Genomic DNA, 57,671 nt, shown 5'->3' with positions numbered 1-57,671 from the left:
GATCAGTTCCAGGCCCGCCATGTAGATGCCGACGCACATCCGGGCGATGCGGGTGATCGTCGCGGCGGGGGCGCCGGGTGCGAACGGGGCGAGGGTCGCTTCGACCCGGGCGACCAACGTGGCGTGCAGCGCCTCGTGCTCCTCGGCGATCCGCCCCGGGATGTCGGGGCCGTGCATCAGGGCGAAGAAGGCCGGGTAGCGGCAGCTGAAGTCGATGAAGCGGTCCACGGCTCCGGCGATCACCTCCTCGAGCGGGGTGATCGCGGGGTCGATGGGGGTGAGGACCTCGTCGTACGACTGCCGCATCTCGTGCATGAGCCGGCTGCCCAGCTCGATCGCGATCGCTTCCTTGTTCGGGAAGAACTGGTACAGCGTCCCCGGCGAGACGCCCGCCTCGCGGGCGATGGCGTTGGTGCTGGCGGCCGTGTAGCCGGTCGTGGAGAAGACCGTGGCGGCGGCTTCGAGCAGCTGGGCGATGCGGCGCTCGCCGCGGGCCTGGCGGCGGCGCGGCCGCTCCTCGGCTGCCGCCGTCGTCTCGGCGGGCCTCTCGGTCGGCTTCTCGGACTTCTCGGGCACCCGTCATCCCCAGGTCTCGGAACACGATTGACAAACACGAGTGGCCGCTCGCATTCTGGAGTTCGCAAGAACGCGAGCGATCTCTCGTGTTTGCTCAGTCTATGGCAGCCCCGTGCTGCCGGGCTGCGCCTGGACACGGGTCACGGTGAAGGGGACACCGCACGATGACCGAAGTCAACACACCTCCGCGGGTCGGCGGCTGGACCCGTTTCGTGACCGCCCGGCCCAGGCTGTCGCTGCTGGCGGCGCTGGTCATCACCGCGCTCGCGGTGCTGGCCGGCAGTGGCGTCGCCGACCGGCTCGGTGCCGGCGGCTGGGAGGACCCGGCCGCCGAGTCCACCTACGCGACCAAGGCCCTGGAGCGCGAGTTCCCCGGCTCCCAGCCCAACATGCTGCTCCTGCTCGACGCGGGCGACGCCTCGGTCGACGATCCGGCCGTCGCCGCCGAGGCCAGGCGACTCACGGAGCGGCTGGCCGGCGAGCAGGGCGTCACCGGCGTCGGCTCCTACTGGCAGTCCCGTACCCCGGCCCTGCGCGCCGAGGACGGTCACGAGGCGCTGATAGCCGCCCGCATCACGGGCGAGGAGAAGACCGCGAGCGAGACCCTGGAGCGCATCGCGCCCCACTACCGAGGCGCGCACGGCCCGGTCGAGGTCAGGGTCGGCGGCCCGGTCGCCGTGCGGCACGAGATGCAGACGATCATCCAGGAGGACCTGACCCGGGCGGAGCTCATCGCCCTGCCGGTGACGCTCGTACTGCTGGTGATGGTCTTCGGCAGCGCCGTGGCGGCCCTGCTGCCGCTCGGCATCGGCATCGTCGCGATCCTCGGGACGAACGCGATCCTGCGCGGCCTCACGGAACTCACCGACGTGTCGGTGTTCGCCATCAACCTCACCACGGCCCTGGGCCTCGGCCTGGCCATCGACTACGCGCTGTTCATCGTCCGGCGCTTCCGCGAGGAACTCTCCACCGGCGCCGAGCCCTTGACCGCCATCAGCACGACCCTGCGCACGGCCGGGCGCACGGTGCTGTTCTCCGCCCTCACGGTCGCGGTCTCGCTGGCGGCGATGCTCGTCTTCCCGCAGTACTTCCTGCGGTCCTTCGCCTACGCCGGGATCGCCGTCGTGCTGCTGGCCGCGGCCGCCGCGCTGATCCTGCTCCCGGCGGCGCTGACGCTGCTGGGCCAGCGGGTCAACTCCCTGGATCTGCGCCAGGTGTTCCGGCGCGGGCACCGGCGTGAACCCGCCGGGGAGGAAGGCAGGACCTGGGGGCGCGCGGCGGCGCTCGTCATGCGCCGCGCCCCGTTCTTCGCCCTCGGCACCACGGCCGTGCTGGTCCTGCTCGGACTGCCCTTCCTGGGCGTGAAGTTCGGCACCGCCGACGACCGCCAGCTGCCCTCGACCTCCGAGTCCCATGTCGTGCAGCAGCACATCAGGGAGGGCTTCCCGGGCAGCCCCGGCGGCGGCCTCGAAGTGCTCGCGGAGGGCCGCGCGACCGAGGCGCAGTACGGCGCCTACAAGGAGCGGATCGCCGGGCTGCCCGATGTGCTGCGGGTCGACGGACCGCTGGTGAAGGGCGACTCGGCGTACTTCACGGTGCTGCCGAAGGGCGAGGCGGTCGACGGCCCGGCCCAGCGCCTCGTCGGTGAACTGCGCGGGACCGAGGCCCCCTTCGACACCAAGGTGACCGGCACGGCGGCCGTCCTGGTCGACTCCAAGGACGCCATAGGGGAACGCCTGCCGCTCGCGGCCGTCTTCATCACGGTCGTCACCCTGCTCCTGGTCTTCCTCCTCACCGGCAGCGTGCTGATCCCGCTCCAGGCGGTGGTGCTCAACGCGCTCAGTCTGACGGCCATGTTCGGCGCGGTCGTCTGGGTCTTCCAGGACGGCCACCTCTCCGGACTGCTCGGTTTCACCAGTCCAGGCTCCATAGAGACGACGCTCCCGGTCCTGATGTTCTGCGTGGCCTTCGGCCTGTCCATGGACTACGGAGTGTTCCTGCTCTCCCGCATCAAGGAGGAGTACGACCACACCGGCGACCACGACCAGGCCGTGCGCCACGGCCTCCAGCGCACCGGCGGTCTGATCACGGCGGCAGCGGTCATCCTGGCCGTGGTCATGGTCGCGATAGGCACCTCCCGGGTCACCAACACCAAGATGCTGGGCCTCGGTATCGCCCTTGCGGTCCTGATGGACGCGATGATCGTCCGCAGCCTTCTGGTCCCCGCGGTCATGCGCCTCACGGGCCGCGCCACCTGGTGGGCACCCGGCCCGTTGCGCCGCTTCCACGAGCGCTTCGGCCTGAGCGAGGCCGATCCGGAAGCGGCGAGGGACGCGGATCCGGCAGGGGACGGGGCTCCGGCGGGGGACGGAGGCGCGGCGGGGGACGCGGAAGCGGCCCGGGACAAGGCCGAGGCCCGGCGCTGAAGCCCCGCGTCCTGGCCTTGCCGGCGACCGGTCCGCGCCCGGGGGCTAGCGTGCCCCCGAGGTGCGACCGGCCGGGGCGTGAGGACAGCCGGCGACCCCGGATGTGAACGGAAGGCGGGTAGGTCATGCGGGCCGTGGTGTTCGAGCGGTACGGGGAACCGGCCGAGGTGCGAGACGTGGCGGATCCCGAACCCGCGGAGCACGGAGTCGTCGTGCGGGTGGAGGCCACAGGGCTGTGCCGTAGCGACTGGCACGGCTGGCAGGGCCACGATCCGGACATCGCGCTGCCGCACGTGCCGGGGCACGAACTCGCAGGAGTCGTCGAGGCGGTGGGCTCCCGGGTGACTCGGTGGCGACCCGGCGACCGGGTCACCGTGCCGTTCATCTGCGCCTGCGGCACCTGCCCGTCCTGCGCGGCGGGCGACCACCAGGTGTGCGAGCGCCAGACCCAGCCCGGCTTCACACACTGGGGCTCCTTCGCCCAGTACGTGGCGCTGGACCACGCCGACGTCAACCTCGTGCCCGTCCCCGAGGAGCTGTCCTGCGCGACGGCGGCCTCACTGGGCTGCCGGTTCGCCACGGCCTACCGGGCGGTCGTGCAGCAGGGCCGGGTCGCGGCAGGGGAGTGGGTCGCGGTACAGGGGTGCGGCGGGGTCGGCCTCTCGGCGGTGATGATCGCGGCGGCGTCCGGCGCGCGGGTCGTGGCCGTCGACGTGTCGGCCCGGGCCCTGGACCTGGCGCGGGAGTTCGGGGCGGCGCACTGCCTGGACGCGGCGTCCGTGGCGGACCCCGCGGCAGCGGTCCGCGACCTCACCGGCGGTGGCGCCCACCTCTCGCTCGACGCCCTGGGCTCTCCCACCACCTGCGCCGCCTCCGTGAACGGACTGCGCCGCCGTGGCCGGCACGTCCAGGTCGGCCTGCTGCCCTCGCCGGCCGGCACGACCCCCGTGCCGATGGCCCGGGCGATCGCCCTGGAGCTCGAACTCCTCGGCAGTCACGGCATGGCCGCGCACTCCTACCCGCCGATGCTGGAGCTGGTCCGCAGCGGCGTACTGCGCCCCGACCTGCTGGTGACGTCCACGATCCCGCTGGACGAGGCCCCGGCCGCCCTGGCGGCGATGGGGGCGGCACCGGGAGCGGGAGTGACGGTCGTCGAGCCCTGGAGCTGACACCGCGAGAGGCGGGCGCGGTGGTCAGTCGTCCCGTCGGTTGCGGTTGCCGGGCCTGGAGGCCACCCAGGCCCGCACCGTGTCGGCGTACCAGTAGGGCTTACCGCCCTCGACATGGTCGGGGTCGGGCAGCAGGCCGTGCTTGCGGTAGGACCGCACGGTGTCCGGCTGCACCCGGATGTGTGCCGCGATCTCCTTGTAGGACCAGAGCCTTCGGTCGGTCATAGCGTGCACCTCCTCGCGCGCACCGCGGCGGCGACCGGGACGGCCGTCAGGGGGAGCCGGGCGCTGCGCTGGCGATCAACAAGCCTGTGCCCGGTCAACGACACCCGGTGAGACAGGGCAGGGCCTGTGCGCAGGGTGTGACATAAGGCCAGCGAAGCTGGGACACCTGTGACAGGAAAGAGGTGTTTGTGACACGGCCGGGGCAGAACCCGGCAGGGCAGCTCGGACTGAAAGCGCTGTCATGATCTGGTCCGAATGTCCGGACAAAACATTGACAGGGCTTCGTGAAGGGGGCTACAAAGCCGGGGAGAGCCGACATCGAGGGGAAGCCGATGGCGTACGACCTGATCACCATGGGGCGGATCGGGGTGGACCTGTATCCGCTCCAGACGGGCGTCCCGCTGCCGCAGGTCACGTCCTTCGGCAAGTTCCTCGGTGGGTCGGCGAGCAATGTCGCGGTCGCCGCGGCCCGCCTGGGGCGGCGCACCGCGGTGATCACCCGGACCGGCGACGACCCCTTCGGCACCTACCTCCACGAGGCCCTGCGGGGTTTCGGCGTGGACGACCGCTGGGTCACGCCCGTGACCGGCCTGCCCACCCCGGTCACCTTCTGCGAGGTCTTCCCGCCGGACGACTTCCCGCTGTACTTCTACCGGCGGCCCAAGGCCCCCGACCTGGAGATCGACGCCCACGAGCTCGACCTCGACGCCATCCGCGAGGCCCGGGTCTTCTGGGTCACGGGCACGGGCCTGAGCGAGGAGCCGAGCCGTACGGCGACCCTCGCGGCCCTCGCCCACCGCGCCAGGTCCGGCACGACGGTCTTCGACCTCGACTGGCGCCCGATGTTCTGGACCGACCCCGAAGCGGCCCGCCCCTTCTACACGGAGGCCCTGCGCCACACCACCGTCGCCGTCGGCAACCTCGACGAGGTGGAGGTCGCCACCGGCGTGCGCGAGCCCCACGCCGCCGCCCGCGCCCTGCTCGACGCGGGCGTCGAACTCGCCGTCGTCAAACAGGGTCCCAAGGGTGTCCTGGCCGTCTCCCGCGAGGGCGAGACCGCAGAGGTCCCGCCGCTGCCGGTGAACGTCCTCAACGGCCTCGGCGCCGGCGACGCCTTCGGCGGCTCCCTCGTCCACGGCCTCCTCTCCGGCTGGGACCTGGAGAGGACCGTGCGCCACGCCAACGCCGCCGGTGCCATCGTCGCCTCCCGCCTGGAGTGCTCCTCCGCGATGCCCACACCCGACGAGGTGGAGGCGGCCGTCACCGCGGGGGCCGTCAAGTGACCGTCGACGTCGCCGAACTCGTCCGCCTCCGCAGCCACCGCCCCGAGGCGATCGCCGAGGCGGCCGCCCGCCGCCCCCGCCGGCCCCTGCTGAACGCGAACGGCCGCCTGATGATCGTCGCCGCCGACCACCCGGCCCGCGGCGCCCTCGGCGTCGGCGGCCACAGCATGGCCATGGCCAACCGGGCCGACCTCCTCGAACGCCTCTGCCTGGCCCTGTCCCGCCCCGGCGTGGACGGTGTCCTCGCGACCGCCGACATCCTCGACGACCTGCTCCTGCTCGGCGCCCTCGACGGCAAGGTCGTCCTGGGCTCGATGAACCGCGGCGGCCTCCAGGGCGCCCGCTTCGAGCTCGACGACCGCTTCACCGGGCACCGCCCCGAGGACATCGAGCGCCTCGGCTTCGACGCCGGCAAGCTGCTCCTGCGCATCGACTACGACGACCCGGGCTCGCTCACCACGATGGAGTCCACCGCTCGCGCGATCGACGACATGGCCGCGCGCCGGCTCCCCGTCTTCGTCGAGCCGTTCCTCAGCCACCGCACCCCCGAGGGCAAGGTCAGGAACGACCTGTCCGCCGAGGCCGTGACCAAGTCCATCGCCATCGCCTCGGGCCTGGGCGGCACTTCCGCCTACACCTGGCTGAAGGTGCCCGTCACCGACAACCCCGACGACATGGCCGAGGTCATGGCGGCCTCCACCCTGCCCGCCGTCCTGCTCGGCGGAGAGGTCGCAGACGACCAGGACGGGGCGTACGAGAAGTGGCGGGGCGCCCTCCAGCTGCCCACCGTGCGGGGGCTGGTGGTCGGCCGTTCGCTGCTCTACCCGGCGGACGGAGACGTGGCCGCCGCCGTGGACACCGCCGTAGGACTGCTGTGAGGGCCGCCTCATGACCAGGGTGCGCACAGAAGACCGAGAGCCCCGTCTCCTGGGCGGGAAGGGCGGGTTCGCGTCGGTCACCGACCGCGCGCACACGCCCCGCGACGCCCGGGCCCAGATCGCCTCCGGCGCGGGAGGCCGCTTTGCTTTGGCAGGAGCGAAGAGCGAGCGACAACTCCCCGCCCGCTACGGCCCCGCGCCGGAGGTCCCCCATGCGAAGCGTCCGCGGCCCCGCCGTGTGAACGTTCGTCGTGGACGCCCCGTATCCGTGTCCACCCAGAGGGAGGGATACCGATGACCTCGACGACGAGGCTGACGGTCGCACAGGCGCTCGTGCGCTTCCTGGCGGCCCAGTACAGCGAACGCGACGGCGTACGGCAGCGGCTCATCGGCGCCACCTGGGGCATCTTCGGCCACGGCAATGTCGCCGGCATCGGCCAGGCGCTCCTGGAGCACACCGAGGAGATGCCGTACCACCAGGGCCGCAACGAACAGGCCATGGTGCACGCGGCGGTCGGCTACGCCCGGCAGTCGGGCCGCCTCTCCACCCACGCCGTCACGACCTCCATCGGCCCGGGCGCCACCAACCTCGTCACCGGCGCGGCCCTCGCGACCATCAACCACCTGCCGGTGCTGCTCCTGCCCGGTGACGTCTTCGCGTCCCGCCCCGCCGACCCGGTCCTCCAGCAGCTCGAAGTGCCGTACGCGGGCGACGTGTCGGTCAACGACTGTCTGCGCCCGGTGTCGAGGTACTTCTACCGGATCACCCGGCCGGAGGCCCTGATCCCCTCGGCGCTGCAGGCGATGCGCGTCCTCACCGACCCCGTCGAGACCGGCGCCGTCACCCTCGCGCTGCCGCAGGACGTGCAGGCCGAGGCGTACGACTGGCCCGAGGAGTTCTTCGCCGAGCGCGTCTGGACGGTACGGCGTCCCGGTGCCGACCCGACGGAACTCGCCGAGGCGGTGGGGATCATCCGCTCGGCGGCGAGGCCCCTGGTCGTCGCGGGCGGCGGCGTCCACCACAGCCGCGCCGAGGAGGCGCTCGCCGAGTTCGCCGAGACCACCGGCATCCCGGTCGCCTCCACCCAGGCCGGCAAGGGCTCCCTGCGTCACGACCACCCCCAGGACGTCGGCGGCGTCGGCCACACCGGCACGGCCACCGCCGCCGAACTCGCCCGCACCGCCGACCTGGTGATCGGTGTCGGCACCCGCTACACCGACTTCACCACCGCCTCCGGCACGCTCTTCGCCGACGACGACGTCCGGTTCCTCAACCTCAACATCGCCGCCTTCGACGGCCACAAGCTCGCCGGGCAGCCCCTCGTCGCGGACGCCCGCAGCGGTCTGACCGAGCTCACCGACGCCCTCCGGCTGCACGCGTACCGGGTCGCCGACTCCTACGCCACCGAGTACACCGAGGACAAGGAACGCTGGGAGCAGCGCGTCGACGCCTGCTACGAGGTGGACGAGCCCGACACCCGGCCGACCCAGCCGCAGGTCCTCGGCGCCCTGGACGCCCTCGTCGACGAGTCGGACATCCTGATCAACGCCGCCGGCTCTCTCCCCGGCGACCTGCACAAGCTGTGGCGGACCCGGTCCCCCGACCAGTACCACCTGGAGTACGGCTACTCCTGCATGGGCTACGAGATACCCGCCGCGATCGGTGTGAAGATGGCCGCCCCGGACCGGCCGGTGTGGGCGCTGGTCGGCGACGGCACGTACCTGATGATGCCGACGGAGCTCGTGACGGCCGTGCAGGAGGGCGTCGCGATCAAGGTCCTGATCATCCAGAACCACGGCTACGCGTCCATCGGCGGGCTCTCCGAGTCGGTCGGCGGCGAGCGGTTCGGCACCGCGTACCGCTTCCCGGCGCAGGACGGCACGTTCACGGGCCCGCCGCTGCCGGTGGACCTCGCGGCCAACGCGGCCAGCCTCGGCATGCGCGTGCTGCGCGCGAAGACCGTCCGGGAGCTCGGGGAGGCCCTCGCGCAGGCCCGGGCCGCCGACACTCCCACATGTGTCTACGTGGAGACCCAAACGGCAGACACAGTGTCGGGCGCGCCTCCCGCGCAGGCCTGGTGGGATGTACCCGTGGCCGAGACCGCGACACGGCCGTCCGCGGTCAAGGCACGTGAGCTGTACGAACGGCACGTCTCCACCCGACGCCGCCATCTGTGAAGGAGTTCTGGGCCATGACGAAGACCGTCAACCACTGGATCGGCGGCAAGGCCGTCGAAGGCGCCTCGGGCACGCACGGGCCGGTGACCGATCCGGCGACCGGCGCGGTGATGACGAAGGTCGCCTTCGCCTCGGTCGACGAGGTGGACGCGGCGGTCGCCGCCGCCAAGGAGGCCTTCACCACCTGGGGCCAGTCCTCGCTGGCCCAGCGGACCTCGATCCTCTTCAAGTTCCGGGCGCTGCTGGACGCCAACCGGGACGCCATCGCCGAGCTGATCACCGCCGAGCACGGCAAGGTGCACAGCGACGCGCTCGGCGAGGTGGCGCGCGGCCTGGAGATCGTCGACCTGGCCTGCGGCATCAGCGTCCAGCTGAAGGGCGAGCTGTCCACGCAGGTCGCGAGCCGTGTCGACGTGTCCTCGATCCGGCAGCCGCTCGGCGTCGTCGCGGGCATCACCCCGTTCAACTTCCCGGCGATGGTGCCGATGTGGATGTTCCCCCTCGCCATCGCGTGCGGCAACACCTTCGTGCTGAAGCCGTCCGAGAAGGACCCGTCGGCGTCGGTCAAGATCGCCGAGTTGCTCGCCGAGGCGGGCCTGCCGGACGGTGTCTTCAACGTCGTCCACGGCGACAAGGTGGCCGTCGACCGTCTGCTGGAGCACCCGGACGTCAAGGCCGTCTCCTTCGTGGGCTCGACCCCGATCGCCCGCTACATCCACACCACGGCCTCCGCGAACGGCAAGCGCGTCCAGGCCCTCGGCGGCGCCAAGAACCACATGCTGGTCCTCCCGGACGCCGACCTGGACGCGGCCGCCGACGCCGCCGTGTCCGCCGCCTACGGCTCGGCCGGCGAGCGCTGCATGGCGATCTCGGCGGTCGTCGCGGTCGGCTCGATCGGCGACGAACTGGTGGAGAAGATCCGCGAGCGCGCCGAGAAGATCAAGATCGGTCCCGGCAACGACCCGACCTCCGAGATGGGCCCGCTCATCACCAAGGTCCACCGCGACAAGGTCGCCTCCTACGTCGAGGGCGCGGCGGCCGAGGGCGCCGAGGTGGTCCTGGACGGCACCGGCTACACGGTCGACGGTTTCGAGGACGGCCACTGGATCGGCATCTCGCTGCTCGACAAGGTGCCCACGTCGGCCAAGGCCTACCAGGACGAGATCTTCGGCCCGGTGCTGTGCGTGCTGCGCACGGAGACCTACGAGGAGGCCCTGGACATCGTCAACGCCTCGCCGTTCGGCAACGGCACCGCGATCTTCACGCGGGACGGCGGCGCGGCCCGCCGCTTCCAGCTGGAGGTCGAGGCGGGCATGGTCGGCGTGAACGTCCCGATCCCGGTCCCCGTGGGCTACCACTCCTTCGGCGGCTGGAAGGACTCGCTCTTCGGCGACCACCACATCTACGGCAACGACGGCACGCACTTCTACACCCGCGGCAAGGTCGTCACCACCCGCTGGCCGGACCCGGCCGACGCCCCGACGGGCGTGGACCTGGGCTTCCCGCGCAACCACTGAGGGTTTTCCGCCCCTGGGGGTAACTCCCCAGGGGCGCGGGGAACTGCGCGAACAACCCCCGCGTACCCGCACACGGCAACGCACAGCCCCCCGCCGAGCTCGAATCCGTACACCACCCGCAGTACGCCGAAACCCCGTGTACACCCCTGGGAGGGCCCTCACTTCGGTCTCCGGTCGACAACTGTTCGACAGGTGCACCCCGTACCGTTGACGCATGGATCTTCGACTGCCCGGACTGCACGGGCTGCTGCGGAGGCCCCGGAGGCTCCTGGCCGCCGGGGCCGCCGTCGTCGTGCTCGCGGGCGCGGGAACATGGACGGCCGTCGCCGGTGACGAAGCGCCCCCGGTGCAGCGGACGGACCGCCTCCTCGACACCGAGGACGGCGTGCGGATCGACACCTCCTTCTTCACCTCCAAAGGAGACCGCCGCCGCCCCGCCGTCCTGCTCGGGCACGGCTTCGGCGGCAGCAAGAACGACGTCCGGCAGCAGGCCGAGGACCTCGCCAGAGACGGCTACGCGGTCCTGACCTGGTCGGCCCGCGGCTTCGGCAAGTCCAACGGGAAGATCGGCCTGAACGACCCGAACGGCGAGGTCGCCGACGCCTCGAAGCTCATCGACTGGCTGGCGAAGCGGCCCGAGGTCGAACTCGACAAGCCGGGCGACCCCCGCGTGGGCATGGCCGGCGGCTCCTACGCCGGCGCGATCGCGCTGCTCACGGCGGGGAACGACCAGCGCGTGGACGCCATCGCCCCGGCGATCACCTACTGGAACCTCGCCGACGCGCTGTTCCCGAACGGCGTGTTCAAGAAGCTCTGGGCCGGCATCTTCGTCAACACCGGCGGCGGCTGCGAACGGTTCGAGCCCGCGCTGTGCCGGATGTACGAGCGCGTCGCCGAGTCGGGCAAGCCGGACGCCGAGGCGCGCAAGATGCTCGAAGAGCGCTCCCCGTCGGCTGTCGGGAACCGCATCAAGGTGCCGACACTGCTGATGCAGGGCCAGACCGACTCCCTCTTCCCCCTCGGCCAGGCCGACCGGGCCGCGAAGGCCATCCGCGCGGGCGGCGCCCCCGTCGACGTCGACTGGATCGCGGGCGGCCACGACGGCGGCGACATGGAGAGCGGCCGTGTCCAGGGGCGCGTGAAGTCCTGGTTCGACCGCTACCTCAAGCAGGACAAGGGCGTCGACACCGGCCCCGCCTTCCGCGTCACCCGTACCCTCGGCCAGGGCTCCGGCGACGGCGAACCCCGACTGACCGGCGTCACCTCGGACCGCTACCCCGGCCTGGAGAGCAAGCCGCGCTCCGTCGCCCTGACCGGCCGCGAGCAGAGCTTCGACAACCCGCCCGGCGCCAGCCCGCCCGGTGTCTCCGCACTGCCCGGCCTCGGCGGCGCCGGCGGCCTCAGCCGGCTCTCCACCCTTGGCATCGGCATCTCCCTGGACTTCCCCGGCCAGTTCGCCGCGTTCGAGTCCGCGCCGATGCGCGAGGACCTCCAGATCACCGGCTCGCCCACCGCCACCGTCCACGTGAAGTCCACCAGCGACGACGCCGTCCTCTTCGCGAAGCTCTACGACGTCGGCCCGGGCGGCGGCACCCAGCAGGTGCTGCCCTCCCAGCTCGTCACACCCCTCCGGATCGAAGGCGCCAAGGCCGGCAAGGACGTCACCGTCACCCTCCCGGCGATCGACCACGAGATCGACGACGGCCACCGGCTCCGCCTGGTCCTCGCCTCGACGGACCTCGGCTACGCCTCCCCGGCCGCCCCGGCCACCTACGCGGTCTCCCTCAAGGGCGATCTGAAGGTGCCCTCCGCCCTCGGCCAACGCGACACCGAAGGCGGGCTGCCCGCGTGGGTGTGGTGGCTGCCGATCGCCGGTGCCGTGATCGCGGCCGCGCTGATCGTCACGGGACGCCGCCGCACGGCGGCCCCCGCCCCGCCGGACCCCGAACTCGCCGAAGTGCCCCTGCAGATCACGGACCTGACCAAGCGCTACACCAAGTCCACCGACCGGTACGCCGTCAAGGACCTCTCCTTCCGGGTGGAGAAGGGCCAGGTCCTGGGCCTCCTCGGCCCCAACGGCGCGGGCAAGACGACCACCCTGCGCATGCTGATGGGCCTCATCAAGCCGGACGGCGGCGAGATCCGCGTCTTCGGCCACGCCATCAGCGCCGGCGCCCCGGTCCTCTCCCGGGTCGGCGCCTTCGTCGAGGGCGCCGGCTTCCTGCCGCACCTGTCCGGGCGCGAGAACCTGGAGCTGTACTGGCGCGCCACCGGCCGACCGCCCGAGGACGCGCACCTGGCGGAGGCCCTGGAGATCGCGGGCCTCGGCGACGCCCTCGCCCGCGCGGTCCGCACCTACTCCCAGGGCATGCGCCAGCGCCTCGCCATCGCCCAGGCCATGCTCGGCCTGCCCGACCTGCTCATCCTCGACGAACCGACCAACGGCCTGGACCCGCCCCAGATCCGCGAGATGCGCGAGGTGATGATCCGCTACGCCGCCGCCGGCCGTACGGTCATCGTCTCCAGCCACCTCCTCGCGGAGGTCGAGCAGACCTGCACCCACCTGGTCGTGATGGACCACGGACAGCTCGTCCAGGCGGGCCCGGTCGAGGACATCGTCGGCTCCGGCGACACCCTCCTCGTCGGCACGGCCACGCCCGTGGACGAGCCCGTCGTGGAGAAGGTCACCGCGCTGCCGGGCGTCGCCTCGGCCGTCCGCACCGACGAGGGGCTCCTCGTCCAGCTCGACGCCGACGGCACCCCGCAGCGCCTGGTCGCCGAACTCGTACGGCTGGACGTGCCGGTGCGCTCGATCGGCCCGCACCGCCGCCTGGAGGACGCCTTCCTCACCCTGATCGGAGCCGAAGCATGAGCAAGCTCGCCGAGCCGCCCGTCGAGGTCGCCGACGGCTACCGCGCGGGCCGCACCCTGCCCCTGCGGGTCGAGCTGGTCCGGCAGCTGAAGCGGCGCCGCACGCTCGTCATGGGCGGCGTCCTGCTCGCCCTGCCGGTCATCCTGCTCATCGCCTTCCAGGTCGGCGGCGACCCGGGCGGCAACAACAACCGCGTCAACCTCATGGACACCGCGACCGCGTCGGGCGCCAACTTCGCCGCGGTCAACCTCTTCTCCGCGGCCGGCTTCCTGCTCGTCATCCCCGTCGCCCTGTTCTGCGGGGACACGGTCGCCTCGGAGGCCAGCTGGTCCTCCCTGCGCTACCTGCTCGCGGCCCCCGTGCCCCGGGCCCGCCTGCTGTGGTCCAAGCTCGCCGTCGGACTCACCCTGAGCCTCGCGGCGATGGTCCTGCTCCCGGTCGTCGCCCTCGCCGCTCGGCACGGCGGCCTACGGCTGGGGCCCGCTCGAACTCCCCACCGGCGGCAGTCTGTCCACGGGCACGGCGGCCCAGCGCATCCTGATCGTCGTCGCGTACATCATGGTGTCCCCACTGGTCACCGCCGCCCTGGCGTTCTACCTGTCGACCCGGACGGACGCACCGCTCGGCGCGGTCGGCGGCGCGGTGTTCCTGACCATCATCGGCAGCGTCCTCGACGAGGTGACGGCCCTCGGCGACTGGCGCCACTTCCTGCCCGCGCACTGGCAGTACGCCTGGCTCGACGCCGTCCGGCCCCAGCTGGAGTGGTCGGACATGATCCAGGGCACCTCGATCTCCGTGACGTACGCACTCGTACTGTTCGCCCTGGCCTTCCGCGGTTTCGCCCGCAAGGACGTCATCTCCTAGGTCAACGGAGGATCACCCACCGGTCTCGAAGGGCCGTCTCCGTGGCCGCTTCGAGACGCTTCCGCAACGCCCCGTACCGCACGTTCTCACCCCCTGCGCCGTCACAGTCGCAAGAAGCCGACACCAACGGATGCAGGGGGTACGGACGATGGAGGGGTACCGTGCACGAAAGCTGCTGCTCGCCCTCACGGCGGCGGGCGGACTGCTGCTCACCGCGTGCGGCGGGGGCGCAGGCTCGGGGGAGGGCAGCCGGGCCACCGACCACGACGGCTACGCGCCGGGTCCGCCGGCGCCCGCCCACGGCGACGAGCACGGCACCGCCGAGCAGGACGACCGCCGGGAGGACTCCGGCCGCCGGGAGAACCCCGACCACCTCTCCACCTTCGCCCTCGACGTCGACACCGCCTCCTACGACTACACCCGCCGCACCCTCGCCGACGGCCGGCTCCCCGCCCCCTCGACGGTCCGCCCCGAGGAGTTCGTCAACAGCTTCCGCCAGGACTACGAACGCCCGGGCGGCGACGGCTTCTCGGTCACCGTCGACGGCGCCCGCACCGGCGACGAGGACTGGTCCCTGGTCCGCGTGGGCCTCGCCACCCGCTCCGCCGAGCGCACCGGTGAGCGCCTCCCCGCCGCCCTGACCTTCGTCATCGACGTCTCCGGCTCCATGTCCGAACCGGGCCGCCTCGACCTCGCCCAGGAGTCCCTCTCGGTGATGACGGACCGGCTGCGCGACGACGACTCGGTCGCGATCGTCACCTTCAGCGACGAGGCCGAGACGGTCCTGCCGATGACCCGCCTCGATGGCAACCGGGACGAGATCCAGGACGTCATCTCCGACCTGGCCACCCAGGACTCCACCAACCTCGGCGCCGGTGTCGAGACCGGCTACGAGACGGCCGTCGAGGGCCTGCGCGAGGGCGCCACCAACCGGGTCGTCCTCGTCTCCGACGCCCTCGCCAACACCGGCGACACCGACGCCGACACCATCCTGGAGCGCATCGCCGGCGAACGCCGCGAGCACGGCATCACCCTCTTCGGCGTCGGCGTCGGCAGCGACTACGGCGACGCCCTGATGGAACGCCTCGCCGACCGGGGCGACGGCCACACCGTGTACGTGTCCGGCCCGGACGAGGCCCACGAGGTCTTCTGCGAGGAACTCCCGCGCAACATCGACCTCACCGCACGCGACGCCAAGGCCCAGGTCTCCTTCGACCCCCGGACGGTCGCCGAGTTCCGCCTGGTCGGCTACGACAACCGCCGGGTCGCCGACGACGACTTCCGGGACGACCGCGTCGACGGCGGCGAGGTCGGCCCCGGCCACACCGTCACCGCCCTGTACGCCGTCCGCACCGAGCCGGGCGCCGAAGGCCTTCTGGCCACCGCCACCGTCCGCTGGCTCGACCCCGGCACCCGCGACCCCCACGAGGAGTCCGGCGACCTCGAGACCGACGCCCTCCACGGCTCCCTGCGCGCCGCCCCCACCCGCTTCCAGGTCACCGCGGTCGCGGCCTACTTCGCCGACGCCCTCCGCTCGGCGGACGACCGTTACCACCGCCTCCCGGGAGCCCCGGCCGGCTTCACGGAACTGGCCGCCCGCGCCCGCGCCTTGGCCCGCACCACCGAGGACGGGGCGGTACGCGCACTCGCCACGGCCATCGAACAGGCGGACCGCCGCCGGGACTGACCCTCGGACCGACACCGGGACCGACACCGGGACGACCTTCCCGGAGCGCGAGGCGGGCCAACCGGGTGAACCTGCGGAACCAATTCTCCTGTGCCTGGTTGATGAGGCTGTAGAGCATGCGGCGCTACGAGAAAGGAACGCGCAGTGCTCAAGGAGGCAATGACCGTCGCGGCGGCCGCCGCTTCTGCCCCTTTGACGCGAGCCGGCATTCACACGCCCCATTCCTGAGCAACGCTGCGACCGTTCATGCCGCCACTCCGCCGACTCCGAACGTGGATCTTCGTTCCGAGGTCGGCCGCCCCAATTCTTCAAAGCAGGAGGACAACGCAATGCGACAGACCCTGAGCAAGGGAGCGTTCGCGGCGGCGGCCGCCACGGGGATCCTGTCCCTGTACGGCAGCCCCGCCCTCGCCGACGCGGACGCGTCGGGAGTGGCCAAGGATTCTCCTGGTGTGCTGTCCGGGAACACCGTGCAGGTGCCGGTCGACGCTCCGGTCAACCTGTGCGGCAACACCGTCAACGTGATCGCGGCGCTCAACGAGTCGTTCGGGAACGCCTGCCGCAACAACTCCTACGGCTCGAAGGGGTCCGGCGCGCAGGCGTCGGGGATCGCGAAGGGTTCCCCCGGCGTGGGCTCCGGCAACGTCGTGCAGGCGCCGGTCGACGTGCCGCTGAACGTGTGCGGCAACAGCGTCGACGGACTCGCGGTGTTCAACGAGGCGGCCAAGAACGACTGCGAGAACAACTCGTACGGCGGCGGCTACGGCGGCGGTTACGGCCACGACGACGAGACCACGAAGCCGGGCGAGGAGCGGACGCCCCCGGTCAAGGAGGAGCGTCCCACCCCGCACGACAAGGAGAAGCCGGGCTCCCCGACCAAGCCCCGGGGAGGAGAGCGAGACGCCGTCCACCACGCAGGAGGAGACCGGCCCGCTGCCTCAGCTGGCCGAGACCGGCAGTGGGGCACTGGCGGCCGCCTCGGCCGTCAGCGCCGCCCTGATGGCCGGCGGTGTGATGCTGTACCGCCGCGGCCGCACCAGCTGGTCGCGCTAGCTGTCACCGGGTGCGGACGCGACCCGTCCGGCACCCGCACCCCACCCCGGACCGGCGCCTGCCACCACCCGAGGCAGTCCCAGCCGGTCCGGGGCCGAACGCGGTACGGGCCGGCCGGCGGCGCATCTCCCGCCGCACCGTCGCCCACTGCGCCATGGTCCCGGCCGCAGGGCTCCGGCCCTCCGGGACAGCACGACCCGCACCCCCCGTCGACCACGGTCCGGGGGGTGTCACCACTGGCCCCCCGCGGTGGCGGACACGGCAGCAGGTGACCGGGCCGCCGACGGCTCTCTCCCCGTCGGCGGCCCGCAACGCCGGGTTTCTCAGCGGCGTACCGGCGACGGAGACTCGCTCCGGCTGCCGCTCACCGGTGCCGGGACGGTGCCGGTCGCCGGTGCCGCCCCGAGCCGGCGGTTCACTCCGCGCACGAGCGTCGACGCCGTGAACGACGCGCCGTGGACGAACCGCATGGCCGGGCCGAAGCCCGAGGCCGTCACCAGACCCGCGAAGAACAGGCCGGGCTGGGAGGACTCGAAGCCGTGCCCGACCGCGGGAGAGCCGTCGGGCAGCGCCGCCAGCGTTCCGCGCAGCTCGGCGGAGAGCAGTGCCAGCCGGTCGCAGCGCGCCCGGAACCCCGTCGCCGCGATGACGTGCTCGGTCTCCAGGCTGTGCGGGGCACCCGCCCGGCTCACCGTGTCCAGCCGCACCCCGCCCGGCACCGCGGCGGCCGCGGTCACCTCATGGCCCGGCAGCAGCTCCACCACACCCTCCACCCGGTCCCGCACCCACCACGCGCCCGCCGGCCCCAGCGCCGTGGTCGCGATCCGGGCCCGGGTCGGCTCCGGCAGCCGCCGGAACAGGTTGGGGCGCTCCGAGTAGAACCAGTTCTTCCACCCGGGGCCGAGGCCGCTGTGCGGGGAACGGACCGACTGCCACCAGGGGCGCTCCCACGGCGGCGGCACGTCGTTCCACACCAGCCGGTCCGCCCGCGCCAGCACCCGTACGGTCGTGCCCTGCTCGGCGAGCAGCGCCGCCGTCTCCAGGGCCGCCTGGCCGCCGCCGATCACCGTGACGTCCTTGCCGCGGAAGCGGTCGAGGTCGCTGTGGTGGCTGCTGTGCGTCACCAGCGCCGGGTGCAGTCCGCGCAGCGCCTGCGGTACCTCGACGAACGGCATCACACCGACCGCCAGGGCCACCGTGCGCGCGTGCACCTCCTCCCCGTCCTCGGTGACCGCCGTGAAGCCGCCGGGCCCGGCCGCCACCCGGGTGATCGTGCGCTCGTCCACCTCCGGCACCGCGTTCCGCGCGAACCACAGGCCGTACTCCGCGAACGCCTCGACCGGGATCGGCTTGGCGTGACGCGCCGTCAGCCCCTGCTCCGCGCAGTAGGCGTCCAGACGCCACCGACCGGCCGGGTCGGAGAGGTTGGACGCCCACGGCTCCGACTTCAGGAACATGCCGCGGGGCATGTTGTCCCGCCAGGACGCCATGGGCCGGCCGAACACGCGCAGGTTCAGTCCGGCGGACGCGGCATGGGACGCGATCGACAGACCGTAGGGGCCTGCGCCCACCACCAGAAGGTCGTACACCATCAACTGCTCGCTTTCTCGTTGTCGGTCAGGGAGGGCGAGGCCGCCCGGGGGATCAGCCGTGGCGCCGGCGTCGCCGCCGTCGTCGTGCTCAGCCGCTCGCGCAGCCGCCGGGACACATGCCGGCACCACAGCGCCCACATGGCCCGTCCGGGAGAGCGGTCGTCCGCGGCGTACCAGGCCAGCTCGCGCCCGCCCGGCGCCGCACGCAGCGCGGCCAGCGGCGCGTAGTTCTCCACCACGAACGTCCGTCCGGCCATCGGGGCCCCGTCCGGCAGCGGACGGCCCGTCATGTCCAGGTGCAGGGCCCGTACGACGTCCAGCCCCGCCCGGTCCGCGAAGAGCCGGAACTGGGCGCCGGTGCGCGGGTTGAAGTCGAGCAGGTGGTAGCGGCCCGTCTCGCCGCAGCGGCGGAAGTCGAGGTCGAAGATGCCCCGGTAGCCCAGCTTGGCGGTGAGCCGCTCGGCCAGGGCCCGCACCTCTGTGTTCGGGGTCCAGGAGCCCACCGCGGTCAGCCCCGCACCCCGTGGCCAGGACAGCTGCTTGCGGCCCGGCCCGCCGGCGCGCACGGTGCCCGAGTGGTCGGCGTAGCCGTGGAAGAACCAGTCCCGGTCCGGCCCCGGCGCCAGGTACGCCTGGAGCAGCAGCCGGCTGCCCGCTTCCTCGGTGCGCAGGAACAGCTCCCGGGCCTGCTGCACGGACCGCGCGAGCACCGTGCTGCGCAGCCCGCTGCCGGTCGGCAGCAGCCAGGGCCGGCTCCACTTCGCCACCACCGGCAGCCCGAGCTGCCGCATGGCGTCGGCGACCTCCGCCGGACTCTCCGGGACGAGGGTCACCGGGTGCGGGACGTCGGTGGCCGCGCACACGGCGGCCAGTTCCGCCTTGTCGGCGACGCTTTCGGCCAGCGTGCCCGGCATCGCCGGCAGCAGGTAGGAGGGCGCGAGCGCGTCCCGCATCCGGAGCACGGCGATCGCGCTCGCGTCGTCCATCGGGACCAGCACGGCGGGACGCGCGATCCGGTCGGCCACCTGCCGCAGCACGGCGAGAATCTCGTCCGGGGACGCTCCCGGCGGGGGCGGGGGATGCATCTGACGCACATAACGTGACACGCCGACGGGACTTCCCTCGCAATCCGCGACGACATGTACCTCCACGCCCGCCCTGCCGAGCGAACGCACGGCTCCCAGCGTTCCGTGGTGAAAGGGATTCCGGTCGATCCGCAGCACAACAGCGGGGACGCGGGTGTCGAGCAGCGACACGAATTCTCTCTTTCTCTTCGATCGACTCACCCACTCGGGCGAGCCCGGCACTCGAAAGCCGCAACGGTTGTGGCGTCATGGGCTTTTCTATGACTCACTTCATATGACTGCCCGTCAATAACAAGAACCTCGGCAGCAGTCCGGACGAGAGCGAAGAAAGGAGCAGGCATGGCCCCACAACGCAAGCGGACCGGGGTCCGCCGGCTGGCCCTGGGCGCGGCAGCGGTCGCCGCGTCGGCCGCCCTGGCGTCCGGCCCGGCGGTGGGGGTGGGGGTGGGGGTGGCGCGCGCCGCCGAACCTCGGGCTCCGGCGCCGACCCCGGCGCCCGTGGCCTCGCCCTCGGCCCTCGCTCCTCCGGCCGTCCCCTTGCCCGCGACGCCGGCCCCCTCCACCAGTCCGGTGCCGCAGGAAGCCCCGGCCGTCGGTGTCTTCCTCAAGTCCGACGCCCGCGGCGTGGCCCGGATGCCGCTGTTCAGTCACTGGCTGGGCGGCACCGAGCTGCGTGCCGGCCACACCTACCTGCCGGGCCACCGCTGGCGCGACATCGAGGGTGCTCCCGACTTCCTGGACGTGTGGGCGCAGTGGCGCAACAAGAAGGCCGACCGGATGCTCGTCCTCAACGTCCCCATGCAGGAGCGCAACGAGGAGGGCATCTCCGACAACGAGGTCCGGCGGCTGCTGCGGCAGGGCGCGGCCGGAGAGTTCGATCACCACTTCCGTGTCCTCGCCGAACGGCTGGTGGACCTGAAGGTGCCGGACACGATCCTCGTGCTCGGCTGGGAGATGAACGGCACGACGTACACCCATCGCTGTGGGCCGGACCCGGAGGCCTGGAAGAAGTACTGGAACAGGATCGTCACCACCATGCGTTCCGTGCCGGGCCAGAAATTCCGGTTCGATTTCACGCCGAGCCGTGGGGTGGACGCCGTTCCCTGGACGAAATGCTATCCGGGGGACGACACCGTCGACATCATCGGCATGGATTCCTATGACCAGCCGACCGGCATGTCGTTCGAGCAACAGGTGAAAGAGCCTTACGGGCTTCAGGACCACGTGGATTTCGCGAGGGCTCACGGCAAACCCATTTCCTATCCGGAATGGGGGCTCTTCCGCAACGGTGACAATCCTGAGTACATGCGGAGCATGCTCGACTGGATGGACGAGCACAGACCGCTCTACAACACGCTGACCGACTACTGCCCGCACGGTGTGTGGCAGTGCGCGGCCAACCCGAAGTCGTCCCACCTCTACCGGTCGGCCCTCTTCGGCCGCACCGACGAGGCGACCTCGCCCGGCACGCCCACGCCGCAACCGACCCCGTCGACCCCGCCCGGCACCCCACCGCCCCCGGCGGACTGCACCCCGCTGGACCTGGGCAGTTGGGTGGAGGAGTGGCTCGGAGGGAAGCTCTGCCTCCGCTTCGACTGGTGGTAGTGCGCCCGCCCACCCGGCCGGTGGCGGCCGACCCGCTTCGGGATCCGCCGCCACCGGCCCGGCCGGGCCCACCGTCGTCACCGGCCGCCGCGCACATCGGCGGCGGCGGCCGGGCCGGGCACCGAGGGGGCCGGGGCGGCGTCGTCGTCCTGGCCGTTCCTCCTCGGCCGCGCCAGCAGAGCGAGGCCGCCCAGCAGACCACCCGCGCTCGCGCCCACCAGACCGGTCACCGCCGATGACGCGGACGTCGGCTCGCTCGGCTCCACCGCGCGCGAGAACTGCACGAGCCGCACGTTGGTGTTGCCCCGGCTGTCGTCGGCGTGCCGGGTCAGCGCCCGGGTGACCGCGTTGGCCATGTCGACGGCGAGGGCGGGGTTCGAGGAGGTGGCCGAGACGGCGACCATCGGCGCGTCCGGCGACGTCGCCGAGCGCACACTGCGCTGCAGGGTGCGCACCGGCACACCCGCCCACACCTGCGCGTCCCCGAGCACCGCGAGCTGTGTGGCGACCCGGCCGTACGCCTGGGCGAAACCGAGGGCGGCGTCCGGCGTGGACTTCCCCGTCGGCACGGCGATGACGTAGCTGGTGGCCGTGTACGTCGAAGGGGTGAGCACGCCGTACGAACCGCCGACGAGGCCCCCGGCGAGGGTGCCGGCCGCGAGCACGGACCATAGCGGCAGCGCCCTGAGACGGGCCAGGGACAGGCGGCGCTGACGGGTCGGAGTGTCGGTCATGAGGAGTTGGCTCCCAGAGGTGAGGGGGACGGCGAAGTGGAGACCGCTGCCGCGTACACGTCCGTGAGACGGGCCGCGCAGTGGGTGATGCTGTAGTGGTCTGCGACCTCCGAGGCCGTGCGCGGCCGGGGGCCGGCCGCGCTGACCTCGGCGATCGCGTGGGCGTAGGCCTCGGGGCCGCCGCGCACCCGCCGGACGCCGTCGTCGGTGGCGTCCGGCGGGCGCACGTCCTCGATCGCCGGGCAGGAGGCGTAGAGCACGGGCAGGCCGGATGCCAGCGCCTCCACGGCCGCCAGACCGAAGGCCTCGTCGGTGGACGGGGCGGCGAACAGGTCCATCGCCGAGGTGAGCGCGGGCAGGTCGGGGCCGGGCGAACCGTCGGCCACGTAGGGACGCTCGCCGGCGAACACGACACGGCCGGCCACGCCGGCCGCGTGGGCCGTGCGGCGCAGGGCGTGTTCCTCGGGGCCGCCGCCCACCAGCAGCAGCCAGTGGTCGTCCGGGAGCCGGCCGAGCGCGCGGACGAGGACGTCGAACCGCTTCCCCGGGGCGAGCCGGCCGACGCCGCCGACGACGAACGCGTCCGCCGGCAGGCCGAGGTGCCTGCGGGTGTCCGCGCGCCGCTCCGGGGCGAAGCGGAAGCGGTCCACGTCGATGCCGTTCGGGACGACCTCGATCCGGGGCGCGGGCACCCCCCAGCGCTTCAGGCGGTCGGCCACCGTCGGGGAGACGGCGACCGTCGCCGACCCGAGCCGTTCGCTGGCGAGGTACAGCCTGCGCACCCCGGCCGTCAGCCGGCGGCCCTCCATCTGCGAGTCGCCCAGGGAGTGCTCGGTGGCGACGACCGCCCGGACCCCGGCGACACGGGCGGCGAGCCGGCCGTACACGCAGGCCCGGTACAGGTGGGTGTGCACCAGGTCGTAACCGCCCTTGCGGATCAGCCGGACCAGGCGCGGCAGCGCGGCGAGGTCACGGTTGCCGCCCATGCCGAGATGCGTGACACGGACGCCGTCGGCGGTGAGCCCCTCGGCGACCGCGCCGGGGTTGGTGAGCGTCACGACGTCGCAGTCGACGGGCAGATGCCGCAGCATGAGACGCAGCTGCTGCTCGGCCCCGCCGACCCCGAGGCCGGTGATGATGTGCAGAGCCCTCATCTCACAGGCCCTCCACCGGACGCCGCCGCAGCCGGTGCAGCCAGTGCTTGAGCTGCAGGCGCCAGGCCGTGTCCTCCTGGCCGACGTACACACGCGGCAGGGCGTGCGGACCGGTCAGCGGCCCGGGGTCGATGGCGCAGGCGTAGCGGTACCCCGCCTGCCGTACGGCCTCGACGGCGCGGGCGTCGATCGTGCCGTACGGGTAGCAGAAGCCCTCGACCGGAGCACCCGTCAGCTCCTCCAGCCGCGCGCGGCTCTCGGCTACCTCGGTCTTCAGGGTGAGGTCGTCCGCCTTGGTGAGGTCGACGTGCGTCAGCCCGTGCGAGCCGATCTCCACGCCCTCGGCCGCCGCGCTCCGGATGCCGTCCGCGCTCAGCAGCGGCTTGCGCGGGCCGAGCGGGTCCCAGGCGTTCTCGCCGCCGAGCCGCCCGGGCAGCACGAAGAGGGTGGCGCCGCAGTTCCAGCGGCGCAAGCGCGGCAGGGCCTCGGTGACGAAGTCGGTGTACCCGTCGTCGAAGGTCAGCCCGACCAGGTTCCGCCCCTCGCCCCGGGCGCGCGCGGCGAGCAGCTCCGTCACGGACACGCCCCGCAGTCCGCGCCGGCGCAGCCACGCCAGCTGCCGGTCGAGCCGCTCGGGCGTGACCGTGATGCGGTACGGGTCGTCTGAGCAGTCGCCCACCGAGTGGTACATCGCCACCCAGGGGACCGGGCCCCTGCGCGGGGCCGGGGGTCTCCCGGTGTCGGGGGAATCAACGGAAACGGCCATGTGGAAGCCTTCGTGTGACGGCGCGTAGGGAGCGCAGGGCGGACGCGGAGCCCTGGGCACCGAGGGCCCAGGTGAGCGGGACGAAGACGAGGGTCACGGTCAGCAGGCCGGCCACGAGGCCCGCCGCCGGGGACGGCATCCGCCCCGCCGCGTACGCCCCCGCGGCCGTGGCGGCGACCGCGGCGCACACCAGCCTGCTCAACTCGGCCAGCACCTGCCGGACACGGACCGAGACGCCGTACGGACTGTTCCGCCGGCCCGTACGCAGACCGGCGAGCAGCAGGGCGGCCGTGACGGTGATGCCGAACGCGTTGGCGGCGGCGATGCCCGCCACGCCCCAGGAGTGCACGGTCGCGGCGCCGATCGCGAACGTCACGGTGATGCCCGCCGTCATCGCGCCGAGGGGGTACCAGACGGCCCGGCCCGCCGAGAAATAGGAGCGCACGAGGGCGCCCACCAGGGTCTGGCCCAGTAGCCCGAGGGCGTACACGCGCATGACGTCCGCCGTCGCCGCGGTGTCACTCGCGCTGAATGCCCCCCGCTGGAAGAGCAGTTCGACCATCTGCGGGGCACAGGCGATCACGGCGCACATGCCCAGCAGCACCAGACAGGCGGCGAGCGCGAGATCCCGTTCCACGCGGCTGCGGGCCCGCTCGGTGTCGCCGTCCGCCAGGGCCCGCGCCACCACCGGGAAGGTGACGGTGCACACCATCAGCGACAGCGTCATCGGGATCTGGGCGACCTTCTGCGCGTAGTTCAGGTGCGAGATGGCGCCGGAGGGCAGGCCGGAGGCGAGGAACCGTTCGGCGAGGACCTGCGACTGGCGGCACAGTGCGAACAGGAGCACGGCGGCGACCAGGGCGAGCTGCATCGGCTGCCCCTCGGTGTCGGCGGCCCCGGCACCGGTGAGGGGCTGCGTGCGTGACGCCAGCCGCCGCCACAGCGACGGCAGTTGCACCGCCACCATCAGACAGCCGCCCGCCGCCACCCCGACCGCGGCGGAGCGCACGCCCCAGTCCGCGCCGAACAGGAACATCGCGGCGATGATGCCGGTGTTGTAGGCGACGTAGATCGCCGCCGGCGCGAGGAAGCAGCGGTGGGCCCGCAGGGCGGCACTGCAGTACCCGGCGAGACCGAAGGCCAGCACGCAGGTCGCGGTGATCCGGGTGCAGTCGGCGGCCAGCCCGGGATCGGGCAGGCCCGGGGCGAGGGCCCGGACCAGGAAGGGTGCGGTACCGGCGACCAGCGCGGCCACCGCGGCCAGGGCGAGGCACAGCCGCGGCAGGGTCGCGCCGACCAGGGCCCGCACCGGATCGCCCGCGGCACCCCGGGCGCGGCGGGCCAGCGCCATGCTGAACGCCGGGATCAGCGCGATCGCCAGCCCGTCCTCGATGAGCAGCGTGGCGGCGAACTCCGGCACGGTCCACGCGACCAGGAAGGCGTCCGTGTCGCTCCCGGCCCCGAACAGCCGGGCCAGCGACTGGTCGCGCACCAGGCCGAGCAGGGAACCGGCGATGGACAGCGACGCCGTGACGAGCGCGGCCCTGGCCAGAAAACGCCCGGAGACCGAGGCGGAAGCCGACGCCGAGACCGGTTCGGCACTGCCCGCGGCCTTGGTGGCGGCCCGCGCCGGGGGCACGGTCGCCGCGTCGTCCGTCTCGGGCCCGGGGGACTGCGAAGGCACCACCGTCATCGCGCCAGAGCCTCCTCGGCGGGCTCCCGCACCTCGACCCGGGCCGCGTCCGCACGGGGCTCGCCGGCCAGCGCCCACCACGCCACGAGCCCCATGCTCACGGCGATCAGCACGGTCGCGGGACCGCCGATGTCCCCGTACATGAAGTCCGTCAGCAGCCAGACCAGCAGTCCGCAGGCGGCGAGCCCGCAGTCGAGTCCCGGTCCGCGGTCGCGGACGCGCAGCAGCCGCCGCATCCCGCACACCAGCAGCGCCAGCCAGCTCCCGGCGAGCCCCAGCAGCCCGATCAGGCCCTGCTCGCTCAGCACCAGCAGATACATGTTGTGCGGCGACAGCAGCGGCTGCCTCTGGTACACCATTCCCGCGCCGTCGGTCTCGCTGCCCGAGGACAGCGCCAGCGTGGCGTGCCCGTCCCGGTACTCGGGGAAGCCCTTCAGTCCGACACCGGTCAGCGGGTGCTGACGCCAGATGTCGGTGGCGGCGGCCCACAGGGTGTACCGGTCGACGACGGACTGGTCGGGCGCGTCGGCGACCTGGGCGATGCTGTCGATCCGCTGCTGCAGGAGGGCCGAGCCCACGCCGAACCCGCCGACCAGGATCACGCCCGCGGCGACGGCGGCCCCGGCGACCTTCAGCGCGCGCCGGAACCCGGCCAGCACCAGTTGCATCGTGCAGGTCAGGACGGTCGCGATCCAGGCTCCCCGGCTGAAGGAGAGCGCCAGCGGCAGCAACAGGACCAGGGCGCACCCGGCGGCGGTCACCCGCTGCCGTACGGACAGCCGGCCCAGCGCGATGCCGACCGCGCAGACCAGGCCGAGCGAGACCGCCGTCGCCATGCCCATCACGTCGTGCGGCCCGAAGGTGCCCACCGCCCGGATGTTCGCGCCCTGGTACGAGGCACCGGTCCGGGTGACGAACTGGTGTACGCCGACGGCCCCCTGACACAGGCCGAGCCCCACGAAGGACCAGGCCACCATCCGGAAGCCGGTCCGGTCGCGGAGCAGCAGCAGTACGGCCGCCGGAACGAGGACGAACGTCTGCAGATAGCGCCCGAGGCCGGTGAGCCCGGCCTCGGACGAGAGCGCCCCCATGGCGGCGAGCGCCAGTCCCACGACCGGCAGGCCCAGGACCACGGCCGCGACGGGCGACAACGGACGCCGCCGTTCGCGCAGCAGACGGATCACGCAGTAGATCACGACGAGCCCGGAGAGCACGTCGGCGGGACCGGCGCCCTCGGGCATCACCGGCAGGGCCAGCAGGGCGGGCACGGCCACGATGGGCAGGGCCGGTGTCAGTGCGGCGACGCGGCGGGGGAGCGGCGTCAGTGCGAGGCTCACCTCTGTCAGCTCCCCGTCGGACGTACCACCGTGGCCGCGGTGCGCAGCAGGATGCAGATGTCCTGCCACAGGGACCAGTCGTCGATGTAGGCGTTGTCGAACCGGCAGCGGTCCTCGATCGAGGTGTCGCCGCGCAGCCCGTGGATCTGGGCCAGTCCGGTGATGCCGGTCCGCATGCGGTGGCGGACCGAGTAGCCGGGGTAGGTCTGGCCGAACTGGGTGACGAAGTAGGGCCGTTCGGGCCGTGGTCCGACCAGGCTCATGTCGCCCCGGAGCACGTTCCACAGCTGGAGCAGTTCGTCGAGCGAGGTGCGCCGCAGCATCCGGCAGAACCAGCGCATCTCGTTCTCGTTCGCCACGCTCCACCGGGTCGCCGACTCGTGCTCGTCGACCGGGCGGTGGGTACGGAACTTCAGCAGTGTGAACGGCTTGCCGCCCTTGCCGATGCGCTCCTGCCGGAACACCACGCCCGGCCCGTCGCTGAGCCGCAGCGCCGCCGCGAAGGCCAGCAGCAGCGGGCTGACCAGCAACAACAATGTCCCCGACACCAGGATGTCGAGGGTTCGCTTGCCCACGCTGTCCCGCCGGGCCGGGGACATGTCCAGACGCCGGCAGGAGAACCCGGCGAGCCGCTCCCGCGTGGCGTACGAGGGTGTGTCGGCGTCGACCTCCCAGACCACGCAGCCCGACTCGGCCAGCGCCCGCAGCAGCGGCTCCTGTTCGGCACGGACCGAGGGGTGCACGGCCAGCACGGCCCGCACCCCGTTCTGGATGACCGCGCGCTCGACCTCCTCGGCGTTCGTCAGCACCGGCAGGGTCTCGGTGCCGTCCGGCTGCTCGGCGACGATGCCCACCGGCCGCACGCCGCACCGCGGGTGACGCAGTACGGCGGCCGCCACACGCTGCGCGGTGGCGACCGGGCCGAGGACGAGTGCGGTGTGCGGGTGGCGCAGCAGCGCGCCGCGGCGCCGCGCGTGCACGGCTCCGCGCAGCGCACAGCAGGCCGTCGCATGCAGAGCGAGGCCCGTCAGCACGGTACCGAGGGACAGCGCGTGCTCCGGCCGGTACGCCGCCAGCAGCGCCGCGAGGGCCAGCCAGGTCACCGCGATCCGCCCGCACACGGCGGGCAGTTCCTCCAGCAGCCCCGGTACCGGCGCCCGCCCGTCGCGCCGGCGCGGCAGCAGCGCGGCGACGATCAGCAGGGTGACCAGGAGTGGATGGCGCTGGGTCTCGGTGAGCACCGGCACGCCCGCCAGGGCGGCGACGCCGTCCGCGACGAGCAGGGGGACGGGTGAGGCGGGCCGGGCCGGGGGCCGCGGGGCGGACAGCCGGGGGCCGGTGGCGGTGCCACGCGGCGGCATGACCGTGACTGGTGAGGATCCGTGCTCCCGCGGCTGTACGCCGGGGGAGGGCACGGTGCGTTCGGCGGTCACGAGTGGATGGACTCCCTGTACTCGGTGGGCTCGACGCGCTGCGGTGTCCGGTTCGTCTCGGCGCCACGTCCGGTGTCGAGCGGCTGACCGTGCTCAGCGCCGGGAATGGCGCCGGGAATGACGCCGGGGGTGGCGGCGGTCCACGGGCCGAGCAGGTCGCGGTAGACGTCCGAGACGGCTTCGGCGGTGTGCCGCACGTCGTGGGTGGACAGCACGTGCCGGCGGCCCTGGTTGCCGAGCGTCTCGCGCAGCAGCGGGTCGACCAGCAACTCGGTGACGGCCCCGGCCAGTGCCGCCGGGTTCTCCGGCGGGACCAGGCACCGGGAAGTGATGGCGGGCGGCAGGCTCTCGCGGGCGCCGTCGACGTCCGTGACCACCACGGGCCGCCCGCAGGCCATCGCCTCCAGCGGCGCGAGGGCCATGCCCTCCCAGCGGGACGGCAGGATGACGAGGTCGGCGGCCTGGTACCAGGGGGAGGCGTCGGCGACGGCTCCCGTGAACACCACGGAAGGCGGGGCGCCTTCGCGCAGCCGGTCGAGGTCGGGCCCGTCACCGACCAGGACGAGGCGGGCGTCGGGCACCCGCTGCACGACGGATTCCCACGCCCGCAGCAGGACGTCCTGCCCCTTCTGCCGGCACAGCCGCCCCACGCACACCGCGAGCGGTGCCGCCGGGTGGATGCCGGCGAGCGGCGCGAGCCCGGCCCGTACGGTGCCGGCGGCGGCCGGGTGGAAGCGCTCCGGGTCGATGCCGTTGGGGACGACGGTCCACCGGCCGGTGATCCTGGCGCCCATGCCGGTCGCGCGCTCGGCCTCACTCACACACAGCACGCGTGAGGCCCACCGCGCCCCCCAGCGTTCCCACATCAGCGCCAGGGCCGCGGTGCCGCCGCCGACCGCCTCGAACGACCAGGCGTGCGGCTGGAAGACCGTCGGGATCCGCCCGCGCACCGCGAGCCGTCCGGCGAGTCCGGCCTTCGCGCTGTGGGCGTGCACCAGATCGGGACGTACCTCGTCGATCACCTGTGCCAGGTGCCGTACCTCCCGGAGCAGCGACGTCCCCGGCGACCGTGTCGCGTGCCAGTGCCGTACGCGCGCGCCGAGCGTGCGCAGTTTCGTGGTGAGCGCGCTGTCGGGGCAGGCCACGGTGACGTCCAGGCCGTCCGACAGCTGGGCCCGGACCAGGTCCGTCACGACGCGCGCGACGCCGCCGTCCACCGGTTGGGTGAGGTGCAGGACTCTGGGGAGAGGGGCGGTCGATGACGGATGCATGTGCGCGGATTCCTCGCTCGCGATGGCGTTCGGGGCGGACGGCGTCGGAGTCACCGCCGTGCGTCGACGGCGGCGAAGAGCACGCCGGCCCATGCCGCGTCCTGCTGGGACCGGATCCGGAAGGTCGCCTGGTCGCCGGCGCGCTCCAGGCTTCTCCCGAGGTCGAACACGTCGGAGTCGTAGCCGAGGGTGTTGGTGTACGCGGGGACCCGTGCCGCATCCGCCCCGGGCTCGCTGATGGTGGAGTTGAGGACGTCGTTCTGGGGGTTGGCCGCGTTGCTGAGGGCGTTCTCGGACTGACCGGTCGTCACGGTGAACGTGTCGCCGCCGCTTCCCCGGTCGCCGTTGTACGCCACCAGCCCCGCGCGGCCTCCCGCGCCGGCGGCCCAGCCCAGGTTGGTCAGCTGGATCGTCTGTCCCCCACCGGAGTTCAGGGGGGCGAAGCCGTCCCAGAGCGAGAGGTGCCGCAGCGGCTCCTCGGGGTGCTCGTAGGCGACCACGAGCGTCCAGCCGCCCCACGACCCGGCCGTCGATCGGCCCATGGCGATGTTGATCTGGGCCACGGTGTACAGGCCCGGGCCGCCTTCCCGCACCAGCCGTGTCACGTCCGCCGAGGCCTGGAAGGCGTCCATGCCGTCCAGCACGCGGTGTCCGACCACCGTGTCGGCGATCAGTTCCTTGTACTCGCCGCCGGGTTCGGCGACCAGCACGCGCCCGTTGTCCTCCGCCGGCTTCTGTTCGCCGACGCGCAGGTTGCCGCCCCAGTAGAGGCGCGCGTACGACACCCGGGCGCCGCTGGGCAGGCGGACCTCCCCGCGGGAGGAGTTGTAGGTGTTGGGATCGCGGTCGACGTCGACGTAGAACATGTCGAAGTCGCCGTTCGCACCGGATCCGCCCGCCTGCGCGTCCGGACACGCCGGCCGATGGGTCGCGCGGCAGGTGATCGAGGCGTTGGCCGCGCGTACGATGCTGCCGTGCTGCAGCGCGCGGTACCGCTCGCCGAAGACGAGGCTCTCGGCCTCCGGTGAGGGGGCGGCGGCCGGTGCGGCCGCCGGAGAACCGCCCGCTGCCCACACGGCGGCAAGGGCGAGGACGCCCACGGTCGCGCGGCGGAACAGCGGGCCCAGGGAATGACGCATGACCGTTTGTTGCCTTTCGGAACAGGTGGCCGTGGCAGCAGCGCCACGAGAGCGATGTGTCCGCGCTGGGGAGGGCGTCGGGCGGTTCGCAACTCTAGTCATGAATCGGACATAGTCGAAGAAATTCGGTGAAGTCTGACAAGTGTGTCGGAATAGTGAAACCGCGTGTGTTGACTGATGCGCGGCCGTCGGCCCCGGTGCCCCGAGCGGGGAAGGCCGGTGTGTTGCTCCGGCAGGGGCCGGGGGGAGGTTTCCTGACACACCGTCTGATCAGGATGGACGCGCAAAAGGGGGAATCACGTAATCCCGAAAAGCCTATGAACAGTTGCGGGAAGACCCGGGCGCTTTCACGGTGGGCTCAAGATCCAACGCCGTCGAAAGGAATTCTCATGCCTGCTCTGCCCGCACGGCGCATCGCCTCCAGCGCACTCTGCGCCGCCCTTCTGGTCGGGATCGCCGGCCCCGTCGCCATGGCGGCCGACTCGGTCGGCGGGCAGGGCCATGTGGCGCCCGAGGCCCGGCTCCCCGGCGCGGACGCGCGTCTCGTACAGATCGGAAGACTCCACTGGGGCGATCTCACCCCGGTGGCCGACCTGCTCAACGCCGTACTCCGGGACGGCAACGGCCGACTGTCCGCGACCGAGGCCCGGAAGCTGGGAGACGCCGCCAAGGCCGCCGTGGCCCGGGCGGCCGCCCGGAACACCGAGAACCCGGACGAGTCGACGGTCGTACTGCTGCCGGCCCCCGTGCTGCCCGCCGTGATGCCCGTCGCGCCCGAGCCGCGCGCCGCCGACCCCGTGGGCGACCTGCTGGAACTCGTGCTGGGCGCTGTCGACGGCCTCCTGGAGACGATCACCTCCGGCGTCGGCGGTGTCCTTCCCACGGTCGACGAGCTGCTGGGCGGTGTGGACGACCTGCTCGCCGCGCTGGTCGGAAGCGACCTGTTGCCCGCGGAGCAGTCCACTTCCGCGACGTCGTCGAGCGCCCCGGCCGACACGTCCGCGCTCTTGACTCCCGAGGCCGTCACCTACCCTGATGTCCCGCTGCTGACGCCGGCGCTCCCGCCGGCCCCTTGATCCCGAGCTCGTCCAGTCGTGGTGCCGGCCCTCTCGGAGCGGCACCACGACTGTCGTGTCCCCCGTCCGGCTTCACGTTTTCCCCCGGTTCCTTTCCGCCCTCGGCGCCGGTCTTTTAATAGATCTCGTATGAGGTATCGGCAATCTTCGGGATCTCGGTTTCCGCCCAGGCCAGAGCTCGTTAGGCACGGCGACAGAAACCCCTCCGGCGACGTGCGTTGCCGAAGAAAGGAACACGATGAAGTCTCTGAAGGCTGCCGCCGTCTTTGCCGGGTCCTTGATCGCCGCTGGTTCCGCCACACCGGCGTTCGCCCACGACGCCATGGTCGCCCCGAGCGCTCCCGCCGCTCAGAGCGTCCCGGATGTGCAGAGCGCCCCGGCCGCCCAGAGTGCCCCGGCCGCTCAGGCCGCTCCGGTGCAGAGCGCGCCCGCCGCTCAGAGCGCTCCGGCTGTGCAGAGCGCCCCGGTTGCCCAGTCCGCTCCGGCTCCTCAGGCCGCTCCGGCTCCTCAGGCCGCTCCTGCCCCTCAGGCCGCTCCTGCCCCTCAGGCCGCCCCGGCTCCTCAGGCCGCTCCGGCTCCTCAGGCTGCTCCGGCTCCTCAGGCCGCCCCGGCTCCTCAGGCTGCTCCGGCTGTGCAGAGCGCTCCCGTTGCTCCGCCCGCTCCGCAGCCGGCTCCGGCCGCTCAGCCGGCTTCCGCTCCTGAGCCCGCTCCGGCCGCTCAGGGCACCCGTGACCTGGCGTCCACCGACCTCACCGGCGGCGTGAGCACCAGGATCCCCTTCGACGTGAGCGCCCAGGGCAAGGAGTCGCTGGTCAGCACGGCGAAGAACGCCGCGTCCGTGGTCAACGACGTCAAGCCGATGCACGGCAACCTGTGGTTCTAGGGCTGGAACCACGCCCTACGGAGGGCCGGTCCTCGAGAAGTCCGAGGACCGGCCCTCCGTTTGTGCCCGGCCGGTGACGCGCCCCGCTCCCCGCCGGGACGGACGCTGAAGATCACTTGTCTGGCCGCGCGGCGGTGACCGCGCGGGACGTCCGGCGGTTACCGCTACGACAGCGGAAACCGGACGAGGAGTGGACCATGGTCGTCAGCGGAGGCGGAGGACCGGCGAGCGGCGGGACACCGGCCCCGGCGCGCCCCCAAGCGGCGGGCAGCTCACCACGGGAGGCGGGTGGTACGCGGCGGGAGACGGGCAACACGCGGCGGGAAGCGGTCAGTAGGCGGCAGGAGACGGGCAGTACGCGGCGGGAGGTGACGCGGGGTCTGCGCGCCTGCGCCCTCGCCGCGGCCCTGGCTGCCCCGGTGGCCGCCGCCGTCCTGCCGCAGCGCTCCGGGCCCGGGGCCACCCCGACCCGCACCACCTTCGCCCAGACCTACCGAGGCCGTCGCATCGGCGCGGTGTGGACCCCGCCGCTCGGCCCCGATGAGGAGGGCCGCTGGCACGTCACCGTGGACGGCCGGCCGCTGCACCTGATGCGCCGGGCCGACGGAACCTGGCTCAGCATGGTCGACCACTACTGCTCCTACCGCTCACCGCTCGAGGCCGCCCGCGCGGCCGTCGACCAGCTCGGCCCCGGACAGCGCCTGCGCGACCCGGCCGCGGGCCAGGAAGGCGCGGAGCACGTGCACATGGGGGACCGGCGTGGCGTACGTACGTAAGGACGCCGCCACGCTCACCAGGGCGGAACGGCGCCGGTTCGTCAAGGCGCTGCTGGAGGTCAAACGGCGGGGCGAGTACGACGAGTTCGTGCGGATGCACATCGAGTACTTCTCCGTGGACGGCGAACACGGGCTGCGCGCCGCCCACATGGCGCCCTCGTTCCTGCCCTGGCACCGCCGGTTCCTGCTCGACCTGGAGCGCGCGCTGCGCCGGGTGGACTCCTCGGTGACGCTGCCGTACTGGGACTGGACGCGCGACCGCACACCCACCTCCGCGCCCTGGACGGCCGATCTCCTCGGGGGTGACGGGCGCCGTTTGGACCACCAGGTGACGACAGGCCCGTTCGCCCATCGGGAAGGCCACTGGACCATCAAGGTGAACGTGACCGACAGGACGTTCCTCACCCGGGACCTCGGACGCCGCGGCGACCCGATCGCACTGCCCACCAAGAGCGAACTGGAGTGGGCGCTGAAGGATCCCGTCTACGACGTGTCGCCCTGGGACTCGACGGTCACGCGCGGTTTCCGCAACAAGCTGGAGGGCTGGAGCAGCCGAGGGGACGACACCTCGTGGCGCAACCACAACCGGGTGCACGGCTGGGTCGGCGGTGACATGCTCGGCGGCGCCTCCGTCAACGACCCCGTGTTCTGGTTGCACCACGCCTTCATCGACCTCCAGTGGTACCGCTGGCAACGCCGCCACCGCGGCGCCGGATACCTCCCCGCGACACCGCCCCGCCAGAGTGACCGGCAGCACGGCCGGATCGTGGCCCGGCGCCAGAAGCTGCCCCCGTGGGACGTGACACCGCAGGAGCTGGAGGATGTCGGCCGGATCTACCGCTACGCCTGAGGTGACACGGATTCCGGGCGCCGACGAAGGAAAGAGCCCCGGCGATCGGGTGCCGGGGCTCTCGAGTCGGACAGTGGACGTCAGTGGCGGTGGCCGCTCTTCGAGCCGCTCTTCTTGTCGTCCTTCTTCTTGTTGTGGCCCTCGTTCTTGCAGGTGTTGCCGACGGCCGGGTTGAGCAGGCCGACGATGTTGACGGTGTTGCCGCACACGTTGATCGGCACGTGGACCGGCACCTGGACCACGTTGCCGGACAGGACGCCGGGCGAGCCGATGGCGGCACCCTTGGCACCCGCGTCCGCCGCGGCGAGACCGGCCCCACTGAGCACCACGGCGCCCGTGCCGAGAGCGACAGCGCCAACCTTCGCGATGCGAGACATCACGTTCTCCCTTACTGACTAGGTAAGTACGGCAGCAGTACGCGCGACCGCACTGCCCCTTCAACGCGAGGACCCCGGACCAGTCACGACAAATCCTCACCAGATCACCCGTCTTGAACAGAGGCTCGGCCATTCGGGTGTTGTTCGCGGTCTCCTGCTCGCTGCACGGCCTCTGCGCCGCGTGAACGGGCGGGGTGGCCCTCCACCTGCGACCGCGGGTGGCTGCGGCCGCCTGTGCGCCAGCGGAACAGGGCGCCCGCTCGCCCCCTGCTTGACCCACTCGATGCATCCGCGGGAGCGCTGTGGCCTGCACTTTCACAAGAAAGCCATGCTGCGGGGCGTTTCGCGTGGCAAAAGCCCCTGGTGCCGCTTATGTTAGCGACTGTCAGTGACCGGACCATAACGGTCTGTGTCGACTCGAGAAATCGGAGAAGTAATGCGCAAGTACCAGAAGGCCGCGGTCGTCGTGGCCATGCTCGGCAGCGTCAGCTTCCTCGGCGCCGGCGTGGGTCACGCTGCGGGCGGGGACGACAAGTTCAAGCTCGACAACACGCAGAACCAGTCTTGCTCGCAGGACGACTCGACCCAGGGCCTCGTCAACGTCGACGATGTCAACGTCAACGTTGCCGCCCTGCTGGGCCTGGCGAACCAGGACAACAGCGAGAAGGAGTCCCTGACCTGCTCGCAGGCGTTCTCGCTGCGCGGCGGTCACTGATCTTCGTGATCTGAGCAGGCCCCGGGGCTCGAACCATGTGTCCGAGCCCCGGGGCCTGTTTCCTGGCTTCTGGCAAAGGAAGAGGCAGATGTTCAACTCGAAGAAGATCGCGGCGGTGGCGGGGTTCCTGGGGAGCGTCGCTCTCATCGGCGCCGGCGCCGTCCAGGCCTCCGCTCACGGCGGCCCCGGCGCGTGCGTCGAGGACGGCAAGGGGCAGGTGCGCTGCGTCCAGACGAGCGAGTACCAGGTCGCCACCGACAAGGGTGGAAACGTCACCGTCGTCAACGACTCCACGCAGGTGTGTCCCGCCGCGCACAGCCAGGTCAGCTGCGTCGACACCGTGGTGGCCCCCACGACGAGGGGCTGACGCCCTGTCGGTGAACTGCCCCTCCAGCGTGTCTTTTCAAGAAACTTACGGAATTGGGCGTTTCGCCCCGGTGGGAGCGGTGCGAGTCGCATAAAGTTGGCGACTGTTGGTGACCAGCCCATCACGGTCTGTGTCGACTCGAGAATCGGAGAAGTAATGCGCAAGTACCAGAAGGCCGCAGTCGTCGTGGCCATGCTCGGCAGCGTCAGCTTCCTGGGCGCCGGCGTGGGTCACGCTGCGGGCGGGAACGACGAGTTCAAGCTCGACAACAAGCAGAACCAGTCGTGCGAGCAGAACGACTCGCGTGAGGGTCTCATCAACATCGACGACGTCAACGTCAACGTCGCCCTGCTGGGCCTGGCCAACCAGGACAACAGCGAGCGTGAGTCCGTGACCTGCTCGCAGACCTTCTCCCTGGGCAAGTAATCACCGATCCAGGTGATCCAGGCAGGCCCCGGGGCTCGAACCAGGTGTCCGAGCCGCGGGGCCTGCCTCTTGGCTTCTTCGCCGGTAATCGTGTCCGGAACGACTCCGTCGTCCAGTGGCGGGGAGTCGACCGTAAAGGAAAAGGTAAATGCTCAATTCGAGGAAGATCGCGGCGGTGGCGGGGCTTCTGGGGAGCTTCGCCCTGATCGGTGTCGGTGCCGCCCAGGCCACCACCGACGGTGACCCCGGCAAGTGTGTCGAGGACGGCAACGGTCAGGTTCGCTGCGTGGACTTGAGCCAGTACACGTACACCACCGAGAACGGCAACAAGGTCACCGTCGTCAACAACTCGACGCAGGACTGCCCGACGTCGCACAGCCAGGTCTCCTGCGTCAGCGACACCGTCGTCTCCGGCAAGAAGGCCTGACGCCCCGAGCCCGAGGCGCCTTGTCCACGTCGTCGCCCCTCGCGTGCGTCCACCCGCTTGAGCGGAGAACGGCCGGGACCCGATACCGGGTCCCGGCCGTCCGTGTGTCCGGGCGTCAGGGCAACCGTCGTACGGGCGCGCCCGCGAGGTACGCGCGGATGTCCTCGACCGCCTGGCCGTAGTACGTCGTGTAGTTGGCCCGGGAGACGTAGCCGAGGTGCGGCGTGGCGAGGAGACGGGGCGCGGTGCGCATCGGGTGGTCGGCGGGCAGGGGCTCGATGTCGAAGACGTCGACGCCGGCGCCGGCGATCCGGCCCTCGTGCAGCGCGGCGAGGAGCGCTTCCTGGTCGACGATGGCCGCGCGCGAGGTGTTGACCAGGTACGCGGTCGGCTTGAGGAGGGCGAGTTCGGCGGGGCCGAGCAGCCCGCGGGTGCGGTCGCTCAGCGCGAGATGGACCGAGACGAAGTCGCTGCTCGCGAGGAGCTCCTCCCGGGACGGGGCGAGTTCGACACCGAACTCCGCGGTGCGCTCCTCGGTGAGGTTCTGGCTCCACGCGCTGACGTGCATGCCGAAGGCGAGGCCGATCCGGGCGACACGGCTGCCGATCTTCCCGAGGCCGAGCAGCCCGAGGCGGCGGCCGTGCAGGTCGGCGCCGACGGTGGACTGCCAGGGGCCGCCGGAGCGCAGGGCGTTGCTCTCCTCGACGAGGCCGCGGGCGAGGCCGAGCAGCAGGGCCCAGGTCAGTTCCACGGGCGCGGTGGAGGAGCTTGCCGTGCCGCACACGGTGACGCCGTGCTCCTCGGCGGCCGTGTAGTCGATGACCGAGTTGCGCATGCCGGAGGCGACGAGCAGTTTCAGCCGCGGCAGGCGGGCGATCAAGGACCCGGGGAAGGGCACGCGCTCGCGCAGGGTCACCACGATGTCGAAGTCCGCCAGCGCCGTGGCCAGGGCGTCCTCGCCGTCCAGGTGGGTGTCGAAGGACACGACCTCCACCTCACCGGCGATCGGCGACCAGTCGACCACCTCGGTCGCCACCTTCTGAAAGTCGTCCAGCACAGCACAGCGCAGCCGCACGTCGCTTCCTCTCCACGTCCCATGGCCGGGAGACCGACTCTATGCCGGACGGCAACGCCTCCGGCCGCTGGCCCGCACCCGGAAAAACCCCGCGACGACCCGCACCGCCCGCTGTTAGCGTGCGACCCATGCAGGTCATGACCCACACCACCACCGCAGCCGCGCGAGCGACCAGCTCACCGGCTGCCGACGTCTGACCTGACACTCACCCCGGCGGCCGGAGACGGACCGCCGGATCACCGCCGGACCCCTGTCCGCGCCCCGTTCCCCGCGGTTCCTTCCGGTCTCCGTACTCGATGACCCGGATGCCCCCACGAACCCGAGGGAACAGCCATGAACACCGTGATGAACACGGACCGGACCGTACGCACCTTCACCGACTTCTACCGCGAGCGCGGACACCGGCTCGTCACCGGCAGCACACTCCTGCCACCCCCGTCCGACCCGGTGCTCTTCACCACCTCCGGCATGCACCCGCTCACGCCGTACCTGATGGGCCGTCCGCACTCGCAGGGACGGCGCCTCACCAACGTCCAGCGCTGCCTGCGCACCACCGACCTCGACGAGGTGGGCGACTCCACCCACCTGACGGTCTTCGAGATGCTCGGCTCGTGGTCACTCGGCGACTACGGCCATGAACAGAGCCTGCGTTGGGCCCACGAGCTGCTGCGCGACGGCTTCGGCATCCCGCACGGGCACCTGCACGCCACGGTCTTCGGCGGCGACGACCAGGTCGGCCCCGACACCGAGTCCCTGCGCACCTGGCGGCAACTGGGGGTGCCCGTGGAGCTGACCCGCGAGGAGAACTGGTGGGACAACGGCCCCGTCGGCCCGTGCGGCCCCGACTCGGAGATCTTCGTGTGGACCGGCGGCCCCGGCACCCCGCCCCAGGGCAGCCCCACGACCGACCCACGCTGGGTCGAGATCTGGAACCACGTCCTCATGCGCTACGACCGCCAGGAGGACGGCACCCTCGAACCCCTCCCACGGCCCTCCATCGACACCGGCATGGGCCTGGAACGGCTCGTGACGGTCCTTCAGGGGCACACGTCGGTCTACGACAGCGACCTGTTCGAACCCTGGATGCGGCTGCTCCCACCGCTGTGGGACCTGGACGAGCCGACCCTGCGCCTCGTCAGCGACCACCTGCGCTCCAGCGTCGTCATCCTCGGCGACGGCGTACACCCGACCGCCAACGGCCGCGGCTACGTCCTGCGCCGCCTCGTCCGCCGCCTCCTCACGGCCCTGTGGCGCGACGACCCCTCCCGCACGCTGTCCGACCTGCCGGTGGAACTCCTCGACCACACCCTGGCCCACTTCCACCAGCCGGGCGGCTCCACCCCGGTCCGCGAGGTGCTCCTCGGGGAGGAACGCCGTTTCGCCACACTCCTCGTCCGAGGCCGCCGCGTCCTCTCCCGCCCGGAGTTCCGGGGCCCGTTGAGCGAGGACGACTACGACCGTCTCCACGACACCTACGGCCTGCCACGCGACCTGGTCGCCGGCCTGCTCGCCGGGATGCCGATGAGCAGGGGGTGAAGGGAGGGGGCAGGCCGTAGGTGTCGTGCGGGGCGAAAAGCGATGCCGTGCCGGGCGTCGCGAGCGTCAAAGGGGCCTTCGGCCTGTGATCATGGAGCGCTCATCGAAAGTGATCGACGAGGAGCTCCGGGTCGCTGGGGTCTATGCCCCTCCGCCGCGGAGAGCTCCCGGAAACGCGCTGTAGGTGATGTGGTGAACTGGTTGACCTCGCTGCCGGCGGTGGTGCTGGTTGTGGGCGGACTCGTGCTTGCCTTGCTGGTCGCGGCCGTGGCCCGGGTCGGCGTCCGGGTGCTCGTACCGGCCGGGGAACGGGATCGGGTGCCGCAGATCGCCACGCCTCTGATGCCGACACTCGGCGCTGCCTTCGCGATCTTTGCGGCGCTCTCACTGGCAAGCGAGGCCGGCTACCTGCGCGCAGCCGAGGGCTTGGTGAGCGACGAGGCGGCCGCGGCCTCCCGCCTGGCATGGGCGGCGACCAGCCCGCGAGTCCACTCGGATCCGATCCACGCGGCGTTGCTGGACTACTTGCAGAGCACGCGTGCCAGGGAGTGGGAGGGTGCGGCGGCGGCGTCCGGTGACGATGCGGCCACCGCTCACGCCATCGCACGGCTGGAGCGGAGTGTGCGCGCCGAGGCCGCCCGGCCCGCCGTGGGAACCCCGGCAGGCGCGGAGCTGGTGATCTCCCTGGACGGCGTCACCAGCAGTCGTCGCGCCCGCGTCGCGGCCGCCTCGCGCGACGTCCCCTCGCTCTACGTCGTCACGCTCGTGGTCAGCGGACTGGCCTTGATCGTGAACTCCGGCGCACTGGTCTTCCGCAGCAGCCTGCGAACATCGCTGCTCATCGTAGGTGTCGCGAGTGTGGTCGGGCTGAGCCTCGCGCTGCTCTTCGCCCTCAGCGCCCCCTGGAGCGGACCGTTCATCGTCAGTGGGCAGCCACTCGACACCATCATCGGGGACTTGCAGTCCGGCTTCTTCGACGACACTGACGGTTCCGTGGTCCTCCCGTGAACACCGACCCGTCCGGACGGGCGCGGCCGGTCTGCTGCCGCGGCTCCTGCTCCGGCCGGTCGCTCACCCCAGTTCGGCGCGGTCGAGTTCGTCGTCCAGGGCTATGGCGGCGGTGATCAGCGAGAGGTGGGTGAACGCCTGAGGGAAGTTGCCGAGCTGCTCGCCGCTCGGCCCGATCTCCTCGGCGAACAGGCCGACGTGGTTGGCGTAGGTGAGCATCTTGTCGAAGGCGTACCGGGCCTGTTCCAGCCGCCCGGCCCTGGCGAGCGCGCTCACGTACAGGAAGCTGCACAGCGAGAAGGTGCCCTCGCTGCCGCGCAGGCCGTCGGGCGAGGCTTCGGGGTTGTAGCGGTAGACCAGGCTGTCGGAGACCAGTTCCTCGTCCATCGCGTCCAGGGTGGCCAGCCAGCGCGGGTCCTTCGGGGACAGGAAGCGCACCTGCGGCGCCAGCAGCAGGGACGCGTCCAGCACCTCGGCGCCGTAGGACTGCACCAGGGCGCGGCGCTTCTCGTTCCAGCCGTGTTCCATCACCTGGGCCATGATCGCGTCGCGGGCGTTCCGCCAGGACATGACGTCGGCGGGGGCGGCCAGGGAGTCGGCCAGCCTGATGCCGTGGTGGAAGGCCGCCCAGCTCATCACCCTGCTGTACGTGAAGTCCTTGCGACCGCCGCGTGTCTCCCAGATGCCCTCGTCCGGACGGTCCCAGTGCTTGGCGAGCCAGTCCAGTACCCCTGCCGTGACCTTCCAGCCGTCGTACCCGGCGCCCTCGGTGACCTCCCGCGAGACGGCCAGCGCGTAGACGGCCTCGCCGTAGATGTCGAGCTGAAGCTGTCCGGCGGCGCCGTTGCCGAGGCGGATCGGGGCGGAGCCGCGGTAGCCCTCGAGGTGGTCCAGGATCTCCTCGTCGAGACGGGGATCACCGTCCAGGCGGTACATGATCTGCAGCGGTTCGCCGGTGACGGTGCCGGCGCTCCGCAGCCGGCCGTCCAGCCACCCCGCGAAGGCGGCGGCCTCCTGGTTGAAGCCCAGGTCGACCAGCGCCCGGACCGTAAAGGAGGCATCACGGATCCACGTGTAGCGGTAGTCCCAGTTGCGTTCCCCGCCGATCTGCTCGGGCAGGCCCATGGTGGCGGCGGCGACGTAGGCCCCCGTGGGGGCGTACGTGAGCAGCTTCAGGGTGATCGCGGACCGCTTGACCGCATTCTGCCAGCGGCCCTGGTAGCGGCACTGCCGCAGCCAGCCCCGCCAGAAATGTGCGGTCTCGGCGAAGATCCGGCGGCCGGTCGTCTCCTCGATCGGTTCGGGCGCCGCGGCGCCGCTGTCGCGCACGGTCAGCACGGCCGCCGCGATCTCCCCTTGCCCCAATTCCACCGTCGCGGTGACGTCGTCGCCGTCCCGCTCCAGTGGGAGCTTGTCGGTCTGCAGATACGCGGTCGTGCCCGGCCCTTCGAAGCGCGCGGTGCCATCGGCCAGTTCGAGCCGGTGGCCCGCCCGCGCGTAGTCGAACCGGGGCCGGCACTCCATTGTGAAGCGCACCTTGCCGCGTACGCAGCGGAGCAGGCGGACGATCTCGTGCCGGTCGGTCGGCGTCTCCGGTTCGTCCACCGGCATGAAGTCGACCACCTCGCCGGTCCCGTCCTCGGTCAGGAACCGGGTGACCAGGATCGCGGTGTCGGCCAGGTAGAGCTGCCGGGGCGTGGGGTTCTCGGCCTCGGCGGTGACCGAGAAGTAGCCACCGCGGTCGTGGTCGAGCAGGGACGCGAACAGACTCGGCGCGTCGAAGCGGCGCGGGCAGAACCAGTCGATCACACCTTCGCCGGTGACCAGTGCGCTGGTCTGCAGGTCGCCTATGAGGCCGTGATCGGCGATCGGCGGATAGCGGCGCATGATGTCCTCTCTCTCACGCTGCCACGCGGACCCCGACGCGCGGCAGCGTGTGTCCTGGAGAGCGAGTGTCCAGGCGCCGGCCAGGGTTTCGGCGATCCGAGCGTGCCGGCATTGCCTCCAGTGCGGCGGATTCCGCCTCCTCGATCGCTGCGGCGGCGAAGTCGATCGCGGACATCGCGTAGTTCTCGGCATGCTCCGCGTGGTGCTGGGCGCGCTTCACGTCAAGCTCGGCCATGTGCCCATGGAAATCGCTCTTGACCTTCGCTACATGGTGCTGCCATTTGTTTCTTATTGCTTGCGGAAGCCTCGTATTCCACCCCAACACATCGGGCAGGAGGCCGCCACTCGGGTGATGAGACCTCTGGTCGAGCGGGCGGGGGCGAGCCGCGGCGCGGCACGGCTACGGCCAGGCAGGCGATTCGAGCGAAGACCCGTCGGAGTGATCACGGCGACGGCTGGCTTGTCGTGGGTGCCCATCAGCGCTGAGCTCCTGGGTGACCCGCTGTCGGGGAGGTCGGCGCGGTCCTAGCAGAAGAAAAGGCAAGCCGGGCGGCATACGAGAAATACGCCGATCCAATTGCACTGAGCGCCACCGAGTTGTTTTGGAGATTTACTGAAGTCTTCGATCCGGCCGGAGCTGGCTTTTATAAGGTGACAAGTGCGTTGTATCGGACAGTAAAGTTCACCGTCCGGTCCACCTCGAATGCGGCACCGTCACCCGTCGGCAGCGGCGACGGCCCCGCCGCACGCCCTCCCCGGGCCGCCGGCTGGGCCAGGTCCGCCACCGGCAGGTGGGACCGCGCCGACTTGATCCGCGACCCGGCGATCAGCAGGTGGATCACCTGTGTGTCGGCCCAGAACGTCACCGTCAGCCCCGAGCGGGCCGGGCCCAGCCAGAACTGCCTGCCCGCGACCCGACACACTCCGAGACGTGGCGGCCATCCTGCGATGGGTCGAGCGGAACTCGCTGCCCGTCTCGGCCTGGGAGCCATGAAGTACGCGGTTTGGCGGCGCATCCTGCGGACCAACCTGCTTCCCAAGGGGAAGGAGTCGACGGCCGTCGTGAAGACCGCGAACGCCGTGGACAAGCGGTCCCTGCTGAACCCCGAGCAGGGGGCGGCGATCCTCGACTGGATACGGCGCCGGCCGCGCGGCGGTGAGCGACTTCACGCCTTCTTCGCCGCGACAAACGGGGCCCCGGGGCTTCGTCACGTCGGCCAGCACCCGCCCTGACCAGCAAAAAGCCCTCCCCAAAGGGAGGGCGGAGACTTGCGCCCCCGGCAGGACTCGAACCTGCGGCCAAGCGCTTAGAAGGCGCCTGCTCTATCCACTGAGCTACGGGGGCCGGGTGTGGTGGCCTCTGTCGTGGTGCCCTGGTGTGGGCCGATCCGTGACGTTGCCGGGGACAAGGATAGGGCTCCCGCGTCCTTGCCCCTGTTGCTTCGCCTCCGTGGCTCGATGTGGAGGTTCGGTGAAGCGGTCCTGATAATCGCAGGCAGGTACGAATCGTGCATCGCTTTTGGCGTCTGACGCATCGGGTGTTGTGCACTCGTTATGCCTGGAGTGTGCCCCCGTCCCAGTAGTCCCTTCCGTCCCTTGTGTTCCGTCGGCGCGCAGACATGCTCATATGCTTCAGAAATCCCCTAAAATTGGGCATTCTTCGCATGTGGTGACCTTGGACGTACGGCCTCAGCTGCTCGACGCACTTTCCGCCCTGCGCGACCGTGTCGCCGCCGCACGCTTCCCGCTGCCCCTGGCGGGGGCCCCACGCGCGCGTGCCAACCGCGACGAACTGCTCGCGCAGCTCGACGACTACTTGGTGCCCCGGTTGCGGGAGCCCGAAGCGCCGCTTCTGGCCGTCGTGGGCGGATCGACCGGAGCCGGGAAGTCGACGCTGGTGAACTCACTCGTAGGGCGGCGCGTGAGCGAGGCGGGTGTGCTGCGGCCGACGACACGGACCCCCGTGCTGGTCTGCCATCCGGAGGATCAGCACTGGTTCAGCGGGATGAGGGTGCTGCCCGACCTGACGCGCGTGTGGGTGACCCAGCAGGAATCCACGGACGACCTGCTGCTCCCGGGCGAGAACCCCGCGCGCGTGCTGCGCGTCGAGACCGCCGCCACACTGCCGCCCGGCCTCGCCCTCCTCGACGCTCCAGACATCGACTCCCTGGTCTCCGACAACCGCGTCCTGGCAGCCGAGCTCATCTGCGCGGCCGACATCTGGATCATGGTCACCACGGCCGCCCGCTACGCCGACGCCGTGCCCTGGCACATGCTGCGCACCGCCAAGGAGTACGACGTGACCCTCGTCACCGTACTCGACCGGGTGCCCCACCAGGTGGTCGCCGAGGTGTCGCGGCAGTACGGCGCCCTGCTCACCAAGGCCGGCCTCGGGCACGTGCCGCGATTCACCGTGCCCGAACTGCCCGAGTCGGCCTGGGGCGGCGGGCTGCTGCCGGCCACCGCCGTGGCCCAGCTGCGCGCCTGGCTGGTCCACCTGGTCCAGGACCCGGCGGCCCGCCAGCAGGTGCTGGCCCGTACCGCGTACGGCGTCCTCAACTCCCTCAAGTCCCGGATGCCCGAACTGGCCGGCGCCGCCGCCGCGCAGTACGCCGCCGCGCTGCGGCTCACCGCCGCCGTCGACGGGGCGTACGACAGCGAGTACACGCGCGTGCGGGGCCGGTTGCAGGCCGGAGCGGTACTCGCCGGGGACGCCCTCAAGAGGTGGCGCGCCTTCCCCCTGGACTGCACCGCAGGTGAGCTGCTCGACGCGCTCGTGGAGAGTCTGGGCACGCTGCTGCTGTGCGCCGTCACCGCCGCCGAAGAGCGGATCGACGACGCCTGGCGGCGCGAACCGGCGGCCGCCGCACCCGGGCTCGCCGACCGTGAGCCCGCGGCGGAGAACGCCGAGCACCGGATCGGACTCGCCGTACGACGCTGGCGGCGGGAGCTCGAGGAGTACGCCGATGAGGAGGTGCGCGAGCTCGACCGGAACCTCGCCCCCGACCCCGAGCATGTCGCCGCCCTGCTCGCCACCTCCCTGCTGGGCGGCCGACGGGGGCGGATGGCCGGGGAGAGCCTCGCCGAGCGGATCGGCGCCCACGGCGCGCTACGGCTGCGCGACCGGGCCGGACGGCTGCTCACCGAGTACGTGGACCGGGTCCTGCACGCCGAACGCGAGCGCCGGCTCGCCCCGCTCGACGCCCTCGATGTCCACCCGGAGCCGCAGGCCGAACTCATCGCCGCGCTGTCCGTACTGCAGAAGGAGAGGTGACCGGTGACCGCCGTCACTGACCAGGACCCCACCGAGCACGCCGAACAACCGGGCGACAAGGAAACAAAGGCCGGATCCGCCGAGGCCGAGGCCTCACAGGCGAAAGCGGAGGTTCCGGGCTACCGAAGAACGCCTCCGGGGGTGGGGGTGCGGGTGAACCGAGGAGCACGCTCGCGTGCGGGACCGGTGAATCCCCCCTCAAGGGAGGCGTTCCACGGACCGTACGGACGTCGGGAAGTCGTACGGACGTCGGGAGTCGTACGGACGCCGGGGGCCGTAGGAACGCCGGGAGTCGTACGGACTCCACGGCCCGTACCGACTCCGCGGCCCGTACCGACTCCATGGACCACACCGACTCCATCGACGCCTGGGACGACGGGCTCATCGCGCGGCGGGTCAACGAGACCACCGGGGGCGACCAGTACGCCGTCCTGGACAGCCGCACCACCACGCCGCAGACGGTGGCCCCCTTGGTGTACGACTCGGGGTTGCGGTCCCGGCTGGAGGCGCTGCGCGAACTGGTGGGGCTGTCCCGTACCCGGCTCGACAGCCGGACGCTGGCACGGGCGGGGCGGGTGCTCGACGAGGCGTCCGCGCGCCGCAGGCTCTCCGGGCAGCACACCGTCGTCGCCATCGCGGGCGCCACGGGCAGCGGCAAGTCGCAGCTGTTCAACGCGCTCGCCGGGGTGGCCATCTCCGAGACCGGCCTGCGCCGCCCGACGACAGCCGCACCCATCGCGTGCAGTTGGAGCGACGGGGCGGCGAACCTCATCGAACGGCTCGGCATCCCACCGCGGCTGCGCCGGCGCCCGCTGCCCACCGCCGGGGACGCGGAGTCGCCGCTGCGCGGGCTCGTCCTGATCGACCTGCCCGACCACGACTCGGCGGCCGTGCAGCACCGCGAGCACGTCGACCGCATCCTGGGGCTCGTCGACGCGGTCATCTGGGTCGTCGACCCGGAGAAGTACGCCGACGCCGTCCTCCACGAGCGCTATCTGCGGCCGATGGCGGCCCACGCCGAGGTCATGTTCGTCGTCCTCAACCAGGTCGACCGGTTGCCCGGGGAGGCCGCCGAGCAGGTCCTCGACGATCTGCGGCGGCTCCTCGACGAGGACGGCATCGCCCTCGGGGAGTTCGGCGAGCCGGGTACGACCGTCCTCGCACTGTCCGCGCTCACCGGGGAGGGCGTCGGCGAACTGCGTGAATCACTCGGCCAGTTCGTCGCGGAGCGCACGGCACCGGCCCGCCGTATCTCGGCCGACGTCGACATCGCGGCGGCCCGGCTCCGGCCCGTCTACGCCACCCGGCGGCGGACCGGGCTCAGCGAACAGGCCCGGGAGGAGTTCTCCGACCGGCTCGCGGACGCGGTGGGTGCGACGGCGGCGGGGGAGGCGGCCGAGCGCGCGTGGCTGCGCAACGCCAACCGTGCCTGCGGTACGCCCTGGCTGCGGTTGTGGCGCTGGTACCAGGATCGTGGCGAGCCCACCACGGGCCGGCTCTCCGGGCGCACGCAGGCCGACGAAGAGGCCACCGCCCGGCAGCGGGTCGAGACGGCGGTGCGGACGGTGGCCGAACGTGCCTCGGCAGGGCTGCCCGCACCCTGGGCCCAGGCGGTGCGTGAGGCGGCCGCCCGGGGCTCCCAGGGGCTGCCCGAGGCGCTGGACGAGCTGAGCGTGCGCGCGGGAGTGCCGACGGGGCGGCCGCCACGGCCGGGGTGGTGGCCGATGGCCGTACTGGCCCAGGCGTCCATGACGATCCTTCAGTTCCTGGGCGGGCTGTGGCTGCTGGGTCAGATCGTCCAGATCATGTCGCCGAACCTGGGCGTGCCGGTGCTGCTGATGATCATCGGAATCGTCGGCGGTCCGCTCATCGAGTGGAGCTGCCGGATGGCGGCCCGCGGCCCGGCACGGCGCTACGGCCTGGAGGCGGAACGCCGGCTGCGGGAGGCGGCGGCCGGGTGCGGACGGGCACGGGTGCTGGATCCGGTGGCGGCGGAGTTGCTGCGGTACCGGGAGGTTCGGGAGCAGTACGGGAGGGTGGTGGGAGTGGGGCGGTGAGCCCGGGGCTCCTGGCTCCGGAGCTGGGGCAGGCCCGGAGCCGGAGTCGTGGCTTCGGAGGCATGGCGGTGGCACGGCGGTTGTGACGGACCGCGTGCCTCGATGCGCCGAGGGCGGCGTCCGGTCGGGCGCCGCCCTCCCCGTGTGTACGCAGCCCCCCTGTGAGTACGCGGACGCCTTCGGCTTCACCCGCCCGGGTGGCGGCGTTGTCCACAGGTCAGCGGTGGTCCACAGCGCTCAGCGGGCTCGGCCCGGCGGCGGCAGTCTGGTGGGCAGAGCCGTACGGGACAGGCCCGTACGTGTGTCGGCCCCGGGGCCGGAGCCCGGGCGAGGGAGGGGTTCGCGATGAACGAGACGATGGTGTGCGCGGTCGGGCGGGTGGCGACGCAGCCGGTGTACCGGGAGGTGGCGTCCGGCCCGTCGGCGAGGTTCCGGCTGGCGGCGACCGCGCGCTACTGGGACCGGGAGAAGAACGTGTGGACGGACGGCCACACCAACTTCTTCACGGTGTGGGCCAACCGCCAACTCGCCACGAACGCGGCGGCGTCGCTGACGGTGGGGGAGCCCGTGATCGTGCAAGGCAGGCTGAAGGTGCGGACCGATGTGCGCGAGGGGCAGAACTGGACCTCGGCGGACATCGACGCGGTGGCGATCGGTCACGATCTCGCCTGGGGCACCTCGGCGTTCCGGCGCGGGGGCAAGCCGGAGACTGCGGGCATGCCGGTGCAGTCCGAGCCCAACTGGGAAACATCACCGGACAGTTCGGCGGCTACGGAGGCGTCCGCCGCTCAACCTCCCGCAGAACCAGCAGTGCTGACGTGACGTCAATCACGGCGTGACCCGCCCGAACTGCGGCTTATCGGCACGTGCACACCGGAAAGTCAGGCGTGGATTTGTCGATAAGCCCTGCTCACAAGGGATCTTGGCGATAACGATTCCGAGTCGGATCACTCGTCCGACTGCCTCACCGGCGAGCGGGGTCGGTCGCGTCCCTAGGATGCCGGGAAAGCTTTCGAGGCTCTTGGGGCCTGCGAGGCTTCTGATTCTGCTGGTGGGACCGTACCCCCCACATCGACGGGTCCTGCTCGAAGGGGAATTTGGTGATTGCTTCGTTCTCTGCGGTGCGCGTACGCAGGCGAGGGCCGGCCGGCCTCGGTGCCGCGACGCTGGTGTCCGGGCTGGTCGCCGCGGGTGTGATGGCCGGTGCCGGCCGGGCGGCCGCCGACGAGACCACGCAGAGTCAGGGTGGAGCGACCGCGACGATAGCGGGGCTCAAGACGTACGGCACCGCCGTGATACACGGCGGCAACGGTGGCACCGGGGACCAGCAGGTGTCGGCGGGCCTGTTCGAGATGGCCGTCGACGGCGGCGGCATGCTCCAGACGTACTGCGTCGACCTGCACAACCCCACGCAGCGGGACGCCAAGTACCACGAGACGCCGTGGAGCGGCACGTCCCTGGGGGCCAACAAGGACGCGGGCCGGATCCGCTGGATCCTGCAGAACTCGTACCCGCAGGTGAACGACCTCGCGGCGCTCGCCCGGAAGGCGGGTGTCCGGGGCGTGCTGACCGAGCAGGACGCGGCGTCCGGCACGCAGGTGGCGATCTGGCGCTATTCGGACGACGTGGCCGTCGACGCCCTCGACCCGCAGGCCGAGCAGCTCGCCGACTACCTGGAGAAGAACGCCCGCAACCTGCCGGAACCCCGGGCCTCGCTCACCCTCGACCCGCCCGCGGTCTCCGGGCGGCCGGGCGAGCGGCTCGGGCCGGTGACGGTGCACACCAACGCGAGCAGCGTGACGGTGTCGCCGCCCGCGGACGCCGCCACGAGCGGGGTGCGGATCGTCGACAAGCAGGGCAAGGCCCTCACGTCCGCGGCCGACGGCGGGCAGGTGTTCTTCGACGTGCCCGAGGACACGGCGGCGGGCACGGCCGACCTGACCGTGCAGGCTTCGACGACCGTGCCGGTCGGTCGGGCCTTCGCCTCCGAGAGCCGGAGCCAGACGCAGATCCTGGCCGGGTCGAGCGAGTCGACGGTGTCGGCGACGGCCGGGGCGACCTGGGCCAAGGAGGGCCCGATCCCGGCGCTGTCGGCGGCGAAGAACTGCGCCGACGGGGGAGTGGACGTCATCGCCTCGAACAAGGGCGACGCGCCGTTCACCTTCGAACTCGCCGGCCTCGAGCACACCATCGCCCCGGGCGAGTCCCGCACGGTGACGGTGCCTCTCCAGGAGGACCAGGCGTACGACTTCACGATCCACGGCCCGGGCGGCTTCACCAAGCGCTTCACCGGCATTCTGGACTGCCAGACCCAGGGCAGCGAGACGGGCACGGCCACTCAGACCCTGAGCGAACCGAGCCCGGCGACGGTGGGCGGCACGGCCACGGACACCAACCTCGCCGAAACCGGCGGCTCCGAGGTCACACCCCTGATAGCGGGCATCGCCATCACCCTGGTCCTGCTCGGCGGAGCGACCCTGGTGGTACTGCGCCGCAAGGAGACGCCGACGGGGGACTGACCCGCGCCCTGAACCGGCCTGGGGCGAACCGACGGCGGGCGTGCGAGCGGCCGGGTCTCACACTGACTCGTGCCGCAGGTGCAATAGCCCTTCGATGGACTCCAACCGAGCCCGCAGGGTGGTCCCGGGGGTCGTGGTGGTCGTCAGCACGAGGATTCGGTATTCCGGGTGAGCGTCGTCGAAAGGTACGTCTTCGTCGTCGCCGGGAACTTCATTGGGCTGGACCTCGACCCGCACGCTGTGGTCGTCGGCGAGGTAGTAGATGCCCCGGAAGTGGCTCTCTCGCTCCCGGAAAGTCGTTCCCAGGCGGGCGCTTACAAGCCGTACCAGGTCACCAGCGGTGTGCGTACTGGAGCCGTATGTGTCGTAATCAGCCATGACCCAAGGGACTTTAATCCTTGCCCTGCCTGGCGTCGCGCTCCTTTGAAGCTCGCTGTTGGAGCCCCCTCTAAGCTCAGCCCATGAAGATCACCGTGCGGCCGGCAGACGCGGCAGATCTGTCGGCTCTGCTGGCCCTCTACAGCGAACTGAACCCCGACGACGGGCCGTTGCCCCACGGCACGGCAGAGGCCGTCTGGGCGGCCATACGCGGGCAGCACGGGCGGACTGTGCTGGTCGCCGAGGCTGACGGCGCCGTGGCCGGGACGGCGGACTGTGTCGTGATGCCGAATCTCACCCGCGGTGGCAAGGCCATCCTGTTCGTGGAGAACGTCGTGGTCGCGGGCCGCTTCCAGCGGCGGAGTGTCGGGCGGCAGCTGATGGAGGCAGCCGTGCTGTTGGGGGAATCCGCCGGCTGCTACAAGGTGCAGCTGCTGGCGGCGGATGACGCGTACGTCCACAGGTTCTACGAGGCGTGTGGTTTCGAGGCGCTGGCGCATGGGTTCCGACGCTACGTCGGGTGACCGCGTGCCTCTCGCACGGGAACCGAACCGCGTCCCTCGACGTGTTCCTGGACAAGGGGTGGTGCCTCACGCTGCGATCCGATCAAGATCGAGGCAAGGCCGGTGCGGATGTCAGTGCCGGAAGGGATACTTGCGGCGACGGATGACCATGGGGGAGGTCACAGTGACACACCTGCCGACGAGCAGCGCACCACCACCGGGCACGGGGACGGCCGTTCTCCCTGCCCAGCCGGCGCAACCACCCCAGGCGCCGCAAGGCCGTGCAGAGCCTCAACCCCGCCGTACCGCCTTCGCCGAAGGGGTTGACCGGCTCCGGGCCGCCGCGACCACGGAACCCGGCCGGCTCCGCATCATCGGCGCCGTCCTCGCCCTCCTCGTCGTCGCCTTCGGCGCCGTCACCGCATGGCAGATGACCGAGCGCGCGGACGCCGCCGACGACGTGCTCACCAGCAGTCAGCCCCTCAGTTCGGACGCGGCGGACATCTACCGTTCCCTCGCGGACGCCAACACCGCCGCCTCCAGCGGCTTCCTCGCCGGTGGCCAGGAGACGGCCACCTCCCGCGACCGGTACGAGAAGAACATTCGCACGGCCGCCGAGAAACTCGTCAACGCCGCCGCCAACTCGGACCCCGACTCCCCGTCGGCCACGACCATCGCGGAGCTGAACAGACTCCTCCCGGAGTACAAGGGCCTGGTCGAACGCGCCCGCACCTACAACCGCCAGGGTTTCCCGGTCGGCGGCGCCTACCTGCGCTACGCCAACGAGAAGATGCAGCAGCAGATGCTCCCGGCGGCGGAGGACCTGTACAAGAAGGAGAACCAGCGCCTGCGCGCGGACTACGCGGACGCCACGCCCTACCCGTGGGCGGCCATAGCCCTCGGCGTCGCCGCGCTGGCCGCTCTCGCCTGGGCCCAGCACCGCAACTACCGGCGCACGAACCGCGTCCTGAACCACGGCTTGGTCGCCGCCACGGCCACCGCGACCGTGGTCCTCCTCTGGCTGGTCGTCGGCCACAGCATCGCCCGCGCGGGCCTGAACGACTCCTACGACCACGGCGTCCGCTCCCTGAACGTCCTGCACGACGCCCGCCTCGCCTCCCTCAAGGCGAGGGGCAACGAGAACCTGACCCTGGTGGCCCGCGGCGCGGAGACGAAGAAGGTCGGTGAAGAGACCTACGACGCTTACGACTACGACTTCCGCGCGGAGATGAAAGCCCTGGCCGCGTACCTGGAGGACGCCGAGAAGCTCGCCGACGACACCTCGGGCGAGCGGCCCGTCACGGCCGCCGTCGGCAACATGACGGAGTGGAAGAAGCGCCACACCGCGGCCCGCGAGCAGGACGAGAACGGCAACTACCAGCGCGCGCTGGGCATGGTCATCGGCACCAAGGACGCGACCGGCGAGTGCTTCGACAGCGTCGACGAGAACCTGCGCACGGCACTCGCGCACGAGGAGACCGAGTTCAAGCAGGCCGCCGACGACGGCCGGGACGCCCTGACGGGCCTGTCGGCGGGCGCGGCCGTACTCGCCGTGCTCGGTGCCGCGGGCGCGGTCCTGGGCATGGGACGCAGGCTCTCGGAGTACCGGTGAACGGGACAAGGGCGAAAGGGGGCGTGACGATGCGAGCACGACGTCTGCGGGCCAGTCTGAGGGGCTGGGGCGGGGTGACCGCGATGGCGGTCGTCTGCGCCCTGGTGGCGGTCTTCGCGCTGTGCGTCCCTCTGTCCCACTCGGACGTCGTGGACGGCGAGGCTGTCACCCAAGCCACCCGCGTCACGGCGGAGAAGGCCGAAGAGGACTGCGAGGCCCCCGAGAAACAGACCCTGTCCCCCTCCTCCGCGGACGGCGACACCATCAAGGCGATCAAGAACCGCGAGGGCGAGAAGCGCAAGCTGATCGTCGGCGTCGACCAGAACAGCTACCGCTGGGGCTACCGCGACCCCAACAGCGGCAGGACCGCCGAGCTGGAGGGCTTCGACATCGACTTGGTCCACCGCATCGCCGAGGACATCCTCGGCGACCCGGACGCGGTCCAGTTCAAGGCGATCCCCACCGACCAGCGCATCCCGGCGATCCAGGACGGCCGCGTGGACATGGTCGTCCGCACGATGACGATCAACTGCGACCGCATCAAGGACGTCGCCTTCTCCGCGCCGTACTTCAAGACGGGACAGCAGGTCCTGGCCCCCAAGTCCTCGCCGATCAAGGGCTACGACGACACGCTGGCGGGCCGCAGGATCTGCACGGCCGCGGGCTCCACGGCCTACTCCACGCTGGAGGAGGACCAGAAGGACGGCACACTCCCCGCGACCACCGACATATCCGGGACCGTCCCCAACCAACTCGACTGCCTGGTGCGGCTCCAGCTCGGCGAGGCCGACGCCGTGGTCACCGACGGCGCGCTCGCGGCGAGTCAGGCGGCCCAGGATCCGACGGTCCAACTCAAGGGTGACGCCTTCACTGCCGAGTACTACGGCGTGGCGATGAAGAAGGACGCGGACGATCTGGTACGCCGGGTCAACCAGATCCTGGTGGACTACCGCGAGGACACCGCGAACGGCTGGCAGGCGTCGTACGGGAAATGGCTCTCGGCGACACTGGGCAAGGATGCGAAGAAGTCGGAGCCACCCGCACCGCAGTACCGCCGCACCACCTGACAACTCGACCGACCCCCCAACCGGCACTACCGCAGCGAGAGGTGATCGATGGGCGTCACGGGATCCACCGGGCCGGTGATGGACCGGGACGAGGTGGACCGTGCGCTGGCGCGGCTCGGCGCGGAGCACGAGGCGATCGAGACCTCGCTCCTCGCCCTCCAGGACCACGCGGGCCGCAGACTCCTGGAGGGCGCCGAACTCACCGGCGTCACCCGGGACCGCTGGACGTCCACGGAGGCGTCGATCACGCTGCTGTGGACCTACTTCGACGCCTACGCGGACGCTCTGCGCACCGCCCGGGAGATCCGTGCCCGCCGCCGCTGGTCCAGCCGCGAGGACCTGGTGGAGCTGACGGAGCTGCTGAAGGGCGAGTCGGTCACGGTCGCGGGCAGCGCCACCGCGACGGCCAACGCCCCCACAGCGCAGGGCTCGCCGAACAGACTCAGCGAAAGCTACTCGCTCGGCACCCTCGTCGACCGGATGAACGAGCTGTACGCCACGAGCCTGGACATGGTCGTCGCCGCCGACGCGGTCTGGTCGGCGCTGCCCGCCCGGATCGATCTGCTGGCGGCCGAACTCCAGCGCACCCGCCGCCTCGCGCACTCGGTCGGCGTGCGCCCCGGCGAGCACCCGGCGGGCGACGACCTGGAGCGCATCACCCGCACCCTGACCAGGCTGCGCGAGGAGGTCGTCTCGGACCCGCTGGCGTACTGGCAGGCCGCGGAGGGAAGTTCGGCTCCGGGCGGCGGCAGGCCGGACACCACGGTGTACGACCGGGAGGCGCGCGCCCTGGAGGACGTACGGCGGGAGATCGACGCCGTGCTGACCGTGCGTCAGGACGCCGAGACGCGGATCCTCAAGCTGCGGGACATCCTCAGCCGCGCGGACCGCACGCTCGCCGAGGCCCGCACCGCCCGGGGTGAGGTCCTCGCGAAGATCGCGGCGACGGAGGTGCCGGTCGTCAGCGGGCCGCCGACGGCGTTGCAGGAGCAGCTGGCGACGGCCGCGGAGTACCGCAGGCAGGCGCAGTGGCACCGGCTGTCCCCGCTCCTGGAGTCGCTGGAGCAGAAGGCCGAGGACGAACTGCTGCGCGCCCGTGAGTCGTTGACCGCGGTCACCGCGCCCCTGGCCGTCCGGGCCGAGCTGCGCGGCCGCCTCGACGCGTACAAGGCGAAGATCGCCCGGCACGGCTTCGCCGAGGACACGTTCGTCATGGAGCGGTACGAGAAGGCGCGCCGCATGCTGTGGAGCGCCCCCTGCGACCTGCGCGCCGCCGAACAGGCCGTGCTGCGCTACCAGCAGGCGGCCGCGGAACTGCTCGGCGGACCGCGGGTCCCGGACCAGGGCATGTCCGAGGACGACCGGCGGGGGCCCGGCGCATGAGCGACAAGGGGGAGTCCATGAGTCAGGCACCGCACGAACCACCCGGGGCGTCTCCACGCGCCTGTCAGCGGCCCAGCTGCGGCGGCGCCTACGAGGACGTGGGCGGCGGCGAACTGTACTGCGACACCTGCGGCCTCGCCCCCGTGGTCGCACCGAACGGCATGGTCGGATCACCCCCGACCGGCGTGACCGGCGGAGCAGGGAGAGGGGCGGCGGGCAGCGGCAGTTCCCGCTCCACCAGCCGTAGTTCCCGTACGTCGTCCCAGTCGTCCAAGTCCCGCCGCTCGGTGTCGGGACGCCTCTCGCGCTCCCTGTCGGGGAAGTCCACGAGCCGCTCGGTGTCGGTGCGCAGCTCCGGTTCCGGCGCCGGTTCCTCGACCCGGGGCCGACTGGGCGCCGGTCTCGTCCAGGTCCCGCCGATCCCGCGCCCCGACCCGCGCGAGATGGTCCTGGACAACCCCGAGGTGCCCGAGCGGAAGCGGTTCTGCTCGCGCTCCGACTGCGGCGCCCAGGTGGGCCGTGCGCGCGGCGACCGGCCGGGGCGTACGGAGGGCTTCTGTACCAAGTGCGGGCACCCGTACTCGTTCGTGCCGAAGCTGAAGGCCCTGGACGTCGTGCACGGCCAGTACGAGGTGGTGGGCTGTCTCGCACACGGCGGCCTGGGCTGGATCTACCTGGCGGTCGACCGGGCGGTGTCCGACCGCTGGGTGGTCCTCAAGGGCCTGCTGGACACGGGCGACCAGGACGCGATGGCGGCGGCGATCTCCGAGCGGCGCTTCCTCGCGGAGATCGAGCACGCCAACATCGTGCGGATCTACAACTTCGTGGAGCACCTGGACCAGCGCACCGGCTCCCTCGACGGCTACATCGTCATGGAGTACGTCGGCGGCAAGTCGCTGAAGGAGATCGCCAACGCCCGCCGCACACCGCAGGGCAGGCGCGACCCGCTGCCGGTGGAGCAGGCCTGCGCGTACGGCCTGGAGGCCCTGGAGGCGCTCGGCCATCTGCACAGCCGCAACCTGCTGTACTGCGATTTCAAGGTCGACAACGCGATCCAGACCGAGGACCAGCTCAAGCTGATCGACATGGGCGCGGTGCGCAGGATGGACGACGACGAGTCGGCCATCTACGGCACGGTCGGCTACCAGGCGCCGGAGGTGGCCGAGGCAGGCCCGTCGGTGGCGAGTGACCTCTACACCGTTGCCCGCACCCTCGCCGTCCTGACCTTCGACTTCCAGGGCTACACCAACGTCTACGCCGACTCGCTGCCCGACCCGGACCACATCGAGGTCTTCCGCCGGTACGAGTCGTTCTACCGCCTGCTGGTGCGCGCCACGGACCCGGACCCGGCCCGCCGGTTCGCCTCCGCGCAGGAGATGACCGAGCAGCTGACGGGCGTGCTGCGGGAGGTCGTGTCCGTCCAGACGGGCCGGGCGAGGCCCGCCCTGTCCACGCTGTTCGGGCCCGAACTCCGGGTCACCGACGCGGAGCTGTTCCCGAAGCTGGACGGCGAGGTGTCCCGGCTGGGAGCGCGGGTCGTGCGCCCCCGGCGCGGCTCCGCGGCCGCCACCGCCCTGCCCGCCACCGGCGCTCATCCGCCCGCCACCGGCGCTCACCCGCCCACCGCCGGCCTCCCCGTTGGCCGACCGGCCAACGCCCAGCTCCCGGCCGGCTCACCGGGCGTCACCGCCCCGCCCGGTCCCGGCACCCCGCCCGTCTCCGGCACTCCGTCCGGTCCCGGCACCCCGCCCGGCCTCGTCAAACCCGTCGACACCGCCGCCTCCGCCCTGGCCCTGCCCGTCCCGCGGGTGGACCCGTCCGACCCCAACGCCGGTTTCCTGGCGGGCCTGATGACCTCCGCTCCGGCCGAGCTGCTCGGCGCGCTCGCGGCGGCTCCGGCCCCGTCGACCGAGACCCGGCTGCGGCAGATCCGGGCCTGGCTGGAGACCGGTGATCCATCCGCCGCGCTGGAAGCGCTGGTCGCGCTGGAGGGCGAGCGGCCCGACGACTGGCGGGTGGTCTGGTACCGGGGCGTGGCCGCGCTGGTGACGGGCGACGACGAGGGCGCCGCGCTCGCCTTCGACGCGATCTACGACGCCTTCCCCGGCGAGATCGCGCCCAAGCTGGCGCTGGGCCTGTGCGCGGAGGTGCTGGGCCAGCTCGACAACGCCGCTGAGTACTACCGGCTGGTGTGGTCGACCGATCCCAGTTATGTGAGTTCCGCGTTCGGGCTGGCCCGCGTGCAGCTGGCGACCGGGGACCGGCGCGGTGCCGTAGGGACGCTGGAGTCGGTGCCGGAGTCCTCCATCCACTACACGGCGGCCCGTGTGGCGGCCGTGCGAGCCCGGCTGCGGCAGCGCACCGCGACGTCCTCCGACGTACCCTTCCTGGAGGACCTGACGGCCGCCGCGGCGCAGGTGGAGGCGCTGGAGGCGTACGGTCTGGACCCGGCGCGGCGGGAGCAGTTGTCGGCCGAAGTCCTCGGTTGCGCGCTGGACTGGGTACTCTCCGGGGGCCAGGGTTCCGCCCCTCCCGCCGCCGGGGGACGGACGCTGCTCGGCAGCGGCCTGGACGAGCGGGGCCTGCGGTTCGGTCTGGAACGCTCGTACCGCACGCTGGCCCGGCTGGCGCGGGGCGGCGAGGAGAGGATCGACCTGGTGGAACGTGCCAACCGTTACCGCCCCCGGACGTGGGTGTAGTTGATGTCGCAGATGCCCCAGTTGTCCGCCTGCCCGAGCTGCGAGGAACCCCTCGAGTCGGGTGACCGTTTCTGCGGCGCGTGCGGATACGACCTGTCCGCCGTGCCGGCACGGCCTCAGGACAACCCGACCATCACCATGAACGGCTCGGTGCCCGCCCAGGGCACCCCGGCTGGTGAGTACCCCGAGCCACCGACGGAGCCACCCGCCGGTACCGCCTGGCCGGCGCCCCCGCCCCC

48 protein-coding genes, 1 tRNA gene and 3 pseudogenes (1 of these 52 running past the window's edge) are annotated in these 57,671 nt (G+C 71.9%); 33 read left to right on the top strand and 19 right to left on the bottom strand.

Translation table 11 applies throughout. The features are described from left to right. Window positions 1-576, bottom strand: partial view of a TetR/AcrR family transcriptional regulator gene (locus SSQG_RS13745; RefSeq protein ID WP_003990373.1) — the 5' portion only. 99 nt of this gene lie to the left of the window's left edge; 576 of the gene's 675 nt are visible here — the first part of the coding sequence; it begins with the start codon at window positions 574-576; the stop codon falls past the left edge of the window. 164 nt (window positions 577-740) lie between these two features. Between SSQG_RS13745 and SSQG_RS13740 the strand changes: the two genes are divergently transcribed. Both SSQG_RS13740 and SSQG_RS13735 read left to right on the top strand, forming a co-directional pair. Continuing rightward, the gene (locus SSQG_RS13740) at window positions 741-3,002 is read left to right on the top strand and encodes an MMPL family transporter (RefSeq protein WP_003990372.1); all 2,262 of its coding nucleotides are present in this window, start codon (window positions 741-743) and stop codon (window positions 3,000-3,002) included. A gap of 125 nt (window positions 3,003-3,127) precedes the next feature. Then, entirely contained in the window at window positions 3,128-4,171 is a 1,044-nt protein-coding gene (locus tag SSQG_RS13735; RefSeq protein WP_003990371.1) for a zinc-dependent alcohol dehydrogenase family protein, read from the top strand. Window positions 4,172-4,195: 24 nt separating this feature from the next. Here SSQG_RS13735 and SSQG_RS13730 read toward each other — a convergent pair whose 3' ends face one another. Continuing rightward, the gene (locus SSQG_RS13730) at window positions 4,196-4,396 is read right to left on the bottom strand and encodes a MerR family transcriptional regulator (protein ID WP_039932649.1); all 201 of its coding nucleotides are present in this window, start codon (window positions 4,394-4,396) and stop codon (window positions 4,196-4,198) included. A gap of 332 nt (window positions 4,397-4,728) precedes the next feature. On the opposite strand from SSQG_RS13730, the gene iolC reads away from it, so the two are divergent. From iolC to SSQG_RS13690, 9 genes and pseudogenes are all read left to right on the top strand, one after another. Further along, window positions 4,729-5,679 carry a 5-dehydro-2-deoxygluconokinase gene (iolC, locus tag SSQG_RS13725; RefSeq protein WP_003990369.1) on the top strand — a complete coding sequence of 317 codons (951 nt, stop codon included), beginning with the start codon at window positions 4,729-4,731 and terminating at the stop codon, window positions 5,677-5,679. Then, window positions 5,676-6,557 carry a Cgl0159 family (beta/alpha)8-fold protein gene (locus SSQG_RS13720; RefSeq protein WP_039932648.1) on the top strand — a complete coding sequence of 294 codons (882 nt, stop codon included), beginning with the start codon at window positions 5,676-5,678 and terminating at the stop codon, window positions 6,555-6,557. Before iolC ends, SSQG_RS13720 begins: the two co-directional genes overlap by 4 nt. Before the next feature lie 10 nt (window positions 6,558-6,567). Beyond that, window positions 6,568-6,768: pseudogene (locus SSQG_RS39120) on the top strand (5-deoxy-glucuronate isomerase); the annotation flags it as partial. An 83-nt stretch (window positions 6,769-6,851) separates the two neighbouring features. After that, window positions 6,852-8,735: a 3D-(3,5/4)-trihydroxycyclohexane-1,2-dione acylhydrolase (decyclizing) gene (gene iolD, locus SSQG_RS13715; protein ID WP_003990367.1), complete on the top strand. Its 1,884-nt coding sequence runs from the start codon at window positions 6,852-6,854 to the stop codon at window positions 8,733-8,735. 14 nt (window positions 8,736-8,749) lie between these two features. After that, entirely contained in the window at window positions 8,750-10,252 is a 1,503-nt protein-coding gene (gene mmsA, locus SSQG_RS13710) for a CoA-acylating methylmalonate-semialdehyde dehydrogenase (protein WP_003990366.1), read from the top strand. A gap of 214 nt (window positions 10,253-10,466) precedes the next feature. Next, on the top strand, window positions 10,467-13,124 hold the full coding sequence (locus tag SSQG_RS13705; protein WP_003990365.1) for a CocE/NonD family hydrolase: 2,658 nt from the start codon (window positions 10,467-10,469) through the stop codon (window positions 13,122-13,124). After that, a pseudogene (locus SSQG_RS13700) lies at window positions 13,121-13,988 on the top strand (ABC transporter permease). The gene SSQG_RS13705 and the pseudogene SSQG_RS13700 overlap by 4 nt, the downstream one beginning before the upstream one ends. Before the next feature lie 130 nt (window positions 13,989-14,118). Then, window positions 14,119-15,675: a vWA domain-containing protein gene (locus tag SSQG_RS13695; RefSeq protein WP_003990363.1), complete on the top strand. Its 1,557-nt coding sequence runs from the start codon at window positions 14,119-14,121 to the stop codon at window positions 15,673-15,675. Window positions 15,676-16,004: 329 nt separating this feature from the next. Next, on the top strand, window positions 16,005-17,000 hold the full coding sequence (locus SSQG_RS13690) for a chaplin (RefSeq protein ID WP_003990362.1): 996 nt from the start codon (window positions 16,005-16,007) through the stop codon (window positions 16,998-17,000). 51 nt (window positions 17,001-17,051) lie between these two features. Here the strand turns inward: SSQG_RS13690 and SSQG_RS13685 are convergent, their stop codons facing one another. Continuing rightward, a complete protein-coding gene (locus tag SSQG_RS13685; protein WP_208865642.1) occupies window positions 17,052-18,320 on the bottom strand; it encodes an NAD(P)-binding domain-containing protein in 1,269 nt (422 codons plus the stop codon). After that, complete coding sequence (locus SSQG_RS13680) at window positions 18,320-19,576, bottom strand: hypothetical protein (protein ID WP_039932643.1); 1,257 nt, start codon at window positions 19,574-19,576, stop codon at window positions 18,320-18,322. The genes SSQG_RS13685 and SSQG_RS13680 overlap by 1 nt, the downstream gene beginning before the upstream one ends. A 168-nt stretch (window positions 19,577-19,744) precedes the next feature. On the opposite strand from SSQG_RS13680, the gene SSQG_RS13675 reads away from it, so the two are divergent. Next, on the top strand, window positions 19,745-21,010 hold the full coding sequence (locus SSQG_RS13675) for a glycoside hydrolase family 26 protein (RefSeq protein WP_039932640.1): 1,266 nt from the start codon (window positions 19,745-19,747) through the stop codon (window positions 21,008-21,010). A 77-nt stretch (window positions 21,011-21,087) separates the two neighbouring features. Here the strand turns inward: SSQG_RS13675 and SSQG_RS13670 are convergent, their stop codons facing one another. Genes SSQG_RS13670 through SSQG_RS13635 form a run of 8 tightly spaced genes read right to left on the bottom strand, consistent with a single transcriptional unit; the run spans window position 21,088 to window position 30,537 of the window. After that, window positions 21,088-21,744 carry a hypothetical protein gene (locus SSQG_RS13670; RefSeq protein ID WP_003990358.1) on the bottom strand — a complete coding sequence of 219 codons (657 nt, stop codon included), beginning with the start codon at window positions 21,742-21,744 and terminating at the stop codon, window positions 21,088-21,090. Further along, window positions 21,741-22,898 carry a glycosyltransferase gene (locus tag SSQG_RS13665; protein ID WP_039932638.1) on the bottom strand — a complete coding sequence of 386 codons (1,158 nt, stop codon included), beginning with the start codon at window positions 22,896-22,898 and terminating at the stop codon, window positions 21,741-21,743. The genes SSQG_RS13670 and SSQG_RS13665 overlap by 4 nt, the downstream gene beginning before the upstream one ends. A 1-nt stretch (window position 22,899) precedes the next feature. Next, on the bottom strand, window positions 22,900-23,664 hold the full coding sequence (locus SSQG_RS13660) for a polysaccharide deacetylase family protein (RefSeq protein WP_078506849.1): 765 nt from the start codon (window positions 23,662-23,664) through the stop codon (window positions 22,900-22,902). Further along, the gene (murJ, locus tag SSQG_RS13655; protein WP_003990355.1) at window positions 23,648-25,357 is read right to left on the bottom strand and encodes a murein biosynthesis integral membrane protein MurJ; all 1,710 of its coding nucleotides are present in this window, start codon (window positions 25,355-25,357) and stop codon (window positions 23,648-23,650) included. Before murJ ends, SSQG_RS13660 begins: the two co-directional genes overlap by 17 nt. Next, window positions 25,354-26,694 (bottom strand): O-antigen ligase family protein, encoded by a 1,341-nt coding sequence (locus SSQG_RS13650; RefSeq protein ID WP_003990354.1) that lies wholly within the window; start codon window positions 26,692-26,694, stop codon window positions 25,354-25,356. Before SSQG_RS13650 ends, murJ begins: the two co-directional genes overlap by 4 nt. Before the next feature lie 5 nt (window positions 26,695-26,699). Continuing rightward, window positions 26,700-28,127, bottom strand: coding sequence for an exopolysaccharide biosynthesis polyprenyl glycosylphosphotransferase (locus SSQG_RS13645; RefSeq protein WP_003990353.1), 1,428 nt, complete (start codon window positions 28,125-28,127; stop codon window positions 26,700-26,702). Continuing rightward, on the bottom strand, window positions 28,124-29,398 hold the full coding sequence (locus SSQG_RS13640) for a glycosyltransferase family 4 protein (RefSeq protein ID WP_003990352.1): 1,275 nt from the start codon (window positions 29,396-29,398) through the stop codon (window positions 28,124-28,126). The genes SSQG_RS13645 and SSQG_RS13640 overlap by 4 nt, the downstream gene beginning before the upstream one ends. 50 nt (window positions 29,399-29,448) lie before the next feature. Then, window positions 29,449-30,537: a hypothetical protein gene (locus tag SSQG_RS13635; RefSeq protein ID WP_003990351.1), complete on the bottom strand. Its 1,089-nt coding sequence runs from the start codon at window positions 30,535-30,537 to the stop codon at window positions 29,449-29,451. 389 nt (window positions 30,538-30,926) lie between these two features. Between SSQG_RS13635 and SSQG_RS13630 the strand changes: the two genes are divergently transcribed. From SSQG_RS13630 to SSQG_RS13615, 4 genes are all read left to right on the top strand, one after another. Continuing rightward, on the top strand, window positions 30,927-31,613 hold the full coding sequence (locus tag SSQG_RS13630; RefSeq protein ID WP_052310275.1) for a hypothetical protein: 687 nt from the start codon (window positions 30,927-30,929) through the stop codon (window positions 31,611-31,613). Window positions 31,614-32,373: 760 nt separating this feature from the next. Next, window positions 32,374-32,496 (top strand): hypothetical protein, encoded by a 123-nt coding sequence (locus tag SSQG_RS43445; RefSeq protein ID WP_276327127.1) that lies wholly within the window; start codon window positions 32,374-32,376, stop codon window positions 32,494-32,496. Between the two features lie 197 nt (window positions 32,497-32,693). After that, window positions 32,694-33,272: a tyrosinase family oxidase copper chaperone gene (locus SSQG_RS13620; protein ID WP_078506847.1), complete on the top strand. Its 579-nt coding sequence runs from the start codon at window positions 32,694-32,696 to the stop codon at window positions 33,270-33,272. Then, complete coding sequence (locus tag SSQG_RS13615) at window positions 33,256-34,122, top strand: tyrosinase family protein (RefSeq protein WP_003990347.1); 867 nt, start codon at window positions 33,256-33,258, stop codon at window positions 34,120-34,122. Before SSQG_RS13620 ends, SSQG_RS13615 begins: the two co-directional genes overlap by 17 nt. Before the next feature lie 80 nt (window positions 34,123-34,202). On the opposite strand, the gene SSQG_RS13610 is transcribed toward SSQG_RS13615, so the two are convergent. Beyond that, the gene (locus tag SSQG_RS13610; protein ID WP_039932635.1) at window positions 34,203-34,499 is read right to left on the bottom strand and encodes a chaplin; all 297 of its coding nucleotides are present in this window, start codon (window positions 34,497-34,499) and stop codon (window positions 34,203-34,205) included. 436 nt (window positions 34,500-34,935) lie between these two features. Here SSQG_RS13610 and SSQG_RS13605 point away from each other — a divergent pair, with 436 nt between their 5' ends. From SSQG_RS13605 to SSQG_RS13590, 4 genes are all read left to right on the top strand, one after another. Next, a complete protein-coding gene (locus tag SSQG_RS13605) occupies window positions 34,936-35,214 on the top strand; it encodes a hypothetical protein (RefSeq protein ID WP_039932633.1) in 279 nt (92 codons plus the stop codon). Between the two features lie 88 nt (window positions 35,215-35,302). Next, complete coding sequence (locus SSQG_RS13600) at window positions 35,303-35,581, top strand: hypothetical protein (RefSeq protein ID WP_039932629.1); 279 nt, start codon at window positions 35,303-35,305, stop codon at window positions 35,579-35,581. 156 nt (window positions 35,582-35,737) lie between these two features. Further along, a complete protein-coding gene (locus tag SSQG_RS13595) occupies window positions 35,738-36,007 on the top strand; it encodes a hypothetical protein (protein WP_003990343.1) in 270 nt (89 codons plus the stop codon). A 148-nt stretch (window positions 36,008-36,155) separates the two neighbouring features. Continuing rightward, entirely contained in the window at window positions 36,156-36,434 is a 279-nt protein-coding gene (locus SSQG_RS13590; protein WP_003990342.1) for a hypothetical protein, read from the top strand. 115 nt (window positions 36,435-36,549) lie between these two features. Here the strand turns inward: SSQG_RS13590 and SSQG_RS13585 are convergent, their stop codons facing one another. Next, window positions 36,550-37,509, bottom strand: coding sequence for a D-2-hydroxyacid dehydrogenase family protein (locus SSQG_RS13585; RefSeq protein WP_003990341.1), 960 nt, complete (start codon window positions 37,507-37,509; stop codon window positions 36,550-36,552). Between the two features lie 345 nt (window positions 37,510-37,854). On the opposite strand from SSQG_RS13585, the gene SSQG_RS13580 reads away from it, so the two are divergent. Next, window positions 37,855-39,045 carry an alanine--tRNA ligase-related protein gene (locus tag SSQG_RS13580; protein WP_003990340.1) on the top strand — a complete coding sequence of 397 codons (1,191 nt, stop codon included), beginning with the start codon at window positions 37,855-37,857 and terminating at the stop codon, window positions 39,043-39,045. A gap of 192 nt (window positions 39,046-39,237) precedes the next feature. Next, window positions 39,238-40,053, top strand: a complete 816-nt coding sequence (locus tag SSQG_RS13575) for a hypothetical protein (protein WP_208865641.1) — start codon at window positions 39,238-39,240, stop codon at window positions 40,051-40,053. Window positions 40,054-40,116: 63 nt separating this feature from the next. On the opposite strand, the gene SSQG_RS38185 is transcribed toward SSQG_RS13575, so the two are convergent. The 3 genes and pseudogenes from SSQG_RS38185 to SSQG_RS43995 all read right to left on the bottom strand — a co-directional run. Then, entirely contained in the window at window positions 40,117-41,940 is a 1,824-nt protein-coding gene (locus SSQG_RS38185) for a glycoside hydrolase family 15 protein (RefSeq protein WP_003990338.1), read from the bottom strand. A gap of 13 nt (window positions 41,941-41,953) precedes the next feature. Then, window positions 41,954-42,175 carry a hypothetical protein gene (locus SSQG_RS38180; protein WP_003990337.1) on the bottom strand — a complete coding sequence of 74 codons (222 nt, stop codon included), beginning with the start codon at window positions 42,173-42,175 and terminating at the stop codon, window positions 41,954-41,956. Window positions 42,176-42,620: 445 nt separating this feature from the next. After that, window positions 42,621-42,860, bottom strand: a pseudogene (locus SSQG_RS43995) (IS481 family transposase); the annotation flags it as partial. A 70-nt stretch (window positions 42,861-42,930) separates the two neighbouring features. Between SSQG_RS43995 and SSQG_RS13555 the strand changes: the two are divergent. Then, window positions 42,931-43,173 (top strand): hypothetical protein, encoded by a 243-nt coding sequence (locus tag SSQG_RS13555; protein WP_039932626.1) that lies wholly within the window; start codon window positions 42,931-42,933, stop codon window positions 43,171-43,173. Window positions 43,174-43,212: 39 nt separating this feature from the next. On the opposite strand, the gene SSQG_RS13550 is transcribed toward SSQG_RS13555, so the two are convergent. Next, window positions 43,213-43,285, bottom strand: a tRNA-Arg gene (locus SSQG_RS13550). A 321-nt stretch (window positions 43,286-43,606) separates the two neighbouring features. Here SSQG_RS13550 and SSQG_RS13545 point away from each other — a divergent pair. The 4 genes from SSQG_RS13545 to SSQG_RS13530 all read left to right on the top strand — a co-directional run bounded on the left by SSQG_RS13545 (window position 43,607) and on the right by SSQG_RS13530 (window position 49,790). Next, entirely contained in the window at window positions 43,607-45,214 is a 1,608-nt protein-coding gene (locus tag SSQG_RS13545; protein ID WP_003990334.1) for a dynamin family protein, read from the top strand. Window positions 45,215-45,555: 341 nt separating this feature from the next. Then, on the top strand, window positions 45,556-47,271 hold the full coding sequence (locus tag SSQG_RS13540; RefSeq protein WP_003990333.1) for a YfjP family GTPase: 1,716 nt from the start codon (window positions 45,556-45,558) through the stop codon (window positions 47,269-47,271). A 345-nt stretch (window positions 47,272-47,616) separates the two neighbouring features. Then, window positions 47,617-48,093: a single-stranded DNA-binding protein gene (locus tag SSQG_RS13535; protein WP_003990332.1), complete on the top strand. Its 477-nt coding sequence runs from the start codon at window positions 47,617-47,619 to the stop codon at window positions 48,091-48,093. Window positions 48,094-48,371: 278 nt separating this feature from the next. Beyond that, window positions 48,372-49,790, top strand: a complete 1,419-nt coding sequence (locus SSQG_RS13530; protein ID WP_003990331.1) for a Cys-Gln thioester bond-forming surface protein — start codon at window positions 48,372-48,374, stop codon at window positions 49,788-49,790. A 57-nt stretch (window positions 49,791-49,847) separates the two neighbouring features. Here SSQG_RS13530 and SSQG_RS13525 read toward each other — a convergent pair whose 3' ends face one another. After that, window positions 49,848-50,168 (bottom strand): hypothetical protein, encoded by a 321-nt coding sequence (locus SSQG_RS13525; RefSeq protein ID WP_003990330.1) that lies wholly within the window; start codon window positions 50,166-50,168, stop codon window positions 49,848-49,850. 83 nt (window positions 50,169-50,251) lie between these two features. Here SSQG_RS13525 and SSQG_RS13520 point away from each other — a divergent pair, with 83 nt between their 5' ends. From SSQG_RS13520 to SSQG_RS42690, 6 genes are all read left to right on the top strand, one after another. After that, window positions 50,252-50,692, top strand: a complete 441-nt coding sequence (locus SSQG_RS13520; RefSeq protein WP_003990329.1) for a GNAT family N-acetyltransferase — start codon at window positions 50,252-50,254, stop codon at window positions 50,690-50,692. Window positions 50,693-50,855: 163 nt separating this feature from the next. Continuing rightward, window positions 50,856-52,283 carry a hypothetical protein gene (locus SSQG_RS13515; protein ID WP_039935038.1) on the top strand — a complete coding sequence of 476 codons (1,428 nt, stop codon included), beginning with the start codon at window positions 50,856-50,858 and terminating at the stop codon, window positions 52,281-52,283. 29 nt (window positions 52,284-52,312) lie between these two features. Then, entirely contained in the window at window positions 52,313-53,350 is a 1,038-nt protein-coding gene (locus SSQG_RS13510) for a glutamate ABC transporter substrate-binding protein (RefSeq protein ID WP_208865640.1), read from the top strand. Between the two features lie 48 nt (window positions 53,351-53,398). Continuing rightward, window positions 53,399-54,733: a hypothetical protein gene (locus tag SSQG_RS13505; RefSeq protein ID WP_003990326.1), complete on the top strand. Its 1,335-nt coding sequence runs from the start codon at window positions 53,399-53,401 to the stop codon at window positions 54,731-54,733. Between the two features lie 17 nt (window positions 54,734-54,750). After that, window positions 54,751-57,432: a serine/threonine-protein kinase gene (locus SSQG_RS13500; protein ID WP_003990325.1), complete on the top strand. Its 2,682-nt coding sequence runs from the start codon at window positions 54,751-54,753 to the stop codon at window positions 57,430-57,432. Window positions 57,433-57,435: 3 nt separating this feature from the next. Next, window positions 57,436-57,671, top strand: a 236-nt coding sequence (locus SSQG_RS42690; protein ID WP_244299118.1) for a zinc ribbon domain-containing protein, incomplete at its 3' end; no start/stop codon positions are given.

The organism is Streptomyces viridochromogenes DSM 40736 (assembly GCF_000158955.1).
Lineage (GTDB): Bacteria > Actinomycetota > Actinomycetes > Streptomycetales > Streptomycetaceae > Streptomyces > Streptomyces venetus.
This window is presented reverse-complemented; position numbering and strand designations above follow the sequence as displayed.

Coding starts and splice junctions, on each gene's coding strand:
- SSQG_RS13740 (WP_003990372.1), top strand. CDS start 741: ATGACCGAAGTCAACACACCTCCGCGGGTCGGCGGCTGGACCCGTTTC.
- SSQG_RS13735 (WP_003990371.1), top strand. CDS start 3,128: ATGCGGGCCGTGGTGTTCGAGCGGTACGGGGAACCGGCCGAGGTGCGA.
- SSQG_RS13730 (WP_039932649.1), bottom strand. CDS start 4,396: ATGACCGACCGAAGGCTCTGGTCCTACAAGGAGATCGCGGCACACATC.
- iolC (WP_003990369.1), top strand. CDS start 4,729: ATGGCGTACGACCTGATCACCATGGGGCGGATCGGGGTGGACCTGTAT.
- iolD (WP_003990367.1), top strand. CDS start 6,852: ATGACCTCGACGACGAGGCTGACGGTCGCACAGGCGCTCGTGCGCTTC.
- mmsA (WP_003990366.1), top strand. CDS start 8,750: ATGACGAAGACCGTCAACCACTGGATCGGCGGCAAGGCCGTCGAAGGC.
- SSQG_RS13705 (WP_003990365.1), top strand. CDS start 10,467: ATGGATCTTCGACTGCCCGGACTGCACGGGCTGCTGCGGAGGCCCCGG.
- SSQG_RS13695 (WP_003990363.1), top strand. CDS start 14,119: ATGCAGGGGGTACGGACGATGGAGGGGTACCGTGCACGAAAGCTGCTG.
- SSQG_RS13690 (WP_003990362.1), top strand. CDS start 16,005: ATGCGACAGACCCTGAGCAAGGGAGCGTTCGCGGCGGCGGCCGCCACG.
- SSQG_RS13685 (WP_208865642.1), bottom strand. CDS start 18,320: ATGGTGTACGACCTTCTGGTGGTGGGCGCAGGCCCCTACGGTCTGTCG.
- SSQG_RS13675 (WP_039932640.1), top strand. CDS start 19,745: ATGGCCCCACAACGCAAGCGGACCGGGGTCCGCCGGCTGGCCCTGGGC.
- SSQG_RS13670 (WP_003990358.1), bottom strand. CDS start 21,744: ATGACCGACACTCCGACCCGTCAGCGCCGCCTGTCCCTGGCCCGTCTC.
- SSQG_RS13665 (WP_039932638.1), bottom strand. CDS start 22,898: ATGAGGGCTCTGCACATCATCACCGGCCTCGGGGTCGGCGGGGCCGAG.
- SSQG_RS13660 (WP_078506849.1), bottom strand. CDS start 23,664: ATGGCCGTTTCCGTTGATTCCCCCGACACCGGGAGACCCCCGGCCCCG.
- murJ (WP_003990355.1), bottom strand. CDS start 25,357: ATGACGGTGGTGCCTTCGCAGTCCCCCGGGCCCGAGACGGACGACGCG.
- SSQG_RS13640 (WP_003990352.1), bottom strand. CDS start 29,398: ATGCATCCGTCATCGACCGCCCCTCTCCCCAGAGTCCTGCACCTCACC.
- SSQG_RS13635 (WP_003990351.1), bottom strand. CDS start 30,537: ATGCGTCATTCCCTGGGCCCGCTGTTCCGCCGCGCGACCGTGGGCGTC.
- SSQG_RS13630 (WP_052310275.1), top strand. CDS start 30,927: ATGCCTGCTCTGCCCGCACGGCGCATCGCCTCCAGCGCACTCTGCGCC.
- SSQG_RS13620 (WP_078506847.1), top strand. CDS start 32,694: ATGGTCGTCAGCGGAGGCGGAGGACCGGCGAGCGGCGGGACACCGGCC.
- SSQG_RS13610 (WP_039932635.1), bottom strand. CDS start 34,499: ATGTCTCGCATCGCGAAGGTTGGCGCTGTCGCTCTCGGCACGGGCGCC.
- SSQG_RS13605 (WP_039932633.1), top strand. CDS start 34,936: ATGCGCAAGTACCAGAAGGCCGCGGTCGTCGTGGCCATGCTCGGCAGC.
- SSQG_RS13600 (WP_039932629.1), top strand. CDS start 35,303: ATGTTCAACTCGAAGAAGATCGCGGCGGTGGCGGGGTTCCTGGGGAGC.
- SSQG_RS13595 (WP_003990343.1), top strand. CDS start 35,738: ATGCGCAAGTACCAGAAGGCCGCAGTCGTCGTGGCCATGCTCGGCAGC.
- SSQG_RS13590 (WP_003990342.1), top strand. CDS start 36,156: ATGCTCAATTCGAGGAAGATCGCGGCGGTGGCGGGGCTTCTGGGGAGC.
- SSQG_RS13580 (WP_003990340.1), top strand. CDS start 37,855: ATGAACACGGACCGGACCGTACGCACCTTCACCGACTTCTACCGCGAG.
- SSQG_RS38185 (WP_003990338.1), bottom strand. CDS start 41,940: ATGCGCCGCTATCCGCCGATCGCCGATCACGGCCTCATAGGCGACCTG.
- SSQG_RS38180 (WP_003990337.1), bottom strand. CDS start 42,175: ATGGCCGAGCTTGACGTGAAGCGCGCCCAGCACCACGCGGAGCATGCC.
- SSQG_RS13555 (WP_039932626.1), top strand. CDS start 42,931: ATGAAGTACGCGGTTTGGCGGCGCATCCTGCGGACCAACCTGCTTCCC.
- SSQG_RS13540 (WP_003990333.1), top strand. CDS start 45,556: ATGGACCACACCGACTCCATCGACGCCTGGGACGACGGGCTCATCGCG.
- SSQG_RS13535 (WP_003990332.1), top strand. CDS start 47,617: ATGAACGAGACGATGGTGTGCGCGGTCGGGCGGGTGGCGACGCAGCCG.
- SSQG_RS13525 (WP_003990330.1), bottom strand. CDS start 50,168: ATGGCTGATTACGACACATACGGCTCCAGTACGCACACCGCTGGTGAC.
- SSQG_RS13520 (WP_003990329.1), top strand. CDS start 50,252: ATGAAGATCACCGTGCGGCCGGCAGACGCGGCAGATCTGTCGGCTCTG.
- SSQG_RS13510 (WP_208865640.1), top strand. CDS start 52,313: ATGCGAGCACGACGTCTGCGGGCCAGTCTGAGGGGCTGGGGCGGGGTG.
- SSQG_RS13505 (WP_003990326.1), top strand. CDS start 53,399: ATGGGCGTCACGGGATCCACCGGGCCGGTGATGGACCGGGACGAGGTG.
- SSQG_RS13500 (WP_003990325.1), top strand. CDS start 54,751: ATGAGTCAGGCACCGCACGAACCACCCGGGGCGTCTCCACGCGCCTGT.